Raw genomic sequence first — 57,671 nt, 5'->3', positions numbered from 1 at the left:
GTCGAAGCTCGGGGATGCGACGTGCAGGACACGGGTGTCGGGGGCCTGCGCCGGCGTTCCGGTGACCTCGGTCAGCGCGGCGACGAAGTTCGCGATGCCGCGATGCGGAACCCCGACCGCCTTCGGCCGTCCGGTGGAACCGGAGGTGTAGACGAGATAGGCCAGGTCGTCGAGAAGGACCGGCCGATGACGCTCGGCGTCGGTGACGGGTCCACCGGCGACGGCCGGATCGTCCAGCGAGGCGAGTTCGAGCCATTCGCAGGATGATTCTCCCAGCCTGTCCCGCGTCGGCGCATCGGTGATGCCGAGGCGCACACCGGAATCGGCCACCATGAACGCGATCCGGTCACTCGGGTAGGCGGGGTCGATCGGCACGTAGGCGGCACCCGCCTTGATGACACCGAACACGGCGACCACCGACCCGATCGACCGCTCGAGGCCGACGGCGACCACGTCACCGGTCCCGACCCCGCGGGAGATCAACTGGCGAGCCAGACGATTGGTCCGTTCCTCGAATTCCGCGTACGAGATCTCGGTGCCGTCGTGGACCAGTGCCGGACGATGCGGGTCGAGGTCGCGCCGCGCGAGGAGTTCGGTGAGGGTCACCGGCTCGGTGACCCCGCCGTCGGCGGCCGGCGCCGTCTCGCCGACGGAGTTGCGGCTCGGCGCGCTGAGGGCGGCGGCGTCGATGCCGACGATGTCGACGTCTCCGACGGGCAGCGACGGGTCGGTGGCCATCGCGGCGATCACCTGCAGCCAGACCTCGGCGAAGCGCCGGATGGTCGCGGCGTCGAACAACGAGGTGGCGTACAGGAAGTCGGCCCGCATCGGCGACGACCCGGTCCGTTCGGACACCGAGACGGTGAGGTCGAACTTGGCGATCGGGGCGGCGGCCCCGAGCGGTTCGGCACTCAGACCCGAGAGCTCCACCCGGTCGATCTCCTCCGGCCGTCCGCCGGCGGCGACGAGGGTGTAGGCGATCTGGACCAGCGGCGGATAGGCCGTGGACCGCTCGGGCGCGAGTTCCTCGATCAGATCATCGAATTGCACGTCGGCGTGCGCGAAGGCATCGAGGTCGGCGGCGCGGATCGTGGCGATGAGGTCGTCGACGGTCGATGCCGGGTCGACGTCGGTGCGCAGCACGAGCGTGTTGACGAACATGCCGACGAGGTCGTGGAGCGCGGCGTCGGGGCGGCCGGCGATGGGTGTGCCGATGACGACGTCCCGGGTCGAGGCGAGCCGCGCGACGGTGACGGCGAGTGCCGCGTGCAGCACCATGAACATCGTGACGTCGCGGTTGCGCGCCAAGTCTTCCAGGGCGGCGGCGAGCGCGTCGTCGACGGTCACGGACTCGACGGCGGCCGCGGTGTCGAGCACGGCCGGCCGCGGGCGATCCATCGGCAGGTCGGTCACCGCGGGCAGATCCGCGAGGACCTCGCGCCAGTGCGCGAGTTGACGACCCATCGGTGCGCCGGGATCGTCGGCGGCGCCCAGGTATTCGCGCTGCCACAGCGCGAAGTCTGCGTACTGGACCGCGGGCGCGGCGACCGGTGGTGCGGCGTTCGTCCGGGCCAGGTACGAGCCGAGCAGGTCGCGCTTGAAGACCGGGGTCGACTCACCGTCGAAGGCGATGTGGTGCACGGTGACGACGACGTCCACCACGTCGTCGGCGCGGCGCAGGACCCTGACCCGGAGGGGGAACTCGGCGGCTACGTCGAAGCCGGTGGTCGCGGAGACGAACAGATCATCCTCGGTCTCCACCGCCTGCCAGTCGAGGCGGGCGCGGGCCGTGTCGGCATCGGTGACGAGCTGGAACGGCCCCTGTTCGTCGCTGGGGTAGGTGGTGCGCAGGATCTCGTGGTTGGCGACCACGTCGCCGACCGCGGCCGCGAGCGCGTCGAGGTCGAGGGCTCCGGTCAGCCGCAGGGCCATCGGGATGTTGTAGGCCGCCGAGGCGGTGTCGAACTGGTTGATGAACCACATGCGGCTCTGCGCCGTCGACAACGGCAACCGCGCGGGCCGCGGCATCGCGGTGACGCGCGGGACGCTCCGGCCGCGTCCGGACACCAGGGCGGCCAGATCCCGCACCGACGGCGCGTCGAACAGGTCGCCCACCGACACGTCGACGTCGAGCAGGTCGGCCACGCGCGCCGCCACACGCGCCGCGGACAGCGAGTTGCCGCCGAGGTCGAAGAACGACTGCGTCACGCTGACCCGGTCGGCGCCCAGCACATCGGCGACGATGGCCGCGATCGAGGTCTCGGCGTCGGACTCGGGTGCGGCGAATTCCTCGACGGTGAGTTCGGGGACCGGCAGCTTACGCCGGGCGACCTTGCCCGCACTGTTCAGCGGCAGCTGCTCGAGTGCCATCCACACCGTCGGCCGCATGTAGGCCGGCAGTGTCCGCGCGACAACCGATTTCACCGCGTCGATGTCGACCGACGCCGGCGAGACATAGGCGACGAGGTGTGATTGCCCGGACACCTTCGCCACGGTGGCGGCCGCGTGGAGGACACCCGGCGCCGACATGAGGACGGACTCGACCTCCCCCAGCTCCAGTCGCTGTCCGCGAAGCTTCACCTGGAAGTCCGTGCGGCCCAGGTATTCCAACTGGCCACGCGCATTCCAGCGGACGAGATCGCCGGTACGGTACAGACGTTCACCGGGTTCACCGAAACCGTCGGTGTTGTCGGCCGCCTCGCCGCGCGCGGGAGCCGCGAAGGGACTGGCGACGAACCGTTCGGCGGTCAGGCCGGGCTGCGAGGCGTAACCGCGGGCGAGTTGCACGCCCCCCAGATACAGCTCCCCGGGCACGCCCGAGGGCACGAGCTGCAGTCGCGAGTCGAGGACGAGGGTGGTGGTGCTCGGCACCGGGACGCCGATCGGCACCGACGTCTCCCCCGCCCGCACCTGATGAGCGGTCACGTCCACCGCCGCCTCGGTCGGACCGTACAGATTGTGGACCTCGTTGCCCGGCAACGCCGCCACCAACGCCTGCGCCACTGGCGCGGTCAACGCCTCACCCGAGGTGAACGTCAACCGCAACGACGACAGCTCACCCACCCGATCGCCCAGGACATCCAGGAACACCGACAACATCGACGGCACGAAATGGATGACCGACACCTTCTCGGCCGTGATCAACTCGGCGAGATACCGCGGATCACCATGCCGATCCGGCTCGGCCACCACCAACGTCGCCCCCACCGCGAACGGCAGGAACAACTCCCACACCGACACATCGAACGTCACCGGCGTCTTCTGCACGAAGACGTCCGAGTCCTTGATCGCATACCAGTCCCGCATCCACTCCAGGCGGTTCACGATCGCCGCGTGCGACACCGTCACACCCTTCGGACGACCCGTCGACCCCGAGGTGAACAACGTGTAGGCCGCGTCGGCGGACTGGAGGGGCGCAAGCCGTTCGCCGTCGGTGACCGGTGCGGTGGCGAGGTCGACCTCGACTGTCGTGTCGACCACCAGCGCGGTGACGTCCGTCGGCAGCGCGACAGCGGATTCGGCGGCGACGAGAACGAGCCGGGCATCGGCGGTGTCGAGCATGTACCGGGTGCGGTCGGACGGCGCGTCGACGTCGAGCGGGACATAGTGTCCGCCCGCCGCGACGACGCCGTGGATGGCGACGAGAAGCTCGACCGACCGCGGGATGGCGACCGCGACGGCGACGTCGGGTCCGACACCGATGGAGATCAGATGACGAGCCAGTGAGTCGACCCGTGCACCGAACTCGGCGTAGCTGACGCGACGCGAACCGAACACGATGGCCGGTACGTCGGACCTCGTCGCCACATGCACCACATCGGTCACCGTTGGGCCTCCATCTCGCCTCGTCGCCTGCCGTCTCGTCCTGCGTTCCCCATTCCCCCTGTGTTCGCTGCGCTCAGTCATCCCCACCGGGACCACTGCCGTCGGAACCATCGTCACCGTAGCGACCCGCGTCCCCGTTCAGGCCGTTGTACCCGTCGGGGTCGTCGAGGCCGTTGTACCCGCCGCGACCGTTGTACCCGACCCCGCGGCCGGCCACACCGTTCTCGCCGACTTTCGGCTCCCCCGCGCCGGGCTGCCGGGATCCGATGATGCCCGGCAGGGTCGCACCGGTCGGCCGCGTCGCGGCACCCGCCGACCAGGCCAGCACGCGATCACGTTCCGCGGGCGTCACGAGCGGACACTCCCCGACCGCGGCATCCGGTCGGGCGGTGAGCCCGTCGAGGAGCGTAACCAGGCGCTGCGCGAGCAGTTCGACGGTCCCCTCGTCGAACAGGTCCGTGGCGTACACCATCGACGCCGACCAGGACCGGTCCGGACGGGCGACCACCGCGACCGTCAGGTCGAGCTGGGCGGACGTGACCGGCGACTCGAGTGGCACGACCCGCAGCCCCTCCGCCTCGAGCACCGGTGAACCGCTGCCGGCGTTGGTCAGCGTGAGCATGACCTGTGCCAGCGGCGAGAACGCCCTCGACCGGGTCGGGTTCAGACGTTCGACCAGTGTCTCGAACGGCACGTCGGCGTTGGTGAAGGCGTCGAGGTCGACAACCCGGGTGTCCTCGAGCAGTTCGGCGAAGCTCATCGACGGGTCGACCTCGGCCCGCAGGACCAGGGTGTTGACGAACATACCGATCAGCTGATCGATCTCGGCGCGTCCGCGGCCCGCGATGGGCGTGGCCACCGCGATGTCGTCGGTCGCGGTGACCCGGGCGAGCAGCACCGACAGGCCCGCGTGCACCACCATGAACGGCGTCATCCCGCGATCGCGCGCCAGCGCCGAGATCCGCGTCGCGACGTCGTGCGGGATCTCGAAGTCCACCCGCGCACCCCGCATCGACGCCACGGTCGGGCGAGGCCGGTCGGCGGGCAGTTCCAGCACGTCGGGTACCCCGGCGAGCTGCCTCAGCCAGTACGTCAGCTGCCGGCCGACCACCGACGTCGGGTCGTCGACCGCCCCGAGCTCGCGTTGCTGCCACAGTGCGTAGTCGGCGAACTGGACCGGCAGCGGCGGCAGCTCCGGCGTGCGGCCGGCCGCACGGTCGCGGTAGGCGGTCACGACATCGGCCAATAGCGGCCGCATGGACTCACCGTCACCCACGATGTGATGCAGCACCGCGAGCAGGACCCACGAACCCTCGCCGCGCTGCCACAACCGGATCCGGACGGGCACCTCGGTGGTGACGTCGAACCCGGCCGACAGCGCGTCGAGAAGCTCGGCCTCCGAGGCACATTCGACGAGCCGGGGCAGCGCGGCCGGACCGTCGGCGTCGTGGACGACCTGCGTCGGCCGGCCGTCGACGGCGGGGAAGGTGGTCCGCAGGATCTCGTGCCGGGCGACGACGTCGCCGATCGCCGCGCTCAGGGCCTCGACGTCGAGCTCGCCGCCGAGTTCGACACCGATCGGCAGGTTGTACGCCGCCGACGCCGGATCGAGGCGGTTGATGAACCAGATCCGCTGCTGCGCGAACGACAGCGGGATCTCCGCCGGTCTGGGCTCGACCCGGATCACCGGAGCGCGCAACCCGCCGCGGTGTTCTCCGAGAGCGGCCAGGGCCCGCGGGGTCGGTGACTCGAACACGTCCCGGACGCCGATGTCGGCGTTCAACGCGTCGCCGACGCGTGCGGCCAAGCGGGTCGCCGACAGCGAGTTGCCGCCGAGGGCTAAGAAGTCACCCGTCACCGACACCGCGTCGACGCCCAGCAGGTCGGCGAAGACGGCCACGACGCGCGCCTCGGCCGCCGTCTCCGGGGCCACGAGGTCGTCCGCCGCGATCTCCGGGGCGGGCAGGGCCCGCTTGTCCAGCTTGCCCGTCGGGGTGAGCGGCAGGGCGTCGAGGACCGTGATCGTCGCCGGGATCATGTACGACGGCAACCGATCCGCGAGATGGTCGCGCAGCTCGCCGACGTCGACGGCAGGCGCCTCCGACGCCGACACCACGTAGGCGGCCAACGACGACGCGACCGACCCGCCGACCCCGAGCACCACCGCGGTCTTCACCGCCGCATGCGAGGTCAGCGCGTTCTCGATCTCGCCGAGTTCGATGCGCAGCCCGCGCAGCTTCACCTGGTCGTCCGAACGTCCCAGGTACTCGAGAACCAGCTCACCCGACGCCGAGCGCACCCACCGGACACGGTCGCCCGTGCGGTACATGCGATCGCCGGGCACCCCGAACGGGGACGCCACGAACCGTTCGGCGGTCAGTTGCGGTCGGCGGAGGTAACCGCGTGCCAGCGAGACGCCGGTGGCGTACAGCTCGCCGGCCATCCCGACGGGCACCGGCGCCAGGCGCTGGTCGAGGACCAGCAGGCCGGTACCCGGCACGGGCGCGCCGATGGTCACCGGTCCGTCCGGATCGAGCGGACCGCTGATGGTGACCGCCACCGACGTCTCCGTCGGACCGTAGGCGTTGTGGAACGCGACCCGGTGCGACCACGCGCGGACGAGGGCGGTGGAGACCGCCTCGCCACCCGAGGCGAGCATCCGCAGTGCGGGCAGCTCGTCGGGTTCGACCGTCGCCAGCACACTCGGTGTCAGGAACACGTGCGTCAGCGCGTGCTCGCGGAGGAATCCGGTGAGCACCTCGCCGCCGACGACCTCGTCCGGCCGGTAGACCAGCGTCGAACCCGAGGTCGAGGCGAGCAGCCACTCGAGCACCGAGGCGTCGAAACTCGGTGAGGCGTAACCGAGTACACGTGAACCCGGACGAATACCGAACCGCTGCGCCTCGGCGACCGCAAAGGCGTGTGCACCACGATGGGTGACCGCGACACCCTTGGGCACACCGGTCGAGCCGGAGGTGTAGATGACGTAGGCGAGCGCGTCGAGACGCGGGACACCCGCCATGTCGCCCGGGGTGAGCGGACTGCCGTCGACCTCGCGCACCGCCTCGGAGAGGGTGTGCACATCGATCGACTCGACGTCGCCCGGGACGTCGACGCCCGAGTCCGGGCCTCGTTGATCGGACGTGATGACCAGTCGCACACCGGAATCGGTGATCATGTGCGCGATGCGGTCGGCGGGCAGCGTCGGGTCGACGGACAGGTACGCCGCACCCAGCTTCGCCAGGGCCCACTGCCCGACCAGACGGTCGACGGTGCGTCCCACCGCGAGCCCCACCACGTGATCGACGCCGATGCCCCGACCGGTCATCCACCGCGCGAGACGATTCGACCGCTCGTCGAGCTCGGCGTAGGTGAGCGATGCGCCGGTGCCGTCGGTGACCGCGACGATCTCGGCATGCGTGGCCGCGACGTCGGCGAAGACCTCGCCCAGCAGTCGCGGCTCCGGCGCCGCCGGACCGTTCACCGGGGCGAGCTCGGCGGCTCCCGCTGCGTCGAGCAGGGCGATCGACGAGGTCGGCCGGTCCGCATCGCCGACGGCCGCCCGCAGGATCTCGCGCAGCGCCGCACCGAACACCCGCACCTGGTCGTCGGCGAAGGCCGACGGGAGGTACTTGAGCTTCAGCAGCAGGCGATCGCCCGACGGTGACGACGCGAGGTTGAGCGGATAGTGCGTCGAGTCGTCGGCATCCACGCCGACGATCTGCAGACCACCGGCCAGCGACGTGTCCGCCGTCGACAGCGAGTCGGAGTCCACGGGGAACGACTCGAACACGGTGAGGGTGTCGAAGAGGGCGCCCATCCCGGCCAGCGCGGTGAGGTCGGCGAGGCCGACGTGCTGATGGTCGAGGACTGCGACCTTGTCGGCCTGCATCGCGGCGAGCACGTCACCGATGGCGGCGTTCGGGTCGACGTCGACGACGCTCGGGACCGTGTTGATGAACAGGCCGACCATGCCCTCGACACCATCGAGGTCCGACGGGCGGCCCGACACGGTCTCACCGAAGGCGACGACCCGGTTACCGGTCATACGCGACAGCAGTACCGCCCACGCGAACTGCAGGACTGTGCTGACCGTGACCCCGCGCTCGCGGGCGAGCTGGTTGATCGCGGCCGTCGTCCCGGCGTCGATCCACTCCTCGTGATTGCGCGGCAACGAGGTGGTCGTGGCCTCCTCGGCGCCGGACACCAGCGTCGGTTCCTCGAGCGGCGACAGCACCTCCCGCCACGCGGCGAGACCTGCGGCCCGGTCGGTGGCGGCGAGACGCCGGACGTGATCGCCGAAGTCGGTCTCCGCGGCGATGGTGGCCGTGTACGTGCCGACCCCGGCGTAGAGCGCGAGCAGGTCCGCGAGGACCAGCGGCCCGGACCAGCCGTCGAGCAGGATGTGGTGGTTGGTCACGATCAGGCTCAGCGTCGTCGCGGAACCGGCGGCGTGCTCGACACCGACGAACCGCATGAGCGGCGGATTCTCCAGATCGAACGGCGTGATCCGTTCGGCGTCGGCGATCTCGCGCACCCGCTGTGCGGCCCCGAGGTCGTCGAGACCCGCCTCCAGGGACACCTCGGACCACGGCAGGTCGACGCGCGGGGGCACGACGGTCACCAGTGCACCTCCGGGCGTACGCACGTACCCGCTGCGCAACACCCGGTGGTGGGCCACCAGTTCCTCTGCGGCCGACCGCAATCGCGAGCGGTCGACGTCGCCCCCGAGGTGCAGGACCGCCTGGGTGACGTAGACGTCCACGCTCGCGGCTCCCGCCGACAGCCCATCGTCGACGGCCGACGGGTCTCGCGACGCCATCTGCGACTGGAAGTACAGACCGGACTGCAGCGGCGTGAGTGGCCAGACGTCCGCACCCGGGAAACGCACCGCGAGCGCGTCGAGTTCGGCCTGGGTGACGGGCGTGCCCGGCACGTCCGACGGCGAGCGGCCCGGGTCGCCGACCGCGGCGACATGCTGCGCGAGCGCGACGAGTTCATCCGCCCACAATTCGGCGAGCGAGGCGATGTCGTCGGTCCCGAACAGTGCCGACGGGAAGGTGAAGTTGGCCGTCAGGCGCCGGGCATCGCCGTCGCTCTGCGTTCCGACGTTGACGCTCAACGGGTTCAGCGCGACCATCGCGCCCGACACCGACGGCGGCATCCCCGGTGCGCTCGGCGCGCCGGTGAACGGGATGACGTCGTGCTCGGGTTCGGCCGCGGGGCGTCCCGCGCGTCCGGCGCCGAAGAAGTTGAACCCGATGCTCGGCAGCGGACGCTGCGACAGCTCGGTATCGGCGCCGTAGCGCAGCACACCGAAACCGAGCCCGCCGTCGGGTTGCCCGAGGCGTTCCTCCTTGGCCGACTTCACCGCATGGGCGACGTCGGTGGACGGATCGACGGCGACCGGGGCGATCGTGGTGAACCAGCCGACCGTGCGGGACAGGTCGACGGCGCGTTCGCCGTCGGCGGTGACGATCTCGTCCTTGCGGCCGTGGCCCTCGACCAGGACCGTCACGGGTGCGACGTCGGCGATGCCGCGCGCGGCCTGCCACGTCCGGACCGCACGGGCGAACGTACCGAGCAGGACGTCGTTGGCGTTGCCGCGGAACGCTTCCGGCACCGAGGTCAGCGCGGCCTCGGTCACCTGCGCGTCGAATGAGTGGACCACCGACACCTCGGTGGCGAACCGGTCCCGCGACGCGTCGAAGTCGATCCCGAGATCGGTGGGCCGGGCCGGGAGCCGCTCGAGCCAGTACGGCAGCTCGGTCGCGCGCCGGTCGGCCTGTGCGCCGACCGCGTGGGCCCACGCCCGCTCGGACGTCGCCTCGGCCCGCAGCGCGATCGGCTGACCTGCTGCCCGCTGCGCCCATCCGATCACCAGGTCCTCGACGATGATCGGCCAGGACACGGCGTCGACACCGAGATGGTGAATCGCCAGGACCACCCGACCGACGCCGTCGACGTCGGTGACGATGCCGGCTGCGACGAGCACGCCGGTCGACGGATCGAGGTGTGCCAGCGCCTCGGCATGCGCGGCGCGCACGTCGGCGTCGTGGCCGGGGGTACCCACCGGTGCGGTCGAGGACCGCGCGAACACGTACGGCGCTGCGCCCGGACTGTCGGTGTGCGAACCATCTGGGCTCTCGCCGGAACCGGCGACGAGTTGCCAGCGGTCGCCGTCGCGGGCGAGACGGGCGGACAGCATCGGGTGTACCGCGATGAGCTCGGACAGCAACTCCGACAACGCGTCCACGGTGAGTCCCGACGGCCCGTGGAGCACCCGGTACTGCGAGAAGTCCGCGAAATCGCTGGGCTCCGATGAATGCTCGATCATCCACGACATCACCGGCAGGAGCGGCATGTCGCCATGCGCACCGCCCGTGGGTTCGTCGAGCGACGGCAGGCGATGAGCCTCGCCGGCGACCACGCGGGCCATCGCCCGGATGGTGCGTTGCTCGAAGATGTCTCGCGGCGTGAGCGTGAACCCCGCGGCGCGAACCGCCGAGGCGAGCTGGATCGACATGATCGAGTCGCCGCCGAGCGCGAAGAACGACTGGGTGACCGACACCCGCTCCAGTCCGAGCAGACCCGCCACGATGCTCGCCAGGGTCTCCTCGGTCGCGTTGGCGGGCGCGACGTAATCGGCGTCGAGCCCCGCGAAGTCGGGTGCGGGCAGGGCGCGGCGGTCGAGCTTGCCCGCGCTGTTCAGCACGACGTCGTCGATCGGCATCCACAGGGTCGGACGCATGTACTCCGGAAGTGCCTGCGTCACCGCGTCGCGCAGGACCTCGAGGTCCACGGTCGACGGCGCGACATAGGCGACCAGATGCTGTCCGCCGCCCGGCGCGTCGACCACCGTCACCGCGGCGTGCACGACCCCGGGCGCAGCCGCCACGACGGACTCGATCTCCCCGAGCTCGATGCGCTGGCCGCGCAACTTCACCTGGAAGTCGGTGCGGCCGAGGTATTCGATCTCACCGTCGGTGTTCCACCGCACGAGGTCGCCGGTGCGGTAGAGCCGCGAGCCGGGCCGGCCGAACGGGTCGGCCACGAAGCGTTCGGCGGACAGTCCCGGTTGCGCGGCGTACCCGCGGGCCACCTGCTCGCCACCGAGATAGAGCTCGCCCGGGACTCCCGTCGGGACCGGGTTCAGCCGCGCGTCGAGCACGTGGGTGGTCGTGTTCCAGACCGGCACGCCGATCGGCACGACCGACGGTGCCCGGGTGACGTCGGCGTAGGCCACCTCGACCGCTGCCTCGGTGGGACCGAACAGGTTCACGATCCGGACGTGCGGCAGCAGCTCGTGGGCGCGGGCCACCACCGCGGGCGGCAGCGCCTCACCGGAGGCGAAGAGCCACCGCAGCGTACCCAGGCGCGAGACCGTCTCGGCCGGTACGACATCGAGGAACACCGACAGCATCGACGGGACGAAGTGCACCGAGGTGGCGCCGCTCGACGCGATCAGGTCGGCGATGTAGAGCGGATCGGCGTGACCGCCCGGTTCCGCGATCACCATCGTCGCACCGGTCAGCAACGGCGCGAACAGCTCCGGCACCGAGACGTCGAAGGTGTACGGCGTCTTCTGGATGATCCGGTCACCCACGGTCCAGGCGTACTCGTCGAGTCCCCACCACAACCGGTTGGCCACCGCGGCGTGGGAGACGGTGACGCCCTTCGGCCGTCCCGTCGAACCCGAGGTGAACAGCGTGTACAGCGCGTCGTCACCGCGGATCGGCCGCAAACGCTCGGCGTCGGTGATCGGCGGAGTCGACGGATCGATGTCGCGGGTCGAATCGACGACGACACGCTGGATCCCGTCGTCGAGACCGGACAGGTCGGCCGCCACGGGCCGCGGTCCGACGAGGAGGACCCGCGCGCCCGCGGTCTCGACCATGTAGCGCACGCGGTCGCCCGGGGCCGCGGTGTCGATGGGCACGTACCGGCCACCCGCCGCGGTCACCGCGTGGACCGCCACGACCATCTCCACACCGCGATCGATGCAGATCGCCACCGCGACATCGGGTCCAACCCCCAGCCCGAGGAGTTCCCGGGCGAGATCGGCGACGCGAGCACCGAATTCACGGTAGGTCAGCTCACGGTCGGCGAAGGTCAGCGCGATCGAGTCGAGCGACCGCGCCCCGCGAAACCAGAGCGCATCGGCCACCGATTCCGCCGGGACGGCGATCTCGGCACCGCGCGATCGTCGCAGTATCTCTTCGACCTCGGCGGGCTCGAGGAGCACCGCCTCGGCCACCGGTGCCTCGGTCCGCGCCGTCAGCTGATCGAGAAGCGCGACGAACCTGCGGGCCAGTTGAGCGACGGTGTCCTCGTCGAACAGGTCCCGGGCGAACACGAACTCGAGCGGCCAGTCGCCGTCGCCCTCGGGGACGGTGACACCGACGGTCAGGTCGAGTTTCGCCGGCGGGTCCGCAGGCACCATCGGTTCGATGTCGAGGCCGGCGACGGACGCCGGGGCCGTATCGGCTCCCATCTCGGGGATCGCCGTCTGACCGAAGGTCAACATCACCTGCGCGAGTGGTGCGAACGCCTCCGACCGCACGGGGTTGAGTCGCTCGACGAGCATCTCGAAGGCGACATCGGCGTTGGCGAAGGCCTCGAGATCGGTCTCGCGCGCCTGCTCGAGGAGTTCGGCGAACGTCATCGACGGAGCGATCTGCGCGCGGAGGACGAGGGTGTTGACGAACATACCGACCAGCGGGTCGAGGACACGCTGGCCGCGGCCCGCCACCGGCGTCGCGATCGCCACGTCCTCCCCCGCCGACAGACGCGCCAGCAGTACCGCGAGCGCCGCATGCACCACGATGAACGGAGTCGCGTCGGCCTCACGGGCGAGATCGCGTACGCGGTCACCGATCTCGGCGGGTATCGCCGCACCGACCCGGCCGCCCCGCTGCGAGGCGACGAGCGGCCGCGGCCGATCGAACGGCAGCGTGAGCACCTCGGGCAGATCTGCGAGTTTGGTTGTCCAGTAGGACAACTGGGCGCCGATGACCGAGTCCTGGTCGGACCCGTCGCCGAGGACCTCGTGCTGCCAGAGCGCGAAGTCGGCGAACTGGACCTCGAGCGGTTCGAAGTCGGGTGCCCGCCCGGCGACCCGCGCGTCGTAGGCGTTCATCACGTCGGCCAGGAGCGGATTCATCGACTCGCCGTCGGCGGCGATGTGATGGACGACCACTGCGACCACGGATCGCCCCGGCTCGACCGGCCAGACCCGCGCACGGACCGGCCAGTCGGCGCTCACGTCGAAGCCCGCGACGATCGCGCTTTCCAGTTCGTGCTGATCCGCCACGATGTCCCAGTCGAGGCGTTCGGCGATCTGCTCGCGCGGGTGGATCAGCTGATACGCCGCCCCCTCGACGGACGGGAAGGTGGTGCGCAGGACCTCATGGCGCCCCACCACGTCGGCCATCGCCTGGTGCAGTGCGTCGGTGTCCAGAGGCCCGGTCACCTGCAACACCACCGGGATGTTGTAGGTCGGCAGCGACGGATCGAACTGGTTGATGAACCACATCCGCTGCTGTGCGAACGACAGCGGGACGAGTTCCGGCCGTTCGGCATTCGCGACGATCGGGGGCAGCGCCTCCGCGTGTCCGGACACCTCGCCCACCAGCGCACGCACCGTCGGCGCCTCGAACAGGTCGCGCACCGAGGTCTCGACGCCGAGCACCTCGCCCACCCGGGCGGCGACGCGCGTCGCCGACAGCGAGTTGCCACCGAGGTCGAAGAAGGACTCGGTCACGCTGACCTGGTCGATGCCCAGGACCTCGGCGAACACCGCGGCGACCGCGACTTCTTGGTCGGTCTCCGGTGCCACGATCTCACCGACCTCGATCACCGGTGCGGGGAGCGCCGCCTTGTCGAGCTTGCCGACCGGGGTGAGCGGGAGCTCGTCGAGCACCGCCACCGATGCCGGCACCATGTGCGCCGGAAGTCGTTCGCCGACAAATGCTCTCAGCTCTGCCGGATCGACCTCGGCCCCGGTGGTGACCACGTAGGCGGCCAGTGCGGTGGCGACCGAACCGCCGACACCGACGACCACGGCCGAGCGGACCGCCGGATGCTCGGCGAGAACTGCCTCGATCTCACCGAGTTCGATGCGCAGACCGCGCAGCTTCACCTGGTCGTCGCTGCGCCCGGAGTACTCGATGACCGCGGCGCCGGCGGAATCCTGCTTCCAGCGCACGATGTCGCCGGTGCGATACATCCGGTCACCCGGGTGACCGTGCGGGTTCGCCACGAACCGATCGGCGGTCAGGCCCGGACGGTCGAGGTATCCGCGCGACAGCGCGCCGCCGTTGACATACAGCTCACCTGCGACCCCGATGGGGACCGGACGCAACTGCGCGTCGAGCACCATCAGGCCCACGCCGGCGAGCGGGCCGCCGAGCGAAACCGGCTCGCCCACCGCCATCGGCGCACTGATGGTCACGCCGATCGTGGTCTCGGTGGGGCCGTAGAGGTTCTGGATCCGCCGGAACGGCGCCCAGCTGTCCTTGAGCGCCTGCGGCACGGCCTCGCCACCGGCGTAGACGACCCGGAGGGCCGGGACGGCCTGCGGTTCGATGGTCGCGAGCACGGTCGGCGTCAGGAACGTGTGGGTGATCGCCTGCCGCATCATGAGGTCCTGCAGCGGCGGGCCGCCGACGGCGTCGGCGGGGCGGTAGATCAACACGCCGCCGGACACGATCGCGAGCAGGTACTCGAGCACCGACGCGTCGAAGCTGGGCGAGGCGAAGCCGAGCACCCGCGAGTACTCGTCGGCACCCGACCGGCGAATCTCCTCCGCGGCGAAGTTCGCGAGGCCGGAGTGGGTCACGGCGACACCCTTCGGTCGCCCGGTGGAGCCCGAGGTGTAGATCACGTAGGCGACGTTGTCCACCCGCACCGGCCCACGACGATCCGCTGCGGTGATCGGCGCGTCGGACAGTGTCTCGATCTCGGCGGACAGCGTGGCGTCGTCGAGACGGAGCCACGAGAAGCGTTCCCCGGGAAGGGTTCCCGACGCCTGGACGGCCAGGCCCAGGATCGCACCCGAGTCCTCGACCATGTTCGCCACCCGTTCGGCGGGATAGTCCGGGTCGATCGGCACATACCCACCACCGGTCTTGGCGACCGCCCAGATCGCGACGAGCAACTGCGCGGAGCGGACGATCGCCAGAGCGACCAGCTTCTCCGGGCCGATGCCCTGACCGATCATCCAGCGCGCCAGGCGGTTCGACCGCGCGTCGAGATCGGCGTAGGACAGCCAGACGTTGTCGGCGTCGACGACGGCCTGACGCGGACCCCACTTCGCGGCGGCCCGGGCGAACAGATCGCCCAGGACGACCGGCTCGGTTCCCGGTCCCCCGGTGACGACCGCGTCGGAGTCGGCGATCGACACCGTTGTGCGCTCCGGCTCGGGTTGCGCTGCGGCGCGGGCGAGTTCGGCCAGCGACATCGTGTCGCCGAGGGTGATCTGCCGCAGCGGGGTCCGGGGATCGTCGACGGCCTCGGTCAGCAGTCCGACGAGCTGCTCGCCCAGGCGGACCGCGGTCGACTCGTCAAACAGGTCCGTGGCGTAGGTGATGGTGCCCGCCCACTCCTCGCCGCGGCCGGGCTGGGTCATCCCGATGAGCAGGTCGACGCGCGCCGGGGTCTGACCGGTGTCCACCGCACTCACCTGGAGGCCGGCGACCTCTCCCACCGACAGGTCGGCGCCGGCGAGCTCCGGCAGGGTGGATTGGTCGAAGGTGAGCCAGACCTGGGTGAACGGAGCGAAGGCCGCCGACCGCTGGGCACCGGCGGCATCGACGACGATCTCGAAAGGCACATCGGCATTCGCGAACGCGCCGAGATCGGCCTCCCTGGTGGCCTCGAGCAGATCGGCGAAGCTGCGGTCGAGGTCGACGCTGGTGCGCAGCACGAGCGTGTTGACGAACATTCCGATCAGCGGATCGAGCACGCGTTGACCTCGACCCGCGACCGGGGTGCCGATCGCGATGTCGTCGGTCGCCGACAGGCGCGAGAGCAGCGCGGCCAACGCCGCGTGCACGACCATGAAGGGTGTGGCGCCGGTGTCCTGCGCGACGCGCGCGATCCGGTCACCGACCTCGGCCGGCACGGTGAAGGAGGCGCGTCCGCCGCGCTGGCTGGCACGAGCCGGGCGGGGCCGGTCGGTGGGCACGTCGATCACGTCCGGCAGACCGGCCAACCGCTCGACCCAGTAGGCGAGCTGGCGACCGACAACGGATTCCGGATCGTCGGGCGAGCCGAGCACGTCGTGCTGCCAGATCGCGAAGTCGGCGAACTGGACCTCGAGATCTGCGAAATCCGGGTCGGCATCGGCGGTTTCGGCCAGATAAGCGGTGACGACATCGCTCACCAGGGGCATCATCGACTCACCGTCGGAGGCGATGTGGTGGGTGACGACCGCGAACACGTGCTCATCCGGCGCCACCTCCCAGATCCGGGCGCGGATCGGCCAGTCGCGCGAGACGTCGAAGCCGGCCGACACCGCGGCCTCGATCTCCTCTTGCGAGGAGACCACATCCCAGTCCAGACGCGCGGCGACCGAGGTCGCGCGGTTGATCTTCTGATACGGCGTGCCGTCGGCGGACGGGAACGTGGTCCGCAGCGACTCGTGGCGCGATACCACGTCGATCAGGGCGGCGTGCAGAGCGTCTTCGTCGAGGGAACCGGACAGACGCAGTACCACCGGGATGTTGTAGGCCGGCGACGTGGTATCGGCTTGGTTGACGAACCACATCCGTTGCTGCGCAAAGGCCAGCGGGATGCGTTCCGGACGCGGACTGACCGCGACGATGGGCGCCCGGGCTGCGTCGAGATCGGCGCTGGCACGGGACAGTTCCCGCACGCTCGGCGCGTCGAACAGGTCGCGGACCGAGATCTCGCTGCCGGTGACCTCACCGACGCGCGCGGCCAACCGCATCGCCGACAGCGAGTTGCCACCGAGGTCGAAGAAGGAGTCGGTGACGCTCACGCGGTCGAGGCCGAGGACGTCGGCGAACACGGCCGCCACCGCGGCCTCCGACTCATCGGCGGGCTCGACGTACTCACCGGCGGAGAACACCGGCTCAGGCAGTGCACGACGGTCGATCTTGCCTGCGGTGTTCAGCGCGATGTCCTCGACGGGCATCCACACGCTGGGCCGCATGTACTCCGGGAGCGACGCCGCGACAACGGACTTCACCGCGTCGATGTCGAGACGATCGCCCGGGACCCCCGCCACGTAACCGACGAGGTGTTCGCCGCCACCGGGCGCCGTGGCCACCGTCGCCGCAGCGTGCACGACGCCGGGCGCCGACGCGATGACCGCTTCGATCTCACCGAGTTCGATGCGCTGTCCGCGCAGCTTGACCTGGAAGTCGGTGCGGCCGAGATACTCCAGCACGCCATCGGGACGGCGGCGCACCAGGTCGCCGGTGCGGTACAGACGCGAGCCCGGCTCGCCGTACGGGTCGGCGACGAATCTCTCGGCAGTGAGGTCCGGGCGGGCGGCGTAACCGCGGGCGAGTTGGACCCCGCCGAGGTAGAGCTCGCCGGGCACGCCGGGAGGGACCCGGCGCAACCGCGAATCCAACACCACTGCAGACGAATTCCAGACCGGAACGCCGATGGGCACCGTCGGATCATCCGCGGCGACGGAGTGAATCCGCTCGAACGTGATCTCCACCGCGGCCTCGGTCGGGCCGTACAGGTTGAAGAACCAGGCATCCGGCCACAGTTCGCGCACCGGTGCCGCGACCGCAGGCGGCAACGCCTCACCCGTGGTCGAGACGATCCGGAGGGTGTCGAGCGCGGCGAGCTGTTCGCGGTCGACGACCTCGAGGAACACCGAGAGCATGGAGGGCACGAAGTGCACCATCGTCGTGCCGGTGCGGGCGATCTCGTCGGCCACCTGCCGCGGATTGAGGTGACCACCGTCGGCGAGGACGACCACGCGCGCGCCGATCGCCAACGGCGCGAACAGTTCCGGCACCGAGCAGTCGAAGGTGTACGGCGTCTTCTGCATCACGACGTCGTCGGGGCCGATCGGCAGCGCGTTCAGGCCCCACCACAGGCGGTTGAGCACGGCCGCGTGTGAGAGGGTCACACCCTTCGGACGTCCGGTCGACCCGGAGGTGAAGAGGGTGTATGCCGCATCGTCCGGGCGCAGCGGCGCGAGTCGCTCGTCGTCGGACACCGGGGCGGCGGACGCCGCGTCGACGTCCAGCTGTGCCGAGGCGTCGACGGTCATGACACGGACCCCGGCCTCGTGCGCGGCGTTCACCGCGCCGGGTACCCCGTCCGCGTCGGCGACCAGCAGCACTCGCGCACCGGCGGTCTCGTACATGTAGCGAACGCGGTCCGCGGGTGCGGCCACGTCGACAGGTACGTACTGACCACCGGCGGCGACGACGGCATGGATGGCCACCATCATCTCGACCGATCGCGGAACACACAGCGCCACAGCGACATCCGGACCGACCCCGGCGGCGATCAGGGCACGGGCGAGCGTGTTGACCCGGGCCGAGAACTCCGCATAGGTCACCTCACGCTCACCGAAGACGAGCGCGGTCGCGTCGGGTGTGCGTCGGGCCTGCGCGGCCACGGCCTCGCTGACCGTCTGCACGGCCGGCAACTCCACAGGATCGCCCCATTCGGCGGTCTCGATCTCGGCCACCGTCGCCGGCGCGACGAAGGGCGCGTCGCCCACTGCGGTTCCCGGAGCCGCGGTCAACGCGGCGAGCAAGCGGGTGAAGCGGTCGGCGAACTCGACGACGGTCGCTTCCTCGAAGAGGTCGGTCGCGTAGATGATCGACAGCCCCCAGTCCTGGCCGGCCGCCCCGGACGTCACCGTGATCCACAGGTCGGTCTGCGCGGTGACCGCGACCTCGCCGTACGGTGTGACCGTCAACCCGCCGGCGTCCCCGAGCGCCTCGGCGGCCGAGGCCGCCGGATCGAACGAGAAGGTCACCTGCGCCAATGGTGAAAACGCCTCGGAGCGAACCGGATTGAGACGATCGACCAGGGTCTCGAACGGGACGTCGGCATGCGCGAAGGCGTTGAGATCGGTGTCGCGGACCTGCGCGAGCAGACGGTCGAACGGCTGGGCACCGTCGACCGCGGTGCGCAGCACCAAGGTGTTGACGAACATGCCGACGAGCGGATCGAGCACCGCCTGTCCACGACCGGCGATCGGGGTGGCGATCGCGATGTCGTCGGTGGCCGACAACCGAGCCAACAACACTGCGAGCGCCGTGTGCACCACCATGAACGGCGTCACATCGGCCCCGCGTGCCACCTCTGCGACACGCGCACCGATCTCAGCCGGGATTCCCACGTCGTACCGGTCACCCCGGCCCGACGCGACCGCCGGACGCGGCCGATCCGCCGGCAGCTCGAGCACATCCGGCAGACCGGCCAACTGTGCAGTCCAGTAGGCCAATTGACGTCCGACAACCGATTCCGGGTCGTCCGCGGAGCCGAGCACGGAGTGTTGCCAGATCGCGAAATCGGCGAACTGCACCGTTAGCGGCACGAAACCGGGAGCCTCGCCGACGACGCGGGCGCCGTACGCGGCAACGAGATCGGAGACGAACGGCGCCATCGACTCCCCGTCGGCGCCGATGTGGTGCAACACGATGGCGAGCACATGCTCCCCGGCCGCGGCGCGCCAGAGGCGGACACGGATGGGCCACTGGGTCGTGACATCGAAGCCGGCGGTCACGGCTGCGACGAGCTCGTCCTGGGAACCGGCGATACCCCAGTCGAGCCCATCGGCGACCGATGCCTCGGGATGGATGAGCTGATAGGGCACGCCGGCCTGATCGGGGAAGGTCGTCCGCAGCACCTCGTGCCGTCGGACGACGTCGACCAGCGCGCTGTGCAGGACATCGGCGTCGAGATCACCCGACAGACGCAGCACGGCCGGGAGGTTGTGCGTTGCCGACCCCGGCTCGAAACGGTTCAGGAACCAGATGCGCTGCTGCGCGAACGACAGCGGAATCAGTTCCGGTCTCGGGGAGACGGCGACCACCGGGGCCACGCCGGCGCCACGACCTGACAGCCGGGCGACGAGTTCCCGTACGGTCGGCGACTCGAAGAGGTCACGCACCGACACCTCGACGCCCAGGGCGTCGCCGACCCTCGCGATGACACGAGTCGCCGACAGGGAGTTGCCGCCCATCTCGAAGAAGGACGCTGTGACACCGACTTCGTCGACGCCGAGGACCTCGGCCACGATGTCGGCGACGCGGCGCTCGGCTGCGTTCTTCGGCGCCACGAAATCGTCGAAGCGGATCTCCGGCGCGGGGAGCTCGCGACGGGCGACCTTACCCGCGGTGTTCAGCGGCATGGCGTCCAACGGCATCCAGACGCTGGGACGCATGTACTCCGGGAGAGCACCGGCGACGACGTCCTTGACTGCATCCAGATCGACGGATGCAGGTGCCACGTAACCGATCAGCTGGTCGTCGACGACCGTCGCCGCCGCGTGCACCACGCCGGGTACCGACATCAGCACGGATTCGATCTCGCCGAGCTCGATCCGCTGCCCGCGCAGCTTGACCTGGAAGTCGGTGCGCCCGAGGTACTCGAGTTCGCCGGAGGTGTTCCAGCGCACGAGGTCGCCGGTGCGGTAGAGCCGCGCACCGTTGTCGGCGAAGGGATCTGCGATGAACCGTTCTGCCGTCAGACCGGGCTGTCCCGCATATCCGCGAGCGACCTGCGCGCCGCCGAGGTACAGCTCACCCGCGATTCCGGCCGGTACCGGCCGCAAACGGGAGTCGAGGACCCAGGTCGTGGTGTTCCAGCCCGGACGACCCATGGTGACGGACTCGCCCGGCACGACGTGCGTCGTGGTGAGATCCACGGTGGTCTCGGTCGGACCGTACTGATTCAGCAGACGCACGTCCGGGGAGGTGCGGTGCAGATTCGCGGCCAGGGAGTCCGACAGTGCCTCGCCACCGGTGAACAGGTGCCGGAGGGACGTGCTGCCGGACTCGTCGTCGGCCAACTCCAGGTACACCGCGAGCATCGAGGGAACGAATTGCACCGCGGTCACACCATGCCGACCGATGAGGTCTCGCAGGTACCGGGGATCCGCGTGTCCGCCCGGCGCGGCGACGACCACTCGACCGCCCGTCATCAACGGCCAGAACATCTCCCACACCGAGGCATCGAACGTGTACGGGGCCTTGAGAAGGGTGATCTGCTCAGACGCGTCCGGCACCAACGAACCTCGCCAGGCCATGAAGTTCATGACCGCGGAGTGTGGGACGGTCACCCCCTTGGGCCGGCCGGTCGAGCCGGAGGTGAACAGCGTGTAGGCGGCGTCATCGGGTCGAATCGGTCGGACCCGATCGGAGTCGGAGATCTGCTGGGTCGAGGGATCCACTGCGGCCGAGCGGTCCACCTCGATCACGCGTACGCGGTCGGCCGTCCCGGCGAGACCGGTCGGGGACTCCCCCGCAGCGACGAGCACCACTCGGACACCTGCGGTGTCGACCATGTACGCCACCCGGTCCGCCGGTGCGCCGGTGTCGATGGGGACGTACTGACCGCCGGCGGCGACCACGGCGTGGGCGGCGACCACCATCTCGACCGAACGATCGATGCAGACACCCACTGCCACGTCGGGGCCCGCTCCGGCCGCGACCAGGTCCCGCGCCAGAGCCGAGACCCGGGCGCCGAACTCGGCGTAGGAGACGGTGCGGTCCTCGAACACGATCGCGACATCATCAGGCGTGGCCGCAGTCTGGGCCACGACGGCGTCGGCGAGCGACCGTTCGGCAACGGCGACCGACCGACCGACCGACCAGGTACGCACCGTGTCGAGCAGCGATGCGTCCGCGAAAGCGATGTCGGCGGACAGCGTGTCCGGATGCTGCGCCATCGCGGCCAGGATCTGCGCCAGCACCTCGGTGAACACCCGGATCTGGGCGTCGTCGAAGGCAGAGGGCAGATAGGAGAGACCGAGAACTATCTCGTCCCCCCGGCGCGAGGTCACGAAGCTCAGGGGGTAGTGCGTTGCGTCGGTGGTCTCGACATCGAGCAAACTGACCCCTTGGCCGGTGTCCACCTCGGAGATCGATTCGACGTCGACCGGGTACGACTCATGCACCGCGAGCGTGTCGAACGCCACCGGTGACGTGACCGACGAGAGGATGTCGGACAACCCCAGGTGTTGGTGATCGAGGACCGTCACCTTCTTCGCCTGTACGTCGGCGAGGATGTCCAGAACCGAGGACTGCGGATCGACGTCGACGACCGCGGGCAGCGTGTTGATGAACAGGCCGACCATCGACTCGACTCCATCGAGATCCGACGGCCGCCCCGAGACGGTTTCGCCGAACGTGACCACCCGGTTGCCCGTCAGCCGCGACAGCAGGATCGCCCATGCCACCTGCAGCGCGGTCGCCGTGGTGATGCCGTGGTCGCGCGTGAGCGCGTCGACCGCCGAGGCGACGCGAGCATCGACCACCACGTCATGCCGCTGCGGGAGCGTGTCCGCGGTGGCCTCGACGCCCGGGGCGACCAGCGTCGGTTCGTCCACGTCGGCGAGGATGTGCGCCCAGGCAGCCACACCGGCTGCCTGATCGGTCCCGTTGATACGGCGCAGGTAGTCGGCGAAGTCCTGGGTGGTCCGGGCAACCTGTCCCGTATATGTCTGCCCGGTTGCGTACAGGGACAACAGATCAGCGAGAACCAGCGGGCCGGACCATCCGTCCAGGATGATGTGGTGGTTGGTGACGATGACCCGGGTGGTGTCCGGTCCACGGACCACCACGAAGCGGACGAGTGGCGGCGACGCGAGGTCGAACGGACGGATCCGTTGTGCATCGGCGAGTTCCGCGACGATCGTGTCGAGGTCTTCGGGTGCTGCGCCGGCGACCGGCGTACTGCGGTCCACGACGTCCCACGGGATTTCCACCGACGGTGGCACGACCGCGACGACGGTTCCACCCGCAGTGCGCACATATCCCGATCGCAGCACGCGGTGGTGGGTGAACAGTGCCTGCGCCGCGCGCTGGAGCGACGTCACATCCACATCACCGCCCAGCGTCAGGATCGCCTGCGTCACATAGACATCGACGGCGCCTTCGGAGATACCGCCCTGCGCGAGCTCGGCCTGGAAGTGCAGTCCCCGCTGCAACGGCGTCAGCGGCCAGATGTCCGCGCCCGGGTGGGACGCCGCCAGTGCGTCGAGTTCGTGCTGGGTGAGTTCGGTGCCCGGCACGTCAGACGGCGACAGTCCGATCGACGTGCCCGCCCGGACCAGGTCGACGACGGCCGACAGCTCGTGCGCCCACAGTCCGAACAGCGCGTCGATCTCGTCCTCGGTGAAGAGCGCACCCGGGAAGTTGGCCCCGGCCACCAGCTTTCGCCTGCCGTCCGCGTCGTGCGACGTGGTGACGGTGACACCGAGCGCGGCCAGCGACACCATCGCGCCGGACGCGGACGAGCCGAGGACCGGCGCGTCGGGCGCGTTGGTGAACGGCAGGGCGTCGGTCTGGGCGGCAGCGGCCCCGCTGCCTGCGCCGAAGTAGTTGAACGAGATGGTCGGCAGCGGTCGTGACGCGAGTTCGGCGTCGGCTCCGGGCCCGTACCGCAACCAGCCGAACCCGATGCCGTTGTCCGGCTGGGCCAGTCGTTCCTCCTTGGCCGCCTTGACCGCGTGCACGACGTCCTCGCCCGGGTCGAGGGACACCGGGACCAGCGTGGTGAACCAGCCCACCGACCGGGACAGGTCGGCGCGGCGCGGCGACGGCCCGGTGGCGAGTACCTCTTCGTATCGCCCGTGCCCCTCGGTGAGGACCGTGACCGGTGCGGTGTCGGCGACCTCGCGATGGGTCTGCCACGACCGGACGGCGCGTGCGAACGCCCCCAGGAGAACGTCGTTGACGTTGCCCCCGAATGCCTCGGGCACCGAGGTCAGCACCGCCGCCGTGACGTCGGCGTCGATCTCGACGGAGACGAGGCGTTCGGTGGACATACGGTCTCGGTCCCGGTCCAGCTCGACGCCCAGCGAGGTGGGCCGGGCAGGCAGCCGGTCGAGCCAGTGGCCGACCTGTCCCGACCACGAATCAGTCCGCGCCGCAAGAGCATTGGTCCAGGCCAGAGCACTCGTCTGTTCCGCTCGCAGATCGATGTCGCGACCACTGGACAGCTGGGCCCAGCCGGTGACCAGGTCCTCGATCAGGACCGGCCACGACACGGCGTCGACGCCGAGGTGGTGGATCACGACGAGCACGCGTCCGGCGCCGCCGGGGTCCCGGACGACCGCGGCACGCGCGAGACGGCCGGTCGCCGGATCCAGCGTGGCCGAGATGGTCCGGAACGCGGCGCGCAGATCGGCGTCGAACCCGGCGGTGCCGATCGGCGCGGTGCTCGTGACGCCGATGACGGCCTCGGTCGCGTCGAAGCCGTGGCCCGCGACCGACTGCCAGCCGTCTTCGGTCTCGATCAGCGTCGCGGTGAGCATCGGATGCGCAGCGACGACCGCGGCGAGCAGATCGCTCATCTGCGCGACGTCGAGGTCCTCCGGCGCCAGCAGCACGGCAGCCTGGACGAAGTCGGCGAAGTCGGCCGGCTCCTGGGAATGCTCGATCATCCAGTGGACGACCGGCGACACCGTGACCTGGCCGACGCCGGCCGGTTCGCTCTCCTCGAGCATCTCCAGGCGTGCGGCACCGTTGTCGGCCGTCGCGGCCATCGCCCGGATCGTGCGGAGTCCGAAGATCTCGCGCGGGGACAGGTCGAGACCGGCGGCACGCGCCGCCGAGGCCAGCTGAATCGACATGATCGAGTCGCCACCCAGAGCGAAGAACGACTCGGTGACCGAGACGCGGTCGACACCGATCAGGTGCGCGACGATCGCGGCCAGCGTTTCCTCGGTCGAGCTCGCCGGCGCCACATAGTCCTCGGTGTGCACGCCGAAGTCGGGTTCGGGCAACGCCTTCCGGTCGATCTTGCCCGCGGTGTTCAGCTCCAGGAACGGAACCGTCACCCAGACCGTCGGTCGCATGTACTCCGGCAGCTCCGCCGCCACGGCCGCCTTGACCGAGTCGAGGTCGACGTCCTCCGGTGCCACGTAACCGACCAGATGGTCGGCGCCGGTCGGGGCCTTGGCGACCGTCACGGCGGTGTGCACGACGCCGTCGACGGCAGCGATCACCGACTCGATCTCGCCGAGTTCGATGCGCTGGCCACGCAACTTCACCTGGAAGTCGGTGCGGCCCAAGTATTCCAGCGAGCCGTCGGCCTGCCACCGCACCAGGTCGCCGGTGCGGTACAACCGGGAGCCCGGCGCGCCGAAGGGGTCGGCGACGAAACGCTCGGCGGACAGGTCGGGGCGCGCCGCGTAACCGCGCGCCAGCTGTACGCCACCGAGGTAGAGCTCACCCGGGACACCGGCAGGCACCGGCCGCAGCCGGGCGTCGAGGACCCAGGTGGACGTGTTCGCCACCGGCACGCCGATCGGGATCAGCGTGGGGGCCGAGGTCACGTCCGCGACGGCGACCTCGACCGCCGCCTCGGTCGGACCGAAGAGGTTGACGATCTGCACCTGCGGCAGCAGGGCGTGCAGCCGGGCGACGACGGCCGGGGGCAGCGCCTCGCCGGACGCGAACACCCAACGGAGCGACGAGAACTCGGCGAACCGAGCATCCGGGACGAGGTCGAGGAAGATCGACATCATCGAGGGCACGAAGTGCACCGAGGTGGCCCGGGTCTCGACGATCAGGTCGGCCAGGTACTCCGGATCGGTGTGTCCGCCCGGACGGGCGACGACCATCGTCGCGCCGGTCAGGAGCGGGCCGAACAGCTCCGGCACCGAGACGTCGAACGTGTACGGCGTCTTCTGCACGACGCGGTCGCCGACGGCCCAGGCGAACTCACCGAGTCCCCACCAGAGGCGGTTCATCACGGCGGTATGCGACACCGTCACGCCCTTGGGGCGGCCGGTCGAACCGGAGGTGAAGAGCGTGTATGCGGCGTGGTCACCGCGTAACGGCGCCAGACGCTCGGCGTCGGCGACCGGCGCGGCTTCCGTCGGCGGCGTCGAGGTGTCCACCTCGACGACCTGCACGCGGTCGCCGAGGCCGTCGATCGCGGGCGGCCGGGTTCCCGCGGCCACCAGCACGATCCGCGCCTGGGCGGTGTCGACCATGTACTCGACGCGGTCGGTGGGCGCTCCGGGATCGATGGGGACGTATTGGCCACCGGCGGCGAGGACGGCGTGCACGGCGACGACCATCTCCACCGACCGGTCGATGCAGACACCGACGGCGACGTCCGGCCCCACTCCGGATCCGATCAGTAGCCGCGCGAGATCGGCGACGCGGGAACCGAATTCACGGTAGGTGATCTCACGGTCGGCGAACCGCACCGCGATCTGTGCCGCGTGTGCGGCGACACCGTCGGCCACCGCCTCGGCGATCACCGACCGGCCGAAGGTCGCCGACTGCCCCACGGACCACTCGGCGACGCGCGCGCGGTCGTCGGCGGAGACCAGTGCCAGGTCGCCCACCGCACGGGATCGGCGCCCGGCGCCGGCGAGATCGCTCAGCACCGACACCAGCCGGGTCGAGAGTTCGGTCACCGTCTCGGGGTCGAACAGGTCCTGCGCGTAGATGACCGTGCCCGACCACGCGCGGCCGGGGACATCGGCCGCAACGGCGACGGCCAGGTCGAGTTGCGCCGAGACCTGTGGCGGGTCGACCGGCGTGATGGACAGTCCGGCGAGTTCGGGCGCGTCGGCGGAACCGCCGCCGTCGACCGGTAGTACGGCCCCGGACAGCAGCGACTGGTCCATGGTCAGCATGACCTGGGCGAGCGGTGCGAACGCCTCGGAGCGGATCGGATCCAGATGTTCGACGAGGGTCTCGAACGGGATGTCGGCGTTCGTGAAGGCGTCGAGATCGGTGGCCCGGACCTGGGTCAGCAACTCGTCGACCGTCATGCCAGGCACCACGCGCGACCGCAGTACCAAGGTGTTGACGAACATGCCGACGAGCGGATCGAGCACCCGCGATCCGCGCCCCGCGACCGGTGTGGCGATCGCGATGTCGTCGGTGGCCGAGAGGCGCGCGAGGAGCACCGCGAGGGCCGCGTGCACGACCATGAACGGGGTGACACCGTGCGCACGGGCGGCGCCGGCCACCGCCTCGGCGATGTCGGCCGGGATCTCGAAGCCGATGCGGCCGCCCCGGGCGGTGGCGATCGCCGGGCGCGGGCGGTCGGCCGGAAGCTCCAGCACGTCGGGAAGGCCGGCCAGGCGGTCGGTCCAGTGGGCGAGCTGCCGGCCGAGGACGGACTCGGGGTCGTCGGCTGAACCGAGCTGCTCGTGCTGCCAGATCGCGAAGTCGGCGAACTGCACCTCGAGCGGGACGAACGTCGGGGTCTCCCCGGCGCTGCGCGCGACGTAGGCCGTCACCATGTCGGCGACCAGCGGCTGCAGCGACTCGCCGTCGGAGGCGATGTGATGGGTGACGAGGCCCAGGACGTGGGTGTCGGCGTCGATCTGCCACAGGCACGCGCGGACCGGCCACTGGGCGGCCACGTCGAAGCCGCGGGACACCTCGGCCTCGAAGTCGCCCTGGGTATGCACGTGCGCGAAATCGAGATGCGCGGGCACCTGGTCGGCATCGGCGATCACCTGGTGCGGACCCTCGGCGTCCTGCGGGAACGTCGTCCGCAGCACCTCGTGCCGTACCACCACATCGGCGATCGCCGCGCGCAGTGCCTCGACATCGAGCCGGCCCGACATCCGGACGACGGCCGGGATGTTGTAGGTGGGCAGGCTCGGATCGAACTGGTTGATGAACCACATGCGCTGCTGTGCGAACGACAGCGGGATGCGTTCGGGGCGAGGCGACACCGCGACGATCGGGGCGCGTCCGTGGGCGTGCCGCGACCCGGACGCGATCAGATCACGGACGTTCGGCGCATCGAAGAGGTCCCGGACCGTGATCTCGGTGCCGAGCACGTCGCCGACGCGCGCGGCCAGGCGCATCGCCGACAGCGAGTTGCCGCCGAGGTCGAAGAAGCTGTCGGTCACGCCCACCCGGTCGACACCGAGGACATCGGCGAAGACAGCGGCCACCGACTCCTCGACGGGGGTGGTGGGAGCGACGGTCTCGCTGCTGCCGAAGTGCGGCTGCGGCAGGGATTTCCGGTCGATCTTGCCCGAGCTGTTGAGGGCGATGTCGGGCAGCGGCATCCACACCGTGGGACGCATGTACTCCGGCAGTTCCCGGACCACAGCCGCCTTGACCGCGTCCGTGGACACGGTGTCGGGAGCGAAGTATGCCACCAGATGCTGTCCCGAGCGAGGCGACTCGGCCACCGTCGCGGCGGCGTGGACCACTCCCGGTACGGACGCCAGAACCGTCTCGACCTCGCCGAGCTCGAGTCGCTGGCCGCGGAGCTTCACCTGGAAGTCCGTGCGGCCCAGGTATTCCAGCTGGCGACGCGCATTCCAGCGGACGAGGTCACCGGTCCGGTACATCCGGCCGCCCGGCGCGGCGTACGGATCGGCGACGAAGCGATCCGCAGTGAGATCGGGGCGCGACGCGTATCCCCGCGCCAGCTGGACACCCGACAGGTACAGCTCACCGGGTACGCCGACCGGCACCCGGTGCAGGCGCGAATCCAGAACTCGTACAGCAGTATTGGGCACGGGGACGCCGATCGGCACCGACGCCTCCCCCGCCCGCACCTGATGAGCGGTCACGTCCACCGCCGCCTCGGTCGGACCGTACAGATTGTGGACCTCGTTGCCCGGCAACGCCGCCACCAACGCCTGCGCCACCGGCGCGGTCAACGCCTCACCCGAGGTGAACGTCAACCGCAACGACGACAACTCACCCACCCGATCGCCCAAGACATCCAGGAACACCGACAACATCGACGGCACGAAATGGATGACCGACACCCGCTCAGCCGTGATCAACTCCGCCAGATACCGCGGATCACCATGCCGCTCCGGCTCGGCCACCACCAACGTCGCCCCCACCGCGAACGGCAGGAACAACTCCCACACCGACACATCGAACGTCACCGGCGTCTTCTGCACGAAGACATCCGAATCCTTGATCGAATACCAGTCCCGCATCCACTCCAGACGATTCACGATCGCCGCATGCGACACCGTCACACCCTTCGGCCGACCCGTCGACCCCGACGTGAACAACGTGTACGCCGCATCGGCGGGCTGCAGGGGCGCGAGCCGTTCGTCGTCGGTGACCGGTGCGGTGGCGAGATCGACCTCGACGGTCGCGTCGACCACGACAACCGAGACCGATTCACTCAGTCCCGCAATTGATTCCGGCACAGGACCGGCCGCGACCAGGACGTGACGCACACCCGCGGTCTCGACCATGTGAGCCGCGCGATCGCGTGGCGCGGCCGGATCGACGGGTACGTAGTGCCCGCCGGCGGCGACGACGGCGTGAATGGCCACCATCATCTCGATCGATCGCGGAAGGCACACGGCGACTGCGTCTCCGGGCTGCACGCCGGAGGCGAGCAGGGTTCGGGCGAGGGTCCACACCCGAGCACCGAACTCCCCATACCGCACCGACCGGCCGCCGAACGACAGCGCAAGCGCGTCCGGGTTCTCCGCGACCCGGGCGACGAGGGCGTCGGGCAGGGTGACAGCGGGAACGGCGGTCTCGGCGCCCGACTCGGCGCTCTCGATCTGTGCATGCGCGGCATCGTCGAGCAGGTTGATGTCACCCACCGGGGCGGCGGGAGACGTGACGAGCCGGCGCAGTACCTCGACGAAGCGCGCGCCGAATTCGGCGATCGTCGGCTCGTCGAACAGATCGGTCGCGTAGATCAGCGAGACGTCCCACGCGGCATCTGGTGTCGCGGTCACGGTGACCGTCATGTCCATCTGGGCGGCGACCGAGTCCCGCTCGACCGGCGCGATCCCCAGTTCGGTCACCGCGTCGACGACCGCACCGGCCGACATGGCCGGATCGAACGACAGCATCACCTGGGCGAGCGGCGAGAACGCCTCTGAGCGAACCGGATTGATTCGCTCCACCAGGGCCTCGAACGGCACGTCGGCGTGCGCGAACGCGTCCAGGTCGGTAACCCGGACCGCGGCGAGCAGCTCGTCGAAACTCATACCCGGCCGTACCTCGGAGCGAAGGACCAAGGTGTTGACGAACATGCCGACGAGCGGGTCGAGGGCACTCTGACCACGTCCCGCGATCGGGGTGGCGACCGCGATGTCCTCGGTGGCCGACAGCCGGGCGAGGACGACCGCGAGGGCGGCGTGGACCACCATGAAGGAGGTCATCCCCCGCTCGGCGCGCAAGGCGTCGACGGCCGCGGCGACGTCCGCGGGGATCTGCAGGCTGTGGTGTGCACCGTGGTTGGACGCCACCGCCGGACGTGGACGATCCGCCGGGAGTTCGAGGACCTCCGGCAGTCCGCCGAGCTGGGCCGTCCAGTACCCGAGCTGGCGACCGAGGATCGATTCCGGGTCATCGGGGTCGCCGAGGACGTCGTGCTGCCAGATCGCGTAGTCGGCGAACTGCACCGGCAGCGGGCCGAACTCCGGTTCGGACCCCCGGCTGCGCGCCTGGTACGCCGTGACGACGTCGGAGACCAGCGGCGCCAGCGACTCACCGTCTGCACCGATGTGGTGAAGGATGATCGCGAGGATCGCCTCGGTGTCGTCGATGCGCCAGAGTCGGGCCCGCAGGGGCCACTGGGCGGTGACGTCGAATCCGGTTCCCGCGGCGAGTTCGAGCTCGTCGGCGGAGTCCACCAGCGCCCAGTCGAGTCGAGTATCGACCTCGCCGGTGGGGTGGATCAGCTGATACGGCTCGCCGGCGTCGTCGGGGAAGGTCGTGCGGAGCACCTCGTGCCGCTCCACCGCGTCGACGATGGCGGCGCGCAGCGCGTGGGTGTCGAGCGGACCCGTCAGGCGCAGTACCGCCGGGATGTTGTAGGCGACCGAGTCGGGCTGGAACCGGTTGATGAACCAGATCCGGCGCTGAGCGAACGACAGCGGGATGCGCTCCGGGCGGGGCGACACCGCCACCACGGGTGGCAGAGTGCTTCCGCGCCCGGACACGGCGTCCACCAGATCCCGGACGGACGGCGCCTCGAACACGTCCCGCACCGACACCTCGGTACCGAGTGCGTCGGCGACGCGCGAGGCGAGGCGGGTCGCGGACAGCGAATTACCGCCGAGATCGAAGAAGCTTGTCGTGACACCGATCACGTCGACTCCGAGCACCTCGGCGAAGACCTGCGCGACCGCGGTCTCCTGCGGGCCGGTGGGCGCGACGATCTCCTCGACCACGGTGGCCGAGTCGGGTACCGGAAGGGCGTCGCGGTCGAGTTTGCCGTTCGCGGTGAGCGGCAGGGTGTCGACGTCGATGATCTGGTCCGGGACCATGTACGACGGCACCGCGCGGCCGGCGATGCGCCGGACCTCGGTCGCGTCGACCGCGTCCTGCGCGTCGCGGACCAGGTAACCGATGAGTTGCTCACCGCGGCCGGGGATGTCGACGACCCGGGCCGCTGCCGCGCTCACACCCGGCACCGCCAGCAGTGCCGCCTCGATCTCGCCGAACTCGATCCGGTAGCCACGCAACTGGACCTGCGCGTCACCGCGCCCGAGGTACTCGATGTCGTCGCCCACGCGACGGGCGAGGTCGCCGGTGCGGTACATGCGGGTTCCGGGCTCGCCGTAGGGTGAGGCCACGAAACGCGTCGACGACAGCCCGGCGCGCTTCAGGTAGCCCTGCGCCAGTTGCCCACCGGTGACGTACATCTCGCCCACGACACCCTCGGGGACCGGCCGCAGCCGGTCGTCGAGCACGTGGATGGCCAGCGACGACAGCGGCCGGCCGATGAAGCTCGCGTCGTCGGCCGCCACCGAGTGCGGGTCGAGCGGCCGGAAACTGACGTGCACGGTCGTCTCGGTGATGCCGTACATGTTGACCAGCGTCGTGGTCTCGTCCGGATGATCGTCGAACCAGCGCCGCACCTGCTCGAAGCTGAGCGCCTCGCCGCCGAACACGATGTAGCGCAACGACAGCGGGGTGTCGCGGCGTCGGCGGGTCTCGGCGAGCTGGTAGAACGCCGACGGCGTCTGGCTCAGCACGGTGACCCGTTCGCGGGCGAGCAGATCGAGGAACTCCTCCGGCGCCCGCGCCAGGTCCCGGTCGACCAGGACCAAGCGGCCACCGGTCAGCAGCGGTCCCCACAGCTCCCAGACCGAGAAGTCGAACGCGTACGAGTGGAACATCGTCCACACGTCCGTCTCGTCGATGTCGAAATCATCTGCGGCGGTGTCCATCAGGGTCACCACGTCGCGGTGGGTGACCTCGACACCCTTGGGCCGACCCGTGGAACCCGACGTGTAGATCACGTAGGCACGCGAATCAGGATGAACCGCAACCGGTTCCGAAGTCGCAGCGGCACCTTCAGCGATCAGCTGCGCGACCGGCACCACCGGCGTGGTGCCCAATCGGGACCACAGTTCGAAGTCCGCGGTCGTGTCGTCGATGATCACCGCGCTCGGCGCGGCATCGGAGACGATGAAACGCAGGCGGTCGACCGGATTGGTGGTGTCCAGCGGCAGATAGCCGGCGCCGGAACGCAACACACCCAGGATCGAGGAGACGAGATCGACGCCGCGGGAGGTCGCCACGGCGACGAGATCGCCGGTGGAGACTCCTCGCGCACTCAGGGCCGCGGCGACCGCGGCGGAACGTTCGTCGATCTCGCGGTAGTCGAGTGTGGACGTGGTGTCGGTGACGGCCGGACGATCGGCGTGGGTGCGCGCTGCCCGCGCGAACAACTCGGCGAGCGAGACGTCGGTATTGCGGGTCCGGGTGACCGGCGGCGTGAGCTCGCTGCGGTACTCGGCGTCGTCGAGCAGGGAGATGGCCCCGACCTCGGTGGCCGGGTCGGCGACGAGGGTCGTGAGGATGCGGATCAACGCATCCGAGTACACCTCCACCTGTCGCTCGTCGAAGGCGGCGGGCAGATACTTCAGTTTCAGCTCGATCTGGTCGCCGACCACGCCGGTCACCAGATTCAGCGGGTAGTGGGTCGAGTCGGTGGCGTCGAGATCCTCGATCCCGATGCCGCCGGCGTCGGCCCCTCGCTTCAGCGACTGGGCGTCGACCGGATAGGACTCGTGCACCGCGAGGGTGTCGAACAGCTGTCCGCGACCGACGAGTGCGGTCAGCTCGGGCAGTCCGAGGTGCTGGTGGTCGAGCACTGCGACCTTCGAGGCCTGCAGCGCGTCCAGGACGTCGGCGGCGCGGGCGCCCGGGTCGACGTCCGCGACCGCGGGCAAGGTGTTGATGAAGAGGCCGACCATCGTCTCGACGCCGTCCAGATCGGCCGGACGTCCGGAGACGGTCTCGCCGAAGACGACCGTGCGCCGGCCGGTGATGCGCGAGAGCAGCACCGCCCAGGCGAACTGCATCACCGTCGAGACGGTGACTCCCCGTGCGCGCGTGAGGTCGTCGACGGCGGAGGTGATCTCGGCCGGGAGCAGCACGCTGTGATCGCGCGGAAGCTGATCGGACGTCGCCTCGCGGGCGGAGCCGACGAGGGTCGGCTCGTCGACGGCGGACAGCACCGACCGCCAGGCCGCCAGTCCCGCTTCGGTATCGGAGGCGGCGATGTACCGCAGGTAGTCGAAGTAGTCTCCCCGAGCCCCGGATTCGGCGGCGACGGTGCCGGTGTAGGTCTGACCGGTGGCGTACAGCGCGAACAGGTCGGCCATGATCAGCGGGCTCGACCAGCCGTCGATCAGGATGTGGTGGCTGGTGACGACCAACGTCGAGCGCGTGCCACTGCGGACGAGGACGAACCGCATGAGCGGGCCGGACTCGAGGTCGAACGGCGTCGCGCGTTCGACCTGCGCGACCACGTCGATCGCATCGTCGCCGTTATCGGCATCCACTGTCCGCCAGGGGATCTCGAGAGTCTCCGGAACCACCGCGACGACCTCGCCGCTGGGTACCCGGACGAAACTGGAGCGCAGTACCCGATGGCGGGCGAAGACCTCGCGCACGGCCTCGGCGAGACGGGTGGCGTCGACCTCGCCCTTGAGCGTGAGAACCGCCTGCGCGGTATAGACGTCGACCGCCCCGGCTTCGCGGCCCGCCGCGGCGAGTTCGGCCTGGAACTGCAGGCCGCGCTGCAGCGGCGACAGCGGCCACACGTCGGCGCCCGGATACCGCCGGGCCAGGTGATCGAGATCGTCCTGGGTGACGCGCGCACCGAGGACATCCGACGGGGAGAGTCCCGGATCGCCGACGCGGGCGACCTCGTCGACGATGGTCGCGAGCTCGGCGTCCCAGCGCCGCGCGAGGTCGTCGACCGCCTCGGTGTCGATCGCGCCGCGCGGGAACGTGAATCCCGCGACGAACTCGCGACCGCTGTCGCCGATCGCGGTTCCCGCGTTGATGCTCAGCAGGTTCGGCACGACCATGGCGCCCGTGACCGTGCCGGGCAGGCGCGGTGCGGCGGGGTCGGGCAGGAACGGCATGCCCGTCTCGCCCACGTCCGAGGCGTTCTCGCCGCCGGCCCCGGTCCCCGTGACGTTGCCGAGGTAGTTGAAGCCGATGCTCGGCAACGGGCGCCGGGACAGCTCGGTGTCGCCGTAGCGGAGGAGTCCGTAACCGATCCCGTTGTCGAGCTGGCCGACCCGCTCCTCCTTGGCGAGCTTGACCGTGTGGACGGCGTCACCGCGGACGTCGACGGCCATCGGCGCGATGGTCGTGAACCACCCGACGGTCCGGGACAGATCCACGGTCCGCGGATCGGTTCCGCGTAGCAGGGCTTCCTCGTATCGGCCGTGCCCCTCGAGCAGGATGGTCACCGGCCGGTCGTCGGCGATGCCCCGGGCCTGCTGCCACGACCGGACAGCGCGCGCCAGAGCAGCCACGAGAGCGTCGTTGACGTTGCCGCGGAAGGCGGTCGGCACCGACGTCAGCAGCGCCTCGGTCACCGACGAGCCGACCGTGTGCACCACGGTCTCGGTGGTCGACATGCGGTCACGCGTGCGGTCGACCTCCGCCCCGAGGTCGGTGACCCGTTCCGGCGACCGTTCGAGCCAGTAGCGCAGCTCGTCGGATCGCCCGGCCCGCTGGGCGTCGAGCGCGGCGGTGAAGGCGCGCGCCGAGGTGACCTCCGGTCGCAACGAATACGCCTGACCGCCTTGATGTTGCGCCCACGCGGTCAGCAGGTCCTCGATGATGACCCGCCACGAGACGGCGTCGACGCCCAGGTGGTGGATGACGACGACGAGCCGTGCGGCGGCGTCGGGGTCGGTGACCAGAACGGCCGCGACGAGCTGCCCGGTGGTCGGGTCGAGACGCCGCGAGGCGTCCTCGAAGGCCGCGACGACGGTGTCCGAGAAGCCGGGGTCGCCGACGAGCGCGGGAGACGCGAGGGCGGTGACGGCGCCGGGATGCAGTGGCGCGACGCCGGTGCGCATGAGCCATTCGCCATCGGCCTGCCCGGGTTCGACCGCCGCGCTGAGCATCGGATGCACGGACACGACCTGCCCGAGGAGTTCCTGCGCGATCTCGACGGTGAGTCCGGCCGGCGCGGTCAGCACCATGGACTGGGAGAAATCGGCGAAGTCGGTGACCACGTCGGTCTGATCGAGGATCCACGAGACCACCGGCGGCACGGCCATCGGGCCGATCCCGCCGCCGGCCGGTTCCTCGAGGGCGGGCACCCGCTCGCCACGGGCGCCGACGGCGCGGGCGATCGCCCGAACGGTCTTGTGCTCGAAGATGTCTCGAGGCGACACATCGATCCCGGCGGCCCGCGCGGCCGAAGCGACCTGAATGGACATGATGGAATCGCCGCCGAGGGCGAAGAAGGAGTCGCTGACGCTGACGCGTTCGAGACCCAGGAGTCCGGCGATGATCGTGGCGAGCTGCTGCTCGACCGGCGTCTCGGCGTCGACGTGATCGGAGTCGACCTCGATGGTCGGCGCGGGGAGTGCCCGACGATCGAGCTTGCCCACCGGGGTCAGCGGCAGTGCGTCGAGCACGACGATCCCGGCCGGCACCATGAACAACGGCAACCGGTCGGCGAGATGCTCACGCAGCGTGGCGATGTCGACTGCGTCGCGCAACACCACGTAGGCGGCGAGCGCCGCGACGACCGACTGTCCACTCGCGGCGAGCCCGCCGTCGGAGTCGACGCCGACGACGACCGCGGAGGCCACCGCGGGGTGATCGCCGAGCGCACTCTCGATCTCGCCGAGTTCGATACGCAGACCGCGAAGCTTGATCTGGTCGTCGCTACGACCGACATAGTCCACCGAGAGCGACCAGTCGCGGTCACGGGCCCAGCGGACGATGTCCCCGGTGCGATAGATCCGGTCGCCCGGCGCGCCGAAGGGGTTGGCGACGAAGCGCTCCGCGGTCAGACCGCGGCGCGCGAGGTAGCCGCGCGCCAGGGCCGGGCCGCTCACGTACAGTTCGCCCGCCACCCCGACCGGAACTGGGCGGAGCCGGGAGTCGAGCACCAGCAGGTCGACGCCGCCGATCGGCGGTCCGACGAGGACCGGTTCCTCGACCCGCATGGGCGGGCCGATCGCGACACCGATCGTGGTCTCGGTGGGTCCGTAGAGGTTCTGGAAGCGCACCAGTGGTGCCCAGCGGTCACGCAAGGTGTCCGGGACCGCCTCACCGCCCGCGTAGACGGTGTGCAGATCCGGGAGGTCGGCCGGATCGAGGGAGGCGAGCACTGTCGGGGTGAGGAATGTATGGGTCACGCGGTGCTCGCGCATGAAGTCCGCGAGCGGTGCACCGGCCACCGCGTCGCGGTGCCGGTACACGACGGAGGCACCCACGGTGAAGGCGAGCAGATACTCGAGTACGAAGGCGTCGAAACTGGGTGAGGCGAAACCCAGGACGCGTGAGTCCGGGGTGATTCCGGATTTCTCCGCGGCCTCGACGCCGAAGTTGCGCAGGCCGCCCGCGGTGACCTCGACGCCCTTGGGCGTACCGGTCGATCCGGACGTGTAGATCACGTAGGCCGTGTCGTCGGCCCCGACCGCGCTCGGCCGGTCGGCGTCGGTCACAGGCGAATCACTGGCCGCCGCAACGGCTTCGATGAGCTCCGGCGCGTCCAGTTCCAGCCACTCGCTGCCGGGAATCCCGGGCCCGGCCACGTCGCCGAGCGTGAGCCCGAGCCGCGCACCGGAATCGGTGATCATGTGCGACACGCGATCCGCCGGGTAATCCGGGTCGATCGGTACGTACCCGGCCCCGGTCTTGGCCACCGCCCAGATCGCGACCATCAGTTCCGCCGACCGCGGGATGAGCAGCGCGACCAGGGTGCCGCGGCCGATGCCCCGATCCAGCAGGTGACGAGCCAGCCGGTTCGACGCGGCATCGAGCTCGGCGTACGTCAATGACCGCTCGGGGTCGACGACCGCGGTCCGGTCCGCTCCGCCGCGCCGGACCGCGGCGGCGAACAGCTCGGCCAGCGGCACGGCCGGCGTCGCGGGCTGACGGCCCACGGGGGTCAGCAGCTCGCGCTCGTCGGTGTCGAACAGGTCGGCGTCACCCACCGGCACGGTCGCGTCGGTGACCAGCTCGTGCAGCAACCGCGCGAATCGATCCATCATCCGCGCGACCGTCGCCTCGTCGAACAGGTCCGTGGCGTAGTTGACGCGGCCGATCCAGGACCCGGCGCGACCCCCGCGGAGTCCGACCGTCAGGTCCACCTTGGCCGAGTTCTCCTCGGTCTCCACCACTTCCACCGCGAGCTCGTCGATGTCGGCGACGAGAGTGGACGGATCCGCGGGAGTGGGGTCGACGGTCAGCAGGATCTGCGTCAGCGGCGCGAAGGCCTCCGAACGTGACGGCGCGAGTGCGTCCACGACCGCCTCGAAGGGGGCATCGGCGTGGGCGAAGGCGTCGAGATCGGTGACCCGCACGGCGTCGAGAAGGTCGGTGAACCGCTGCGCCGGGTCGACCACGGTCCGCAGCACGAGCGTGTTCACGAACATGCCGACCAGCGGATCCAGCGCGGCGTCGCCGCGTCCGGCGATCGGGGTGCCGATGGCGATGTCGTCGGTGGCCGAGAGTCGCGACAGCAGCACCGCCAGTGCCGCATGGATGACCATGAACTCGGTGACACCACGCTCGGTGGCGAGATTTCGGACGAGATCTGCTGTCGCCGAGTCGATCTCGAAACCGACTTCGGCGCCGGCCATCGACGCGACCTTCGGACGCGGACGGTCGGCGGGGAGTTCGAGCACCTCGGGAAGCCCGGCCAGCGCGGTGCGCCAGTAGTCGACCTGCGCCGAGACCCGCGAATCCGGGTCGTCGATCGAGCCGAGCTCACGACGTTGCCAGAGCGCGACGTCGGCGAACTGCACCTCCAGCTCGGCGAAGTCGGGCGAACGACCTTGGGAGCGCGCGACATACGCGGTCACCACGTCGGTGACGAGCGGGCGCATCGATTCGCCGTCGCCGGCGATGTGGTGGATCACGATGAGGACGATGTGCTCGAGGTCGTCGACGCGATGCACCCGGATGCGGATCGGTCGCTGCACGGCGACGTCGAAACCCGCACCGGCGGCGGCGAACAGGTCGGATTCCTCGTCGACGACAGCCCAGTCGAGTTCGGCGTCCACACCGGTCGCGTCCCCGATGACCTGTCGCGGTGCGCCGTCGATCGACGGGAACACCGTGCGGAGCACTTCCTGACGCTCGACGACGTCGACCATCGCGGCACGCAGCGCGGCGAGGTCGAGCTTGCCACGCAGGCGCAGGGCAATCGGGATGTTGTAGGCCGCCGAGCTGGTGTCGAACTGGTTGATGAACCAGATGCGTTGCTGCGCATAGGACAGCGGGATCTCATCCGGGCGCGGGCGCACCGCGGTGACCGGCGGGAGGCCGGGTACGCGGTCGGCGACGCGCTGCGCGAGCTCACGCACGCTCGGTGCGTCGAAGAGGTCGCGGACGCTGACCTCGACGCCGAGCGCCGCACCGGCGCGGGCCGCGACCCGCATCGCGGCCAGGGAGTTGCCGCCGAGATCGAAGAAGGAGTCGACGACCGAGACCCGCTCGACCCCGAGGACCTCGGCGACGACAGCGGCCAGGGCCTGCTCGGCCGGCGTCGTCGGCTCGACGATCTCGGACTCGGACACGGTGGGCGCCGGCAGCGCGCGCCGGTCGACCTTGCCGGAGGCGTTACGGGGCATCTCGTCGAGGACGACCCACAGTGTCGGGCGCAGGTGGGTGAGCAACCGTTCCGCGGCGAAGGCGCGGACCGTGTCGACGTCCACGGTGTCGCCCGGATGGCCCGTCAGGTAGGCGACGAGCGCATCACCCGCGGAGGTGGTGGTCACCGCGGCAGCAGCGGCGACCACGCCCGGCGCGGCGGACAGGACTGCCTCGGTCTCGCCGAGTTCGATGCGCTGTCCGTGGATCTTGACCTGGAAGTCGGCGCGGCCGAGATACTCGAGTTCACCGTCGGCGCGCCAGCGTGCGAGGTCGCCGGTCCGGTACAGCCGCGAGCCCGCTGGGCCGGCCAGGTCGGCGACGAACGCCTGGGCGGTCAGCGCCGGCGCGCCGGCATACCCGCGGGCCATCTGCGCGCCACCCAGGTACAGCTCGCCGGGAACGCCGGGCGGCACCGGGCGGAGGCGGTTGTCGAGGACCCGGGCCGTCACGCCCGGTGCCGGGCGGCCGATGGTGACGACCTCGGCCGGTTCGACCAGGGGCCGGATCGTCGCGTCCACCGTCATCTCGGTCGGCCCGTACTGGTTGACGACCACCGCGTGCGGGGCGGCCGCAAGCGTCTGCTGCGTCACCGCGGGGGTGAGTGACTCACCGCCGGTGAAGATCTGACGCACCGAGGACAGACCGGTGGCGGGATCGAAGCTCTCGTCGAGGAACACCGCGAGCAGCGATGGCACGAACTGGACGGAGGTGACCCGCTCGTCGGCGATGACGCGGGCGAGATGCGCCGGATCACGGTGGCCGTCGGGTGTTGCGACCACGGCGGTGGCGCCCGCGACGAACGGCCAGAACAGCTCCCAGACCGAGGCGTCGAAGGTGTAGGGGGTCTTCACCAGCACCCGTTCGTCCGCCGGGTCACCGGTGTAGGCCCCGAACCAGGACAGCATGTCGTGCAGGCCCCGGTGGGTGACGGTCACACCCTTGGGCTGTCCGGTCGAGCCCGAGGTGAACAGCGTGTAGACCGGGTGCCCGGCGCGCAGCGCCACCGGACGATCCGCGGGGGTGAGGGGAGCCGACGCAGCGGTCGCGAGCGCGTCGAGATCGACGGTGACGAAGGTTTCCGGAACGGTGGACGCGGCCTCGGCCCAGCTCGGACGTGCCCCGGCGACGACCACCGTCGACGCACCGGACAGCGCCAGCTGCCGGCGGACGACCTCGGCCGGCGCCTCCGGGTCGATCGGCACGTAGGTTCCGCCGGCGAGCACGATCCCGTGGATCGCGACGAGCATCTCGACCGACCGCGGAACGGCAACCGCGACCGCCACATCCGGCCCGACACCCTGCTCGAGCAGTCGTCGTGCGAACGCGTGGACCAGCGCCCCGTACTCGGCATGGTCGTAGGTGCGCCCGCCCGCGCGAACGGCGGGGCGGGACGCGTTGCGGGCGAACGAGTCCGCCAGCGCATCCGCGACCGTGACGACCTGCCCGGGACCGGCGTCGGTGTCAGCCGCACCGACCCATCGTTCGATCGCCTCGTGCTCGGCCGAGGTCATCAGCTCGGCGTCGCCGACAGGCGCACCCGGGTCCGCGGTCAGGGCGTCGAGAAGGCGGACGAACCGATCGGCGAACAGGCGCACCGATTCGGCGTCGTACAGGTCGGTCGCATAGAGCACCGAGCCCTGCCAGTTGTCGCCGTTGTCGGCGATGCCGACGGTCAGGTCGACGCGCGCGGAGAGTTCGTCCGGTTCGGCCGGGGTCACGGCCAGGCCGCCGGCCTCGCCGATCGTCCCCCCGCCGATCGTCAACGTCTGCGAGGCCAGGTCGGCGATGGCCGACTGGTCGAAGGCGAGCCACACCTGCGCGAGGGGCGCGTAGGCCTCGGTGCGCAGCGGGTTCACCCGTTCGACGACCGCCTCGAAGGGGATGTCCGCGTTCGCGAAGGCCTCGAGATCGGTGCGGCGGACGTCGTCGAGCAGTTGGTCGAAGCCGGCCGAGGAGTCGACGCCGGTCCGAAGGACCAACGTGTTGACGAACATCCCGACCATCGGGTCCAAGATCGACTGGCCACGACCGGCGATCGGCGTCCCGACGGCGATGTCCTCGGTCGCGGACAGACGCGACAGCAGGACCGCGAGCGCCGCATGCGCGACCATGAACGGGGTCAGCCCGCGATCGCGGGCCAGGCGCGCAACACGCTCCGAGACCTCCTGCGGCACACTGAATTCGACGCGTGCACCGCGCTGTGAGGCCACGGCCGGACGTGGGCGGTCGGTGGGCAGCTCGAGCACGTCGGGCGCGCCGTCGAGTTGTCGAGCCCAGTACTGCAACTGCGCGCCGATGAGCGACGAGTCGTCGGTGGCGGCACCGAACACCCGGCGCTGCCACAGCGCTACGTCGGCCATATGGACCGGCAGCGGTTCGAACTCGGGCGCACGCCCGGCGACCCGTGCGGTGTACGCGGTGATCAGGTCGGTCACCAGCGGCGCCAGTGATTCGCCGTCACACGAGATGTGGTGCACCACCATCCCGAGGACCGCCTCGGTGTCCGAGATCCGGGAGAAGCCGACGCGCACCGGCAGTTCCGCGACCAGGTCGAATCCGCCGAGCATCACCTGCGGCAGTGCCGCTTCCGGCACCTCGCGCCAGTCGAGCATCGCAGCCGTCGCCGACGGCTCGTGGACGAGCTGATAGGCGTCGCCGTCGGCTTCGGGATAGGTGGTTCGCAGGACCTCGTGGCGCGTCATGACGTCGAGCAACGCCGCACGCAGCGCGTCGGCGTCCACGTCGCCCGACAGCCGCAGGACCATCGGGATGTTGTAGGCGGGCGAGGCCGGGTCGAACCGGTTGATGAACCACATGCGCTGCTGTGCGAGCGACAGCGGGATGCGGTCCGGACGGTCGGCGACGGGCTCGATCGGGGGCAACCCCGGGCGCTTCGACGCTGCGGCCAGTGCGAGGTCGCGAACCGTCGGGGCGTCGAAGAGATCACGGACGGTGAGGTCGACGCCGAGCGTCTCCGCGGCGCGGCCGACGATGCGGGCGGCCAGCAGCGAGTTGCCACCGACGTCGAACACCGACTCGACGACGCTGATGTCCTCGAGACCCAGTACCTCCGCGAAGATGTCCCGCAGGGCCGCCTCGGTGTCGTCCTCGGGCGCGACGAACTCGGTCGTCGACGCGAGCACCGGCCGCGGCAGTGCGCCGCGATCGAGTTTGCCGTTCTGGGTCAGTGGCAGCCGCTCGACCGCCATGACGACGTCGGGGACCATGTATTCCGGCACAGTGGTCGCGACTCGGCGGCGGACGAGTTGTTCGTCGAGTTCGACGCCCGGCTCGGGAACCACGTAGGCGGCGAGGATCTCACCCCGGTCGGGCAGGTCCACGACGTTGGCCGCACCCGCCGCGATCCCGTCGACACCGACGAGTGCGGCCTCGATCTCGCCGTACTCGATACGGAATCCCCGGAGCTGGACCTGGGCGTCGCCCCGACCGAGGTACTCGATGTCGTCGCCGACGCGGCGCGCCAGATCGCCGGTCCGGTACATGCGGTCACCGGAACCGTTCGGCGCGAACGGGTTCGCGACGAAACGCGTGGCACTGAGGCCGGCCCGGCGGAGATAACCCTGCGCGAGTTGCTTTCCGGTGACGTACATCTCACCGATGACGCCATCGGGCACCGGCCGCAGCCGCGAATCGAGGATGTGAATGTCCAGCGACGACAGCGGTCGTCCGATGAACGACGCGTCACCCGCCGACACCGCGTCGCGGTCCAGCGCGCGATAGCTGACGTGCACCGTGGTCTCGGTGATGCCGTACATGTTGACCAGCTGCGCACCGTCGGCCGGGTTGTCGTCGAACCACCGCCGGACCTGTTCGAAACTCAGCGCCTCACCGCCGAACACGATGTAGCGCAGCGCAAACGAGGCCTGCTTCTGCCGCTGGGCGGTGATGAGCTGGTAGAAGGCCGACGGCGTCTGGCTCAGCACCGTGACCCGCTCGGACTCGAGCAGCTCGACGAAGGCGTCCGGATCGCGCGTGGTGTCCTGGTCGACCACGACGACGCGCCCGCCGGTGACCAGCGGTCCCCAGATCTCCCAGACCGAGAAGTCGAACGCGTAGGAGTGGAACAGCGTCCACACGTCGTCCGGACCGAACGAGAACTCCTCCGCCGCGGCCTTCATCAGCGCGACGACCTCGTGATGCGAGACGACGACGCCCTTCGGCCGGCCCGTCGAACCCGAGGTGTAGATCAGGTAGGCCGGCAGCCGCTCGTCGAGGGCCTCCCCCGCTCCCTGAGGAGTCCCGGCTGCCAACTCCTCGGGCGCCGCGAACCGTACGTCGACGACGCCCCACGCCGCGGCGAGTTCCGCATCGGCGAGCACCAGCAGCGGCGCGGCGTCGTCGATGATCGACTGCGCGCGCGCGACCGGCTGGGAGCGGTCGAGGGGCAGGTACGCGGCCCCGGTCTTGAGGACGGCGAGCAGGGCCACGATCAGCTCGGCACGGCGCGGGAGCGCGACGCCGACGAGGCGGCCCGGACCCGCGCCGGTGGCACGGAGTGCGCCGGCCAGCGCATCGGACCGCTCGTCGAGCTCGCGATAGGACAATACGGCGCCGCTTGCGTCGCTGACGGCGGGCCGGTCGGCGTGGCGGGCCACCGCGGCACGGACGAGACCGGGCAGTGAGCCGAGGTCGGTGCTGCCGATCAGCTCCAGGGCCCGCTCTCGGATCAGCGCGATCGCGCGCCGGGTGGCGTCGGCGATCTCCGCGGGCGCGCGACCGGCCGCGGCCTCGGTCTGGGTGACCCCGGCGCCGACGGCTGCCTCGGTGTCGAGCCCCTGCGCGATGAAGATCTGGGCCGTTGCCGAGACCCGTGCGTACAGCTCACCGAAGGTGACCGGACCGGACACCGCCTCGTAGGCGGTCTCGGAGGGTGCGACGCCGGCCGAGAAGGCGATCAGGTGCAATGTCGAAGGCCGCGAGCCCCAGGTGAGAGAGATGTTGGAGGCCGTTGAATCGACATCGGTCACGTCTGAGTCATTCCTTCGGTCGACTGAACTGCTTCGTTCCCGCGGGACCCGTCTCCGGTCACGGCGCGCCATCCACAACCCGGAGGGCGTTCGTGCGGAGCTCTCCCAGCACGTCGCCGAGGGCGTCAGGCCCCGACACCGCGAGGCCGGGCAAGAGGCTCATCAATGCGGTGGTGAGGGCCGAATCCGGATCTGGGAGTGCGGCAGCCATCGCATCACTGATCGACGACAGCACCGCAAACGTTACCTGGGCGCCCTGATGCGCGACCGCCACCGCATCCGGCTCTGCGGCGGTGGCACGGACCACCAGATCGGGGAGCGAGACGGCGCGTTCGGCGTCGGCGATGTCACCGGCCGCCGCCTGTTCGGCCGCGGTGACGATGTCGATGTCGCCCACCAGCACCTGCGGGTTCTCCGACACCTCCTCGAGTACTCGCAGGTACCGCTGCGCATAGCTCTCGACCGTGTTCTTCGTGAAGATGTCGGCGGCGTAGATCAACTGGCCCGTCATTGAATCAGCGTCCTTTGCTGCCGGTGCACCGAAGTCGTTCGGGAACAACGTGAGCTGGAGATCCACCTTGGCTGGGGTCAACTGCTCGGATACCGGTGCGATCGTCATCGAGTCCATGTCGAGCGAGGGGATGGTGAAGTTCTGGTAGGCGAACATCACCTGATAGATCGGGTTGTAACTGGTGGGCGGCGAGGAGAGAACAGATGACACGATCGTATCGAACGGGATCTCGGCGTTCGCCATGTCCGCCAGGTCCTCGTCGCGGACCCGCTGGAGGAGCTCGGCGAACTTCTCTTCGTCCTGGAGCCGCGACCGCAGGGCCAGGGTGTTGACGAACATGCCGACCATGCCGTCGAGTTCTGGCTGACCCCGCCCGGCGAACGGGGTGCCGATCACGATGTCGCGCTGGGTGGTCAGCCGGCTCAGGAGCACCACCAGTGCGGTCTGCATCACCATGAACAGTGTCGCGTTGTGCTGGCGCGCGACCGCCTCGAGCTTGTGCACCAGGCCGCCGTCGATGTCGAAGCGCACCTCCTCGCCGACGAAGGACGGCGTCCGCGGGCGGGGACGGTCGGTCGGCAACTCCAGCCGGGCCGGCGCGTTGTGGAGCCGGTCGGCCCAATAGGCGAGCTGTCGGTCCGCCTCGGTCGTCCCGTCGGGCCCGGGGACGGCGAGTGCCTCCTGCTGCCACAGCGTGTAGTCCAGGTACTGGACCGCGAGCGGCTGCCACTCCGGCCGGCGGCCGGCCACCCTAGCCGAATAGGCGGTCATGACATCGGTGGCCAGTGGCAGCATCGAGGCGCCGTCCGCGGTGATGTGGTGGACGACGAAGACCAGGATGTGCTCGGTCTCGGTGAGTCGCAGCAACATCATCCGCAGCGGCGGGGCGATCGTGACGTCGAAGCCACGGCCGGTGAACTCCGCGATCACCGGCACGGGGTCGCCATCGACGTCGACGACGCTGCGCTCGAGCAATTCGAGTGCCGCGTCTCGGTCGAGCACGAGTTGGATCGGCTCGCCGTCAATCAGCGGATAGCGCGTCCGCATCGACTCGTGGCGGTCGATGAGGTCCTCGATGGCGCCTCCGATCGCGTCGGTGTCCAACTGTCCCGACAGGCGCAGCGCCATCGCGACGTTGTAGGCCGGCGACGCCGGATCGGCCCGGTTGATCAGCCACATGCCGCGTTGTACGGCCGACAGCGGGGCGCGGTCCCCGTGCGTGCGAGCCGCCAGACGCGGACGGCGCGAGGGAGTTCCGTGGTCGCTGGCGAACGTCGCCATCGCGCGCACCGACGGCGCGTCGAACACCGCGGCGACGGGGATGTCGACCTCGAGGTCGGCCGACAACCGGGCGGCGACCTTGGTCGCGCTCAGCGAGTTCCCGCCGAGGTCGAAGAACGACTCGGCCACGCTGATCCGATCCACGCCCAGGACATCGGCGAAGACCCGCGCGACGATCCGTTCGGTCTCCGTGCTCGCCGGCACGAATTCGGCGGTCTCGATCACCGGCGCGGGCAACGCCTTTCGATCGACCTTGCCCGCCGAGTTGAGCGGCATGCCCGGCAACGGCATCCAGATCGTCGGCACCATGAACTCCGGCACGGTTCCGGTCAGATGCGACTGCGCCTCGGCCGGGGTGACGGAGTCGGGCGAGTAGTAGGCCACGAGACTCTGTCCGGCAGCGAGGTCGGCGACGGTGACCGCCGTGTGGACGATGCCCGGCACCGACATCAGCGCCGACTCGATCTCGCCGAGCTCGAGGCGCTGACCCCGGAGCTTGACCTGGAAGTCGTTGCGGCCCAGATATTCGATCTCTCCGGCGGGGCTCCATTTGCCGAGATCGCCGGTGCGGTAGAGCCGCGACCCGGCCGAACCGTACGGGTCGGCCACGAAGCGTTCGGCGGTGAGCCGGCCCTGCGAGACGTATCCGCGCGCCAGTTGGATGCCGCCGAGATAGATCTCACCGGGCACGCCGACCGGGAGCGGACGCAGCCGGTGGTCGAGGACGTGGATCGTCGTGTTGGGCACCGGCCGCCCGATCGGGACGACGGTCTCCGAACCGCGGACGTTGTGTTCGGTGACGTCGACCGCGGCCTCGGTGGGCCCGTACAGATTGTGCAACCCGACGGCGGGCAGCGCGGTGCGCAGGCCACCCGCGGTCGAGGCGGTCAGGGCCTCCCCCGAGGTGAACACCTGACGCAACGAGCTCAGTTCGGCCAGCCGGTCCGGACCGACGACGTCGAGGAACGTGGACAGCATCGACGGCACGAAGTGAAGCGTCGTCACGTCCTCGCGCTGGATGATGTCGACGAGGTAGGACGGGTCGCCGTGACCACCGGGCACCGCGACCACCAGCCGCGACCCGGAGATGAACGGCCAGAACAGTTCCCACACCGATACGTCGAAGGTCACCGGCGTCTTCTGCAGTACGACGTCACGGTGGGTGAGCGTGTAGTACTTCTGCATCCAGTCGAGCCGGTTGACGATCGCGCCATGCGACACCACGACGCCCTTGGGTCGTCCGGTGGAGCCGGAGGTGAAGATCGTGTATGCGGCGTTCTCGGGATTGAGCGGCACGCTGCGCTCGGTCGAGTCGAACGGCGCGGCGTCCGAGTCGACCTCGGTCGAGGCGTCGACCACGGTGATCGTGACGCGATCTGCGAGGTCGTCGACCACGGCGGGGCGGGCCCCTGGTCCGACGAGTACGCGCCGGGTACCGGCGGTCTCGAGTATGTAGTCGGCGCGATCGACCGGCGCCTCGGTGTCGAGCGGCACGTACTGCCCGCCGGCGAGGACGATCGCGTGCACCGCGACCAGCAGCTCCACCGACCGCGGGATGCAGACCGCCACCGCGACATCGGGACCGACGCCGTCCGCGATCAGCTGGCGGGCCAGAGCCGTTGCGCGGAGAGCGAATTCGAGGTAGGTGACTTCGCGGTCGGCGAAGACCAGTGCGACCGCCTCGGGGTCCTGTCGGTACCCGGTCAGCAGCGCGGCCGAGAGATCGGGTGCGGTCGGCTCGCGACGGGCGCCCTGTGACCAGCCCCGGACAATGTCCACCTCGGCCTCGGGGAACGCGAACAGGTCGTCGACGCGCAGCGCCCGGCCGGCGTCGTCCGCTTCGAGCGAATCCGCGATCGCGCCGAGCACGTCGTGGAGGTAGCGCGCGAACCGTTCGACGGTGGACTCGTCGAAGAGATCACGCGCATACCCGAAAGCGGCCGAGATCTGCCCGGCGTGGTCGCCGGTATCGGCGTACTCGACGACACTGAGCGAGAGGTCGTATTTCGCGAACGGTGCCCGCGCGTCGATGAGGCTGATTCCGGCCTCGTCCTCGAAGAGCCGCTCGACCTGATCGTGCTGCATCACCAGCTCGACCTGGAACAGCGGCGAATGCGCGGTGGAACGGCGGGCACCCACCGCGTCCACGACCTGCTCGAAGGGCACATCGGCGTTGCTGAGTGCTTGCGCGCGAGTGTGATTGGCCTCGCTCAGCAGACTGTTGAGGTCGGTGTCGGGATGCACCCGCGTGCGGAGCACGAGGGTGTTGACGAACATGCCGATCAGGTCGGCGAGTTCCGGCTCGTCCCGGCCGGCGATGGCGGTGCCGATGGCGACGTCGTCGCTGCCGGACAGACGCGACAACACCACGGCGAGCGCGGCGTGGAAGATCGCGAAGACGGTCACGCCGTGCTGAGCGGCCACCGCGTGCAGCCGGGCGACGGTGTCGGCGTCGAGGAGGGTGTCGACGTAGCCGCCCGCACCGGACGGCCGGATGGGTCGCGCGCGATCGGTGGGCAACGAGATGAGTTCGGGCATCCCCGCCAGTTCGGTGCGCCAGAAGTCGAGCTGCGTCGCCATGACCGAATTCTGGTCGGCGGCCTCCCCCAGGACGTCGCGCTGCCACAGCGCGTAGTCGGCGTACTGCACCGGCAGCGGGCGCCATGCGGGCTGCTCGTGAGCGAGCCGCGCGGCGTAGGCCGTCAGGACGTCGGTGATCAACGGTCCCAGCGAAGCACCGTCGCCGACGATGTGGTGCATGACGACGATCAGGACGTGATCGAGCGTCCCGTCGGGCGCCACGGAGCGGAAAAGTCGTGCGCGGACCGGATATTCGTAGTTCAGGTCGAAACCGGTCACGGCGAAGTCGGCGAGCCTGCGTTCGGTGTCCACGGGTGCCACGTCGACCACGTCGAACAACCGGGCCGCAGCAGCCGCCTGCGCCGAATGGATGAACTGGTAGGTCTCCCCGTCCTCGTCGGGGAATGTCGTCCGCAACGGCTCGTGTCGCGCGATGACATCGTCGATCGCGGCGGCCAGCGCGGCGGCGTCGACGTCGGCACCGAGCCGAACCGCCCCCGGGATGTTGTAGGCCGGCGAGGTCGGGTCCAGCCGGTTGATGAACCAGAGACGACGTTGGCTGAAGGCCAACGGAATCCGGTCCGGGCGCGGCTGCGGCACGAGCTCCGGGCGGCGCGCGGCGGCGTCGTCGGTCACCGGTGTCGCGACCCGGATGATGTCGCCGAGGCTCTGGCTCTCGAAGACATTGGCGAGCTTGATGTCGAGGCCCGCGACGGTACGCAGTCGCGAGGCCAGCCGGGCCGCGGTCAGCGAGTCCGCACCGAGCGCGAAGATGTTGTCCTGCAGCCCGATCGGCTCGATGTCGAGCAGTTCTTCGACGATCGCGACCACTTCACGTTCGCGCGGTGTCGACGGCGCGACGTAGGCGACCCGTTCATCGCGCGCGAACACCGGCTCGGGCAGCGCCTGCCGGTTCAGCTTGCCGTTGGCGGTCAGGGGCAGTTCGTCGATCAACATGACGACGTCGGGCACCATGTACCCGGGCACATGGGCGCGCACCTGCTCGCGGATGGCCGATTCGTCGAGCCCGCAACCGGTTTCGGTGACTGCATAACCGATCAGCTTCGCCCCGCCGGCCGATGCCGCGTCGGTGACCACTGCGGCAGCCGCGGCGACGCCGTCGACCGCGCGCAGCGCCGTCTCGACCTCGCCCAGTTCCACCCGGAATCCCCGCAACTGCACCTGGGTGTCCGCGCGCCCCAGATACTGGACGTCGGTACCGATCCGCCGGCCCAGATCGCCGGACCGGTACATCCGCTCGCCGGTGCCGTGCAGGTCGGCGACGAATCGGGTCGCCGTGAGGCCGTGGCGGTTGCGGTACCCGCTTGCGAGTTGACCGCCGACGACGTAGATCTCGCCGACCGCACCCTCGGGCACGGGACGCAGGCGGTTGTCGAGGACCCGCAGGCCGAGCGAGTTCAACGGACGGCCGATGAGGCTCGCACTCTCGTCGCGCACCAGATCGGGATCGAGCGGACGGTAGGTCACATGGACCGTCGTCTCGGTGATGCCGTACATGTTGACGAGTTCGATATCGTCACCGAACGCCTCGTACCAGTTGTGCACCTCGTCGAAGCGCAGCTCCTCGCCACCGAAGACGATGTAGCGCAACGCCAACGGCGTTCCGGTGCGGCGCCGGACGTCGGCCACGATGCTGAACGCCGAGGGCGTGAGGGACGCCACGGTGATCTGCTCGTCGGCGAGCAACTGCAGGAACTCGGCGGGCGCACGGGCGACCATCCGGTCCACGATCACCGCACGACCGCCGGTGAGCAGCGGGCCGAAGATCTCCCACACAGAGAAGTCGAAGGCGTAGGAGTGGAAGACCGACCACACGTCCTCGGGCGTGAACTCGAAGTCGGCCGACGCCGCGTCGAGCAGCGTGGCGACGTTCCGATGCACGATCTCGACGCCCTTGGGCGCCCCCGTCGACCCGGAGGTGTAGATGACGTAGGCCGTCGCCTCCGGGGTCCGCGGGCCGCGCGGTACCGGGACCGCGGCGACTTCCGGAGTCCCCGCCTCGTCGAGGAGATGTCCGGCCTCGACGACCTCGCACTCCCCCGCCCACCCGGGCCGATCGCCGTCGGAGACGATCAGGCACGCCGGGGCGGCGTCGTCGACGATGTAACGCAGACGCTCTTCCGGATTGCCGGTGTCGAGTGGCAGGTATCCCGCTCCCGCCTTCAGCACGGCGAGCATCACCACGACGAGACTCGTGTCGCGAGCCGTCGCGACGCCGACCAGGTCGCCTGCTCCGATACCGCGAGCGCGCAACGATCGCGCCATCGCGTCCGAGCGGCTCGCGAGCTCGGCGTAACTGAGGGTCGTGCCGTCGGCGTCGGAGACCGCTCCCCGGTGACGATGGGCGGCTGCGACCTCGTCGAACATCTCGACGAGGGTCGGCGTGGCCGCCCGCGGATGTGGCTGTGGAAGCGACTCGAGCAACCGGTGATCGCTGTCCACGAGCAGGCCGATGTCGGTGACAGGGGTATCGAGTGACTCCGCCGACAGGAACCGGTCCAGGAACGTCAGGAATCGCTGGTGCAGCGCGTCGAGTTCGGCCGGTGCGTACAGGTTCGGGTTGCCGTGCAAGTCCACGACCAGCGGTGCGCCAGGGCTCGACTGGTACAGGTTGATCAGCAGATCCTCGAGGATGCCCGAGGTCAGGATCCGGTACTCCATCTCGGTGCCGTCGATGGCGACCTGCTCGTCGAAGAACACCATGTTGATGGTGGGCCCGAACGAGACCGAACTCTGATCGAGACCGGCGTCGCGACGGATGTCGTCGGACCGGTAGCGCTGGTGCCGCAATGCGCCGGTCAGTTCGAGCTGCGCGGTCTGGATCAGCTCCCGCACCGACTTCGAGGCCACCTCACGCAACCGGATCGGCAAAATGTTGGACACCATGCCGCCGGAGATCTTGATCTTGGCGGTGGCCCGGCCGGTGACCGGGAGGCTGAGGACGATGTCGTCGTGATTGCTCATGCGCGCCAGGAACGCGCCGAACGCCGAGGTCATCAGGACGGCCAGTGAACTGTTCAGCTCACCGGCGAGGGCCTCGTACCGGCGTTGCCGATCGGGGTCGAGGGCGGCGCTGGAGACGACGTTGTCGAAGGAGAGCGAACCGGCGGTGCCGACCTTCGACAGGGTCACTCGCTCCGGCAGGTCCGCGACGCGGTCGAGCCAGTGCGCGCGGTCGGTCTGCCGCCGGGTACTGCCCTGGTAGGCCTCTTCGTAGGCGACGATGTCGGCCATGGTGGCCGGCGGCTTGTCGCGCGGTTCCTCTCCCCGGCGGAGAGCGTTGTAGCGGTCGACGGTGCGCCGCATGATCGACAGCGCGGCATAGCCGTCGATGATGATGTGATGGGCGCGGTTGTACCAGAACGTGCGATCGTCGGAGATCAGCAGGATCGAGACGATGATGAACTGGTCGGTGAGGAGATCAACCGGCTGTCGGTACTCGGCCTGCATCCACGCCATCGCCGCGGCGACCGGGTCGGCCTCGGAACGGAAGTCGAGGATGTCGACGGTCTGATCGAAGTCGACGTCGACGTACTGCATGGGGATGCCGTCGATCTCGGTCAGACGGACGAAGGGCGACTCAACGAGTTTCCCGACCTCTTCACAACAACGGGCGAAGAGGTCGATGTCCAGTCCACCCGGCGCGTGGCGGATGTCCACGTACTGAGCGATGTTGACCGAGTACTCGGACGACAGCGACTCGGCGAACCACATGCCGCGCTGCGCCGCGGTGAGCGGGAGGACCTGAATGGTCTCGTCCACGTCACCCGGCGTACCCGCACGGTAATCGGCGATTGCCACGTCCTCTGAACTCTCCCTCGCTAGTCCTGCAGTCGATTAGACCTCACGACACTGCCGTTGGTAATCGTTCAGACCCTCCACATCGGACGCCGACACAGAATCTCCATCCTATTTCACGCGAGGGGGTCTCATGAAACCGGGATGCGGGGCCAGCCTCTGAGAATGCCATCGCCGACGCCACCTTCCTTGTTACCTGCCGCGGCGTGTCCAGGCCCGGCGAGACAACCGCCCCCGACGGGCGTCGCGCTGGGCGCATAGGACTCTGACCAGCGTGGATGTGCGCGCGGCCGATGGTGGGGCGGTCCACGTCGGCGCGGCTGAAGCCATACCGAGCGTCATTCGTTACCCGGACGCCACTGGATCGGTTCGCGGTCATCGGTCCCTTGCGGCCTTTCGATAACCGCGAAGAGCTGGATAGATGGAAATGACCAGAATCACCACGGTCCAAACCGCGACTTTCACCAGATTCTCGGCGAGCGGACCGCCCGCGGCCAGCGCACGCATGGCTTCGATGGCCGGGGTCATCGGTTGATTAGCGACGATCGGCTGCAGCCAGGTGGGATAAGCGCTTATCGGCGAGAAACCGGAATTGAAGAACATCAGCAGACTCGATGCCAGTCCGAGATAGGGCACGATCGGCGCTCCCGGCCGGGCGCTGACGGCGAGTGCGAGGGTGAGGGTGGCGAACGCGGCGCCGTACGCGAGAGCCACCAGTACCAGTCCGATCGCCGATCCGAACCCCTGGGTGAACCGGAAACCGATCAGGTGGCCGGCGGCGAGCAGGATGAGCGTCGTCACGAGGATGCGGACCAGCTCGGACATCACCCGCGAGGTGAGGTCGGCCGCCCGATGGATCGGCAGGACGTACAGCCTGGCCAGCAGACCCGTGGCCCGTTCCCGGTTCAGCCGAGTCGCCGAGGCGATCGAACCGAACATCGCACCGACGAGGATCACCAGCGGCACCGTGCCATAGGCACTGTTCTGGCCGGTTGCCGACCCGATGGCGTCGCCGAGTACGACCTTGAACATGATCATGCTCAGCGCTGGGAAGAGCAGCGCCTGCATCAGGGTAGGGACGTCGCGGACGAACACCACGATCTGTCGGCCGGCGAGCGGGAGACTCTGGTGCCACCACGCCCGGAACGACGACTCCCGCGGCACGTCGGTGGCTGCGGTCGTCAAGAATTGTCGCTGGGCGCCCGGTTCCCCGACGGTCGCCGTGCTCACGTCGACGGCGCTCATCAGCGCGCCCTCCGCGTACTGATCGCCAGCAGAAGCAGCGCGGTCGCGGCCAGGCCGGCGCACCACCACAGCGACGGCTGCAGTTGGTGCCATGTGGCGGTCCCGGCGTCGAGAGCGCGCATCGAATCCGCGAACTGCGAGATCGGCTGGTTGCGCACGAACGGTTGAATCCACTCCGGGAACTGGATCAGCGGCACGAACCCCGTGGACATCATGCCCAGGATCAGCGTCGGCAGCGCCAGCGCCTGACTGGTGGCCTCCGGACTTCCGGCCACCAGTCCCAGGCCGTCGGCCGCCCACGAGAACAGGGCGCCGATCAGGAACGCCAAACCGAACAGCCCGACGGTGCCCCACAGACCGCCGCCCGGACGCCACTCGATGATCAGGCAGGCCACCGCCGCGCAGACGAGCGAGATCACCAGCAGGACACCGTTCGTCGCGGTCCGTGCCAACATCGGGATCACCGGCGACATCGGCATCACCCGGAACCGGGTGTTGATCCCCTGGACGCCGTCGAAGGCCGCACGCATCGCCGCCGAGGACGCAGCGAAGTTCACCGACTGCAGCACGATGATCGGCATCAGGAACTGCCCGTAGTTGATCCCGGGCGTGACCTCGACGATGCTGCGCAGCGGTAGGTAGAAGCAGATCGCGAGGAAGGCCGGGGACACGAACGCGAAGATCACCTCGCCGCCCCGGAACACCTTCGAGATCCCGCGACCGGACAGCGCCCACCACTGCTGGACAGGCCGCACGCGCGGCTCGGTCAGCACGGTTGTGACCGATCCCGACGACGTCGCCCCCGATCGCAGTACGTCAGAAGTCGTCATGTCAGGTCGAACTCCGGTCCCGGCGCGGATCGGTCAGCGCCAGGAAGACCTCGTCGAGCGATGGCCGCCGCATCGCGACGTCGGACAGCGGGATGTCGGCCGCCGCCGTCCGGCGGATGACCTCGACGAGGGTCTCGGGGCCGTCCGGCGCCGGCACCGCGACGAAGTGGTCGTCATCGCCCTGGACGTGACCGGCGATGAGATCGGCCAGGGTGTCGCGGAGCCGGGCACGGTCGGCGGGGTCGGCGGGTGTGACCTCGCAGTAGGCCGCACCGGTCGACGCCTTCAGCTCGTCGGACGTTCCCTCGGCGATGACCCGCCCCTTGTCGATGACGACGATGTTGTCGGACAGGACGTCGGCCTCTTCGAGATACTGGGTGGTCAGCAGGATGGTGACACCGGAGTCGCGGAGCTTCTCCACGAGCGACCAGACCTCGAGGCGGCTGCGCGGATCGAGCCCGGTCGTGGGCTCGTCGAGAAAGACGATCCGCGGCGCGGTGACAAGTCCACAGGCGATGTCGATCCGTCGGCGCATACCGCCGGAATACTCGCGGACCCGCTTGCCGCCGACATCGGTCAGCGAGAAGGCGTCGAGCAGTTCGTCGGCGCGGGCGCGGGCAGCCGACTTGTCGAGGCCGAGGAGACGACCGAACAGAACCAGGTTCTCGCGGCCGGTCAGGGCCTCGTCGAGGGCGGCGAACTGCCCGGTCAGCATGATGGACTTCCGGACCGATGCCGCGTCGTGTGCGACATCGTGACCGTTCACGGTGGCGGTGCCGCCGTCGGGCTTCAACAGGGTGCACAGCATGTTGACCGTCGTGGTCTTACCCGCGCCGTTGGGCCCGAGCAACGCGACGATGCTGCCGGCCGGGACGGTGAAGCTCACGTCCTCGACGGCGACCATGTCCTTGAATTTCTTGTGCAGGTTCCTGGCCTCGATCGCGAGCCCTGATGAGGCCGCGGTGGTCGGCGGGGGCGGCTCCGGCGACGGCACGGCAACTGTCGGCGATCCGGACCCATCGGCCGGAGGTCGATGCCACTGCGGAACCATCCGCGCCGGTGTATCGAACGGTGCCGTCTCGACGACGTGGCCGTTGTGATCCGGGGATGCGAAGTCTTGCTGGTCGGCCCGTTCATCGCCGCCGCCACGCACCCCATCAACAGGGCGCTCGCCGACGAGGGCCTCGTCCTCAGGCGGTGCGGCGCGATAGGGGGCCCGGGCGGCCGGGCCTGCGGTATAGCCGTTGGGTGAGGTGACGTCCGAATCCGCGTCGTCCGCGGTCGGCGTCGAGGGACTCTCCCGTTCGGCACGCCAGCGCCGAAGTTGCTCCGCTACCGGGTCCGGCAGTACGAACGGGTCCTCGGGCAGTGGCGGAAGGGGCGGGTCGTGCCGTTGATGACGCGGCTCGTAGGACGCGACTGAGGGTCGCTGACCACTGGCCTCGGACATGTCTTCCTCTACGCGTCGACGACAGGACAACACGGACAGCCCGCTCGTCAGCCGAGACTCCGCAGGGCGGGGCACGACCATCTGAAGCTAGGCATCCACGACAACAAACTTACGCACGATTCGCCGTTTCGGACGAATTTGACCCGGTCCGTCATTCACGAATTTGTCGTCGGGCCGGGCGGAAAGGTTACGCGGGCGTTCGCGACCCGCCGCACGCCATCACCGCGGTCACCGGTCGTCGGCGCGGCGTTCACAGGTGACGAGGGCGCGGCGCCGTTCGAGCGGCATGAGCAGTCGATGTGGGCGCCAGTTGTGCTTCTCGTCATCCCAAGGCCGGAACAACAACCACATCACGGTGAATCCCAAGAATCGGAACGGCCGATCGACCCGGAGCACCTTCACCGCCGCATCGTCGCCCCGCCGCGCGGCCGTGCGTACACCACCGGCGATGTAGGAGCGGTTCTGCCACGGTGAGTGACGTAACTGTCGGCACGAGGTGTCTACCTGGACGCGCGGGTCGAAATACATCATCAGGCCCCAGTCGGACAAAGCCAGACTCAGGTCGAGTTCCTCCCAGATGTCCGGGTCGGACCGCAGCGAATCCCGCACTTGTTTCCATGCGACCTGACGGATCGCGTAATTAGGGCCGCTGAGACCCCCGATCTTTCCCCCGTCGGCCAACTCGCCCAGCGTCAGGGTCACGAGGCGACGCTGTAATACCCGGGACGGACCGTCCCAGGTGAGTACCACGCCCGTCAGACCGTCGTAAGCCTGTCCTTCCTCGGAATCGAAGAACGTCACGATCCGCTCGGCCCAGTCCTCCCGCACGAACGAGTCCGCATCGGTTTTTGCGATGATGTCCGACGTGGCGGAATCGAATCCACAATTGCGCGCCGGGATGACCCCGGGCCGAGGCTCGACGATGCGCCGGACGTTGTCGTTGTGTTCCGCGAACTCGTCGACGATGGCCGCGGTCGTGTCCGTCGACGAGTTGTCGATGACGATGATCTCGTCGACGTGCCTGGTCTGGGTGATCAGATGGTCCAGGCATCGTCTGATCGTGTCGGCCTCGTTATATGCCGGAACGATCACCGAAAGTGTGCTCACAACGCCCCCACCACCAAATACGGACCGACACTGACCAACGTTCGTACACCTTGCGGGCATTCATGAAATCGTTTTTGCAAGTTGATTTGGTTGTGTTCTCCTAAAACGACCGCAAGCGCCAGACAATGATGCTTGCTCGAGTACACACGGATCAACGATTGCAAATCGGCAAGAGCATCAGATTTGTGAAGCGCAGTATTCATTGGCCGCAATGATACCGAGAAATGCACGAACTTCTACATCAAATAGCGTGTTTCCGACATTCTTTTTCGTCGAGGTGAAAGGGAATAGCAGGAATTAGCGGCTCTTCCCAGATGAGGGTGTAGGTCGGCCGAACGCGTCGGTCCGCAGATAGACGTCGAGATCTCCCGACGATGGAGGTTCCTACGCCATCCATCCGAAAGACCTCGACGTGACCGACGCTACCCCGCCGGCCTGCTTCGGCCGCCCTGACCTGACCGCCTTCGCGTCTCATCCCAATCGACCCTGATCGAGTCTGCTGACCCCCTCGACGAGAACGCAGCGACATCACAGCCACCCAACCCCGACCGTCCGCGAAGCCGGGACACGTCACATGACCTGTGCTGCGGGCGTGTCGAGTGGGTCGTCCAGGGGCGACGCAGGAGCGTCGACGCGACGTGCTGAGAGGTGGTTCCAGTCGAGCACTAGCACACCGGCTACAGGCATGGCGATAGGTCAGGAACGGCGTCGCTCCCTACGCAGGAGGGAGCGCAGAGTCTCGGCGTTCGCGTAGCCGACCCGTAGCGCGATCTCGGCGGAGGT

At 69.6% G+C, this 57,671-nt stretch carries 8 protein-coding genes (1 of these 8 running past the window's edge); all 8 read right to left on the bottom strand.

Going from position 1 to position 57,671, the window contains the following annotated elements; genetic code table 11:
• Nucleotides 1–3,825 carry the start of a non-ribosomal peptide synthetase gene (locus FFS52_RS09725; RefSeq protein ID WP_137809556.1) on the bottom strand. 10,053 nt of this gene lie to the left of the window's left edge, so 3,825 of the gene's 13,878 nt are visible here — the first part of the coding sequence; the start codon lies at nt 3,823–3,825; its stop codon lies off the left edge, out of view.
• Between the two features lie 73 nt (nt 3,826–3,898).
• Nucleotides 3,899–44,065, bottom strand: coding sequence for a non-ribosomal peptide synthase/polyketide synthase (locus FFS52_RS09720; RefSeq protein WP_137809555.1), 40,167 nt, complete (start codon nt 44,063–44,065; stop codon nt 3,899–3,901).
• Nucleotides 44,066–44,123: 58 nt separating this feature from the next.
• Complete coding sequence (locus FFS52_RS09715) at nt 44,124–52,259, bottom strand: non-ribosomal peptide synthetase (protein ID WP_137809554.1); 8,136 nt, start codon at nt 52,257–52,259, stop codon at nt 44,124–44,126.
• A gap of 372 nt (nt 52,260–52,631) precedes the next feature.
• Nucleotides 52,632–53,501: an ABC transporter permease gene (locus FFS52_RS09710; protein ID WP_137809553.1), complete on the bottom strand. Its 870-nt coding sequence runs from the start codon at nt 53,499–53,501 to the stop codon at nt 52,632–52,634.
• The gene (locus tag FFS52_RS09705) at nt 53,501–54,331 is read right to left on the bottom strand and encodes an ABC transporter permease (RefSeq protein WP_137809552.1); all 831 of its coding nucleotides are present in this window, start codon (nt 54,329–54,331) and stop codon (nt 53,501–53,503) included. The genes FFS52_RS09710 and FFS52_RS09705 overlap by 1 nt, the downstream gene beginning before the upstream one ends.
• Nucleotide 54,332: 1 nt before the next feature.
• A complete protein-coding gene (locus FFS52_RS23665; protein ID WP_171011595.1) occupies nt 54,333–55,781 on the bottom strand; it encodes an ATP-binding cassette domain-containing protein in 1,449 nt (482 codons plus the stop codon).
• A 228-nt stretch (nt 55,782–56,009) separates the two neighbouring features.
• The gene (locus tag FFS52_RS09695; protein WP_137809551.1) at nt 56,010–56,888 is read right to left on the bottom strand and encodes a glycosyltransferase family 2 protein; all 879 of its coding nucleotides are present in this window, start codon (nt 56,886–56,888) and stop codon (nt 56,010–56,012) included.
• Nucleotides 56,885–57,091 carry a hypothetical protein gene (locus FFS52_RS09690; RefSeq protein ID WP_137809550.1) on the bottom strand — a complete coding sequence of 69 codons (207 nt, stop codon included), beginning with the start codon at nt 57,089–57,091 and terminating at the stop codon, nt 56,885–56,887. Before FFS52_RS09690 ends, FFS52_RS09695 begins: the two co-directional genes overlap by 4 nt.
• Between the last annotated feature and the right edge of the window lie 580 nt (nt 57,092–57,671).

It is taken from the genome of Gordonia sp. ALPHA1B1, assembly GCF_005502615.1.
Classification (GTDB): domain Bacteria; phylum Actinomycetota; class Actinomycetes; order Mycobacteriales; family Mycobacteriaceae; genus Gordonia; species Gordonia hongkongensis.
This window is presented reverse-complemented; position numbering and strand designations above follow the sequence as displayed.

Coding starts and splice junctions, on each gene's coding strand:
- FFS52_RS09710 (WP_137809553.1), bottom strand. CDS start 53,501: ATGAGCGCCGTCGACGTGAGCACGGCGACCGTCGGGGAACCGGGCGCC.
- FFS52_RS23665 (WP_171011595.1), bottom strand. CDS start 55,781: ATGTCCGAGGCCAGTGGTCAGCGACCCTCAGTCGCGTCCTACGAGCCG.
- FFS52_RS09705 (WP_137809552.1), bottom strand. CDS start 54,331: ATGACGACTTCTGACGTACTGCGATCGGGGGCGACGTCGTCGGGATCG.
- FFS52_RS09690 (WP_137809550.1), bottom strand. CDS start 57,091: ATGAATACTGCGCTTCACAAATCTGATGCTCTTGCCGATTTGCAATCG.